A 42744-nucleotide genomic window follows, 5' to 3' on the forward strand; every position below is an offset into this window, starting at 1 on the left:
AGATAAGAGGTCGGCGCTCATTGCCACTCTCTTGAGCTGTTCAGCCGATATCGCTAAACTAACCCTTTGAAGTTTGAACGAGAGTCCACCTTTGGTTAACAACCCCACCTTTAAGCTGGCATTTTTAGCCCCTAAGTTCTGGCCAACCTGGCTCAGCGTGTTTTTCTTATATGCCCTGTCCTGGCTGCCACAGGGTCTGCAATTGTGGCTGGGAAAAATGCTCGGCCGCCTGGTGCACCGCCTATTGAAAAAACGTCGTCATATTGCCGATGTGAATCTACGTTTGTGCTTTCCTGATATGGATGAGCAGCAGCGGGCCAATATGGTATTAAAGAATATGGAAAACACGGGCATTGCGACATTCGAAACATCGATGGCCTGGTGGTGGCCACAGTGGCGTATCAACCGCGTGATAGGCTCAATCAAAGGCATGGAACATATTGAGCAGGCACAAAACAATGGCAAAGGCGTACTCCTGTTAGTGCCACACATGCTGCACCTGGAAATGCTTGGCAGAGTCTTGGGCACAGAGCAACCTGGTATCGGTTTTTATCGTCCGCACAATAACCCACTGATGGAATACTTTATGACCAAAGGCCGGTTGCGCTCCAATGAGTTCTTGATTGGCAAGCGCGACGTAAAGGGATTACTACAGGCACTGAAGAATAAAAAACTCTGCTATTACCTGCCCGATCAGGACTATGGTCGCAACCGCTGTGAGTTCGCCCCTTTCTTTGCAGTTCCCGATGCTGCATCTACAACGGGAACACTGCTCTTTGCAGGAAGCAAAAATTGTGAGACATTAAGTTTACATGGTGCCCGGGATGATCAGGGTAAATACCATATAGAAATCCAGCCCGCGCTTGCAGATTTTCCCAGTGGCGATCCCCAAGCCGACGTCACGCGGGTCAATCAGCGTATGGAGCTGGCCATTGAACAGGCCCCGGAGCAATATATGTGGTTGCATCGACGCTTTAAAACGCGTCCGGATGAAAACGCGCCATCGTATTATTAGTAATTATTAGCATAAAGTGTGTCGTGACAATATGGCTAAAAAACGTTCAAAACGCTTATCAAACATGTGGTTCTGGACCAAACACCTGTCGTTAGGTGTATTACTGGTGTGGGCCGCGTATTATTTTTTGTATGGCAATCTTCCCTCAATGGAATTTAGGGATACCACCAATGCCGCAGCGCAGGGGTTTACCCAGTTCTACGAGGGGTTTAAACGCAACTTCAACGAGCGTAATACGGAGCGGGACAAGTACGTACTGGATCTGGGCAAACCTACCTATCCGCTGGATGACGCCATCGCACAGCGCGGCTTAGTGGTAAAACCCGCTCCACAACGCTGGACTGGTGAGATCCAGCCCCGACGTTTCGACAGCGGTGAGACCCTGCGTGGTGTGCTGAGCAGCTACGCAAAAAAAGAAGACATTGAGCTATTCTGGTATCTGGATAAAGACTATGTGGTAAAACACAATTTCCGGGTCGACACGAACTTTGTTTCAACTCTTTATCAAGTTGGCACCGCCATCAACGACGACTTTGAATTTGAGGTCTATACCTTCTTTTGTCATCGCCAGCGAGCGGCAGTCATCACCCAAAACCCATCACGCTTTGTACGCGAAAACTGCCGCCGCCTGACTAAATAGTCCATTGCAGCCGGAGAAAAAACACTTTCTCCGGTTTTATCCTAATAGCTGCTGCCACGCAGCCCGCACTGCAACAACCAGTTCAGAGACACCCTGCATGGGCACACACCGCCCTGCGGCGTTCAGGCTATGTAAGTGATACTGATCACGAAACTCGCAGTACGCCTGGGTCAGCGCTCTCTGAGTCGCCTCATCTATGACACCCGCGTGATATGCCATTTCGAAAATACGAATGTTATCGGGAAAACGCGCCAATTCAGAGTGCGCATGGCTAAAATTCAAAACCAGATACTGAGCAATAAACTCAATGTCTGTCATACCACCTACGCCCTGCTTAAGATCAAATTGTGTATCTGTGCTCTTATCCAGATGTCCCCGCATCTTTTCACGCATCTCAACAATGTCTTTACGAAGTGCGTCACTGTCCCTGCTGTGACACAAAATTTCGCTGCGGATCTCGTTAAATCGCGAGACAAGCTCAGGCTCACCCAGCACCATACGCGAGCGCACCAACGCCTGATGTTCCCAGGTCCAGGCCTGCTGCTGTTGATACTGATAGAAGCTCTCGATATTGATGGCCAGCAAGCCCGAATTGCCTTCCGGTCGTAAGCGGGTGTCCAGTTCATACAAGATCCCCGAGTTAGTGCGGGTATTGAACAAGTGCATCAGACGCTGCGCCAGTTTCAAGTAAAACTGTCGTGAAGAAATCGATTTGTCGCCTGTGGTGACACTGTTGCCATCGCGATTATGGACAAACACCAGATCAAGATCTGAGTTATACCCAAGCTCCAGCCCACCCGCTTTTCCGTAGGCCACGACGGCAAAACCTTTATGTTCAACATCAGCCCCTTCGGGCGCGCCATATCGAGCCACCATTTGTTGCCAGGCAATATCCACAGCCTTCGCAATAATGGCTTCTGCCAGCGCAGTGAGGTGATCGCTCACTTTCATGATATCTAATACACCCGTTGCATCAGCCGCTGCGATACGCAGCGCCTGAGTTTGCTTGAACTGGCGCAGCGCTTCCATCTGTAATTCAAGATCCTCGCTGTCGATACGCAAGAAGTACTGCTGTACTTCACTGTAATAGGCGCTCAGCGGCAACGGTCGATAAAGCACCGCCGGATCGATCAGCTCATCCAGCAAAATCGGATAGCGGGCCACCTGCTCCGCTATCCAGACACTGTGCGCACACAGTTTAATGAGCTGCTGCAGTGCACCGCGATTTTCAAACAACAGTTCAAGGTAAGCCGTTCGCGAGGCAACTTTCAGTATCACCTGGAGTACCCGCTCCAGTATCTCTGCAACAGGTGCCCGGGTGATCTCACTGAGTAGTGCCGGCATCAATTTATCCAGTACATCTCTGCCCCGCGTCCCCATTTGTATTTTGCTCAACCCCAGGTGAAACGCATCAAGCGACTTTTGCCAGGCTTCGCCGACCGTTTCAGGCAGGGGGGATTCCAGATAACTGATGTCGCGTTGCTCCCACGCTGAAACAAACTCTGGCGCCAGCGCTTCGCCCAACTCGGGCTCTTCGCCAATCACCTGAGCAAATTCGGCCCTGACCGCCGCCTGGGCCTGCTCCAGCTTGTTCAGTACCTCGCTGTATTGGGTGCATTCAAGCAACACAGCTAGGCGCAACTGATCCTGTTCATTATCCGGTAACGTTTGTGTCTGACTGTCATCAAAAGCCTGTAAATACTGCTCTGTGCGGCGTAGCAAAAGGTACTGCTGAGACAGCACTTCACCTACTTCAACGGGGATTAAAGACAGATGCTGAAGTTGCTGCAATGCCGATAGTAAAGACGGGGTCTGTAACTCAGGCTCGCGGCCACCGCGGATCATCTGCAATGCCTGCACAATGAACTCCACTTCCCGGATCCCACCAGCCCCCAGTTTGATGTTGTTTGTAAGCCCTTTACGCCTTACTTCCTGCGCAATCATGTGCTTCATTTTGCGCAAGGATTCAATCACAGAGAAATCGATATAACGACGAAACACAAAGGGACGTATCAGGGTTTTAAACTCATCCCAGTAGTGATTTTTCTCACCCAGCAGGCGAGCCTTAAGCATGGCATACCTTTCCCACTCTCGGCCCTGATCCTGATAATAGTCTTCCATGGCGGCGAAGCTCATTACCAGCGGTCCGCTATCACCAAAGGGGCGCAAACGCATATCAACCCGGAACACCTGACCATCGGCGGTACACTGATCCAGTGCAGCAATGAGCTTTTGTGCCACTTTGGTATAAAACACCTGTGCCTCAATGCTGCGGCGCCCGCCTTCAGTCGGTTTGGCAAATGGATAGGTAAAAATCAGGTCGATATCCGAAGAAAAATTCAGCTCGCCTCCGCCCAGCTTCCCCATCCCCAGCACCAGCATAGGCACAGCTTCTCCCTGCTCATCGCACACCTGTCCATTGCTTTTTGCCACACTGGCATGTGCCCAGCGGTTTGCCGCATCAATCAGCTTTTCGCTTAACCGTGACTGATAGGCGATACTGTCGTCAATGGGGTTCCCCTCTACCAGGTCGAGCCACATCAGCTTGAGCCAGTAACGCTTACGATATTCCCGCAGCAGTCTGAAGCCGCTGGCTTCATCGAGTTCACAAAGAGGCTCTGATAGTGGCGCTGGACAGGTCCGCAGCCGCATTTGTTCAGCATCCAGCAACCAATCGATCCACTCGGGGTGACGCTGCAAAATACGATAGGCAAAATCACTCAGTGCGAGCAGCCTCAAAACGGCCTGATTATTCGTGTGTTGGGCAAAAAGTGCCTGACAGCGTTCAAGTGCCAGATGCCCAAGCGTATGGGGCAAGCCACCGAAATCCATAGAAAAATCTCCAGTGCAATTGCAAAAAGCGGTGTTATAGTAAACTTAACTGCCATCACCTTACACTTAGCATGAGTTATTTGTCTTTAGCCAATATCAACTTTTTCGCCATCTTAGTGAGTTTTGTCGTGATTTGTCTGTTCACGGTCGCTTTGCGTTTATATGTTCAGTTCAGCGCCAGACAAATGCTGGAAGACGAACTGGCTAAACGGGATAATTTTGCTTTGGGGATCAGTTATGCCACCCACCTGGCCGTACTGGTGATCTGTTGTGCCTATGTATTCAATGACACCGGCATGATGGTGTTGCAAGCAGAATCATTTCGCAGCGGGGTTATTTTACTCCTTATTCTGGTCTTTATTTACTTCGGCCAGCATATCCATCGCAAGTGGATCCTCTATCAATTTAATGAAGAGCAGGCAATTTTAAAACAAAATGTCTGTGCCGCTGTGGTCGACTCAGGCATGTTGATTGGCAACACCATTTTAGTCCTTGGGCTGTACCATTGGATCCACCCACAAGGCTTTGGCAACTTACTGGTCGTCACGCTGAGCTTTTTAGTCGTTCAGTTAATGTGTGCACTGGACAGTAAAATTCGCGAGCGCCGCTTTGCCAAATATAACCAGGGTGCTTCTTTGCAACAAAACTTTAATCTGGCCAATACCTCTATCGGGATCCGCTATGCCGGCAAGAGTATTGGGCTGGCACTGGCGATTTATGCCGGTTTACACAGTGCACCATATCATGGTGCTAAAGTGGTCGAAAACCTGTTTGTGATAGTCATGCATTGCGGCGTAATGTGGTTACTTTTGTATGGTATCAGTTACTTATTGTTGCAACTGGCGTTACCCAGAGTGGACATTGGGCTGGAAGTCGACCATCAGGACAATATCGGGATTGCCTGCCTGGAGTTTGCTGTTTTCTGCGCAATAGGCTATTTACTTATTAACATGTTCTCAATGTAACCAGGCCTGTTAGTGCGTTTAAACCTAGAAAACTTTTTGCTGGTCGACAGCAACTGGGAGTTCAGCAGAGAGTTTGCTGCGCATCTGAAAGCGCAGCGCCCTGATGTGCCCAGTGAGTTATTGATCGCTGGAGACAACACCAAACAAATGCTGAAAATGATGTTTCAGGAGCAGGTTAAAGATTACTGTTACTGTGACTTTGCAAATGAAATCAGTGTGTCTGAGCTGGCCTCTTATCTGCACGAACATCATAAAGTCCGTGGCGTGTTGATCTACGCAATTGACTATCACCTCGCCGACGAGACACAGCGGTTTATATTTAATTCATTACATCGTCAACGCATCACCGTCGAGCAAACTGCCCGAGGCTATGTCTATCACCCGCTCAGAGACCCCTTTAATAACAATCATCTGACATGCCACTCCACCGTCTCCGCAACCACCCAGGATACCGTTATCGACTTTGCACAGCACCACACAGACAAAGCCGAATAGGTGCTGGACTCACTGTACATAAGCCCTTACCATTACGGCTATTTAACAGCGGAATAGTCCACCATGCGCATACCTCATATTTACCAGCCTTCCGACCTTGTCATTGGCCAGACGATTGACCTTGGCGATGATGCTGCCGGGCATGTAGCCCGCGTGCTGCGGATGAGCGAAGGGGATAAACTGAGTTTGTTTAATGGCCAGGGCGGAGAGTATCTGGCAACCATCAGCGAAGTCAGCAAAAAGAAAGTCAGGGTCACGCCAGAACAATTTATTGATAAACAGGTTGAGTCTCCGCTGTCCATTCACCTTGGTCAGGGTATCTCACGGGGAGATAAGATGGACTTTACCATCCAGAAGTCGGTCGAGCTGGGGATCACTGAAATCACTCCTTTGTTTACTACCCGTTGTGGCGTCAAACTCAGCGGAGAACGCCTGACAAAGAAACATCAGCAATGGCAGAAAATCGCCATCGCAGCTGCGGAGCAATCTGGCCGTAACACCATTACCACCATCCACCCGCCCATTTCAATCGATGAGTGGCTGGCACAATCCAGCGAGGCACTTAAGCTGACGCTCCACCCCAGAGCAGAGCATTCTATTAAAACACTGCCCGCGCCTGAGCACGGTATTCGCTTTTTAGTCGGTCCTGAAGGGGGCTTTACCGATGAAGAAATGGCTGCAACGGCACAACAGGGGTTTATCGATATTCGCCTCGGCCCACGCGTACTGCGCACGGAAACAGCCGCTCTGACCGTACTCAGCGCATTACAACTTGAGTTCGGCGACCTGGCCCTTTAAAACGCCAGTTTCGCCCTCATATCCTAGTCATACAGTTAGCAGTTGAATTGATTCACTTTATATAAGGTAACCCCAATGGCAGCGAAACTTGGGATCATCTCAGATCCAATCAGTGGCTTTAATATCAAAAAAGATACTGGCTTCGCCATGATGCTGGCAGCACAGGCACGTGGTTATGAGCTTTATTACATGGAAATGCAGGATCTGTACTTGTACCAGGGTGAAGCCCGGGCAACCGCTGCCAAAGCAACCGTGTTTGACAACGAACAGCATTGGTATGAACTGGCAGAGAAAGACGATATCGCACTGAGCGATCTGGATGTGATCCTGATGCGCAAAGATCCGCCTTTTGATACCGAGTATATTTACGCCACTTATATGCTAGAGCGTGCAGAACAAGCCGGTACGCTGGTTATCAACAAGCCACAAAGTTTGCGTGATGCCAACGAAAAGCTCTTTACAGCCTGGTTTAGCGAGCACACACCTGACACCTTAGTGACACGCTCAAGTGCGCAGATCCGTGAGTTTTTGACAAAACATGGTGACATCATTCTTAAACCACTGGATGGTATGGGCGGAGCCTCAATTTTCCGAGTACGTCATGACGATCCAAACATCGGTGTGATCTGCGAAACACTCACCGAGCACGGCAGTCGTTTTGCCATGGCGCAAAATTATGTCCCGGCAATCAAAGACGGCGACAAACGCGTTCTGGTGGTTGATGGCGAGGTTATGCCTTACTGCCTGGCTCGTATTCCGCAAGGCGGCGAAACCCGGGGAAATCTGGCTGCGGGTGGTCGCGGTGAAGCACGCCCTATCAGTGACAGTGACCGTAAAATTGCCGAAGCCGTTGCGCCTGTTTTAAAAGAAAAAGGACTCATTTTTGTTGGTCTGGACATCATAGGTGACAAGCTGACCGAGATTAATGTGACAGCACCAACGTGTGTGAAGGAAATAGAAGCCGCGTATGATATTTCCATCATGGACAAGTTTTTTGATGCCATTGCGGCAAAACTCGACCATACTAAAGAGTAACGAAAAGGGGGTCTCGCTATGCAATCACTCGCCAATCATTTTTTGGTCGCCATGCCAAATTTGCAAGATCCCTTCTTCAAGCACACAGTCACTTACATTTGTGAGCATAACGAAGAAGGCGCAATGGGCCTGGTCGTCAATCATCCTATTAATGTGACTGTGGGTGAGCTGCTCGACCAGATAGAAATAGATAACGACAAATCCAGTCAGGCTGCAGGCCAGTCTGTGTTTGCGGGTGGGCCAGTCCATACTGACCGCGGATTTGTTCTTCACACCCCTAAGCCTGGCTATGCGTCCAGTCGTGAGTTAAGTTCAGATATCATGATCACCACCTCAAAAGACGTGCTCGCATCATTGACCTCACATAATTGTCCGGATGCATTTATCATCACACTCGGTTATTCAGGATGGGAACAAGGGCAACTCGAAAAAGAGATCCTGGAAAACTCCTGGCTGATCATTGAAGCTGATCCGGCCATTATTTTTAACACCCCACCGGAAAAACGCTGGGAAAAAGCCGTCGAGATGCTTGGCATTGATGCCGGACAACTGAGCACTGAGGCCGGCCACGCCTGAGCACTTACTCAATCGCCACGCTGAATGTGGCGATTTCTGCGCCTAATGTTTGAGAATACACCATGAGCAATAACGAAAAAAAAGCACCCGGCCAGCGTACGGTCATAGGGTTTGATTTTGGTACCCGCAGTATCGGTCTGGCCGTTGGCCAGGAACTCACCGGCACGGCCAGCAGCTTAGGCGCCGTAAAAGCCCGTGATGGCATTCCCGACTGGCAGGATATCGCGCCCTATATCGAACAATGGAAGCCCGATTTGCTGGTTGTCGGCTTGCCATTAAATATGGACGGGACAAACCAGGATCTGACCTTCCGTGCCAAAAAATTTGCCAACCGTCTGCACAATCAATTCAGACTTCCTGTAGAGACTCAGGATGAACGATTGACAACCGCCGATGCCAAAGCGCGCTTATTTGAACAAGGTGGCTACCGCTCACTGGCGAAAGATAAAATCGATGGCATGTCGGCCATCATCATTCTGGAGAGTTTTTTTGAGGCGCAATGGGGTTAAGTACCCGGTAGCGCCTCAGGTCAGGTATAAACCCAGCCTGCTGATAGGCCTGACGGATCCGCCCTTGTGACCTGAGCTGGTTTAACCCACTTTGTAGGGCCTTAAATGCCCGTTCACCGTCAGGATGCAGCCGCGACACCACAAAGTGGCGGCTGCCATCAAGCTGGACTACTAAGTTTGGATGAGCCACCAGTAAAATGTCATTCAGTCTGAACTCATTATTCAGGCTTGGCATCAAAGGCATTAACATAAAGTCCACCCATTGACGATTGACCATCTGTGCCTGAGAGGCCCACACAGGCTCATTCATTAAATGCTTAAGCCCCAAACTGCTGAGTGTGTTCCAGTCAGTCCGCCAGCGGCTGGTTGACACCGCACTGAGTTCACGCAACTGACTTAAGCGGGTCAGACGTGCAACAGCCAGATTCTCCGGCGCATAAAAAATCCCGGCAAAATACTCTCCCCGTCGGATCACTGCCTCACTGATGAATAGTTTATCGGCCTTAGCCTGTGCATCATCAAGCCAGTAGCTATCAAAACTCAGCAGCAGCTTGCCCTGCTCCAGCAGATTGGAGTGACGAAAACTGACGTTTCCGGGTCGGTAGGTGAAGGTTTTCTTGAAGCCTCCCAGCGCCAGGGCCTGTTGTACCAGCACCATATCCACCACATCTCGGCGGATATAGTCGCCAGAGAACTGGGTGACTTCCAGTGGCGCCCGACCATTCAGAAACCGCAAATAATCGCTATACACATCATCACGGATATACATGTCTACCGCATTGTGTGTGTCACTATGTTGCTCGCTGCCCTTGGCCGTTTCCGGCACAGACAACATGCTGACAAGTAAACACAGGGCCAGTGTGGCCCCGTGAAACCCTCTGTCAGCGCTTTTTATCATCCAGGCCGTCAACAGTAACCCCTTGCAAAAAGCCCGCGCCTTGTTGCTCATTGTTCTGTAATTTAATCATCAGACGAAGATCGTTAGGTGAATCGGCATGGTGTAATGCATCGGCATAGTTGATCCTTTGTTGCTTGTATAAATCAAACAACGCCTGATCAAAGGTTTGCATACCCATTTCTTTAGACTTAGACATGGTTTCTTTGATTGAACCAATATCCCCTTTTTTGATCAGCTCCGCAATCATCGGAGAGTTAAGCAATACTTCAATGGCAGCTTCACGCCCTTCCCCTTTGGCCGACGGAACCAGCTGCTGCGCGACAATGGCGCGCAGATTCAATGCCAGGTCATATTTCAGCTTATCGTGCTTTTCCTTCGGTACCAGGTGCATGATCCGGTCAATCGCCTGGTTGGCATTGTTGGCGTGTAAAGTCGCAACGCACAAGTGGCCAGTCTCTGCAAAGCTTAAGGCGTACTCCATGGTCTCCCGAGAACGGATTTCGCCAATCAGGATCACATCGGGTGCCTGACGTAAGGAGCTTTTTAATGCCGCTTCGAAGCTCTCTGTATCCAGTCCGACTTCTCGCTGCGTAATGATACTCTTGCGATGCTGGTGCACAAATTCAATGGGATCTTCGATAGTCAGAATATGACCGCGCTGGTTACGATTACGATAGCCCAGTAAAGCCGCCAATGAGGTTGACTTACCTGTGCCGGTCCCACCCACAAACAACACCAGACCACGTTTAGACATGATCACATCGGTCAGCACCGAAGGCAGACCTAAATCGGTTACTTCAGGAATATCCGTTACGATACGGCGGATCACCATGCCTGCACAGTCTCGTTGCCAAAATGCAGAAACCCGGAAACGGCCAATCTCGTTCGCCACAGCAAAGTTACACTCTTTTTCGTCGTGAAACAGCAGCTTTTGTTTCTCACTCATGGCCGACTCGACCATAGCCAGCGAAGCCTGGGTATCGAGCACATCGTCATCCAGTGCACGTAACTCGCCGTCGATTTTAGCACTCACAGGCAATCCGGCTGACACAAACAAATCTGATGCGCCTTTGTCTTTCATCATTTGCAGATAATGTTCAAGCTCCATCATGACCTCCCGAGATTAATATGTGGTACCGAATTGACTCTTATCATGGGCTTTCGCCTGTGCATCCTGATTGGTGATAAGACCACGATTCACCAAATTGGTGAGGCATTGATCCATGGTCTGCATACCATGCATTGCACCAGTCTGAATGGACGAATACATTTGTGCAATTTTATCTTCGCGGATCAGGTTACGAATAGCCGGGATCCCCATCATGATCTCATGGGCGGCTACCCGGCCACCGCCGACTTTTTTCACCAGGGTTTGCGAAATAACCGCCTGCAATGACTCAGACAGCATAGAACGCACCATGTCTTTTTCCTCACCAGGGAAGACGTCTATGATACGGTCAATGGTTTTAGGGGCTGAGGTAGTATGTAGTGTACCGAACACCAGGTGACCGGTTTCTGCGGCAGTCATGGCCAGTCTGATGGTTTCCAAATCACGCAGCTCCCCCACCAGAATAACATCCGGGTCCTCACGCAGGGCACTGCGCAGCGCGGCATTAAAACTGTGCGTGTCACGGTGCACTTCACGCTGATTGATCAGGCTCAACTTGTTGTCGTGCACAAATTCAATCGGATCTTCAATGGTCAGAATATGGTGGTGCTTGTTGCTATTGATGTAATCTACCATCGCAGCCAGTGTTGTTGACTTACCCGACCCGGTGGGGCCCGTGACCAGCACTAAACCACGCGGACAATCCGAAATTTTTCGGAAAATGTCGGGCGCGCCAAGGTCTTCTAATGTTAGCACTGAGCTGGGAATGGTCCGAAACACCGCCGCAGGGCCGCGACTGGCGTTAAACGCATTGACACGAAAGCGCGCCAGGTTAGGTACTTCAAACGAGAAATCCACCTCAAGATTTTGCTCATAGTCCTTACGCTGGTTATCATTCATAATATCGTAAACGAGGCTGTTAACGTCCTTCGCTTCCAGTGCAGGAATGTTTACCCGGCGTACATCGCCATCGACACGGATCATCGGTGAAACCCCCGACGAAAGGTGTAAATCCGATGCTTTGTGTTGCACACTAAAGGCCAATAATTCAGTAATATCCATCTAAGACTCCACAACGAGCAAATAATAATATGGTTACAATAGCAGAACGGCTGAACAACGCCTATGATCGCATAGCAAAAGCACAGCAAAAGTGTGCCACAGACCAAGAGGTCGCATTACTGGCCGTATCAAAAACCAAACCTGTCGAACTCATTGAGCAAGCATACGCTGCCGGGCAACGCCGGTTTGGTGAATCCTATGTTCAGGAAGCCGTAGATAAAGTTCGCTACTTTCAGCAGCAAAAAGACATTGAATGGCATTTCATTGGTCCCATTCAATCTAACAAATCGCGCCAGATTGCAGAGCACTTTTCCTGGGTACAAAGTATCGATCGCCTCAAGATCGCGCGTCGTCTGAATGAACAAAGACCCAATAACCTGATGCCGCTTAACGTTCTGATCCAGGTAAATATCAGTAACGACGAGCAAAAATCAGGATGTGCCCTGGATGAGCTTGATGAACTGGCCGCCTATATCGACGGCGCGCGTCAGCTGCAGCTGCGTGGACTCATGACAATCACAGCACAAACCGATGATGCCCAACAGCAGCTTGAATATTTTAGCCAAATGAAGGCTTGCTTTGATAGACTAAAGGCTCAATATCAACAGCTGGATACCTTGTCGATGGGCATGAGTGGCGACCTTGAAATGGCAGTTCAGGGTGGTGCAACCATGGTACGCATAGGCACGGACATTTTTGGCAAACGACAATAAGGTGACACACTCCTAATGGCTAATAAAACGATTGCATTTATCGGGACCGGAAACATGAGCTACGCCATTATTGGCGGCATGATAAAAAACGGCTTTGCTCCACAGAGCATCATCGCAACCAATCGCAATGCTGAGAAGCTCGCTAAGGCCCATGCCGATTTCGGGGTGCGTACTGAGCAAGATAACCTAAAAGCAGTTCAACAAGCCGATGTCATTGTACTGTCTGTGAAACCGCAAATGATGGCCGAGCTGTGCCAGACTTTTGTGGACGCCGGGCTGGATATCAGCACTAAGCTGTTTGTCTCTGTCGCGGCGGGGATCACCGTCAAACGCCTCAGAGAGATGCTGGCGCAAGACGTTAAGCTTGTACGCTGTATGCCGAATACCCCGTCATTGCTTGGGCGTGGCGTTTCAGGTCTGTTTGCCGCAGATATCAGTGATGAAGAAAAAACCTATATCGAACAGGTATTTTCGTCGACTGGCATCGCCATTTGGCTGGATGAAGAATCACAGATCAATGATGTCATTGCCGTTACGGGCTCTTCACCTGCCTACTTTTTCCTGTTTATGGAAGCCATTGAAGAGAAAGCCATTGCGCTGGGCTTTTCACCGCAACAGGCGCGCGCCCTGGTGCAACAGACCGCTCTGGGCGCTGCAGAGATGGCGCTGTCTCAACCAGACATCAGCATTGCACAATTGCGTGCTAACGTGACTTCCAAAGGCGGCACCACACACGCGGCCGTTGAACACTTAAAAGCAAACCAGCTACCAAACACTGTAGCCGATGCCATGGATGCCTGTATTGCACGGGCAGAAGAAATGGAACAACAAATCTAGAGGACACACAATGAACGCCATGCAATTTTTGGTAGGGATTATTTTTGACCTGTTTCTGATGGTCGTACTGTTGCGTTTTTGGCTACAATTAGTCAAAGCTGATTTTTATAACCCGCTGAGTCAGGCCGTGATCAAAGCGACCTCTTTCGCCGTTAACCCACTGCGAAAACTGATCCCGGGGTTAGGCGGGCTGGACCTGGCCTCATTGGTGTTGGCGCTGCTGGTCGGTTTTGCCAAAATGTCGGTGTTGATGCTGATGTTTGGCGGCTACTGGGACGCTATGCAGGCAGCCATTTCTGGTGCCTTGACCGTGGTCAAAGAGGCCTTTTCACTGGTGTTCTGGGTGTTAGTTATCCGTGCCATTCTTAGCTGGGTGGCTCAGGGCTACAACCCGATTGCTGCGGTATTCAGCCAGCTTACTGAACCTATGCTGCGCCCAATTCGTAAAATTATTCCACCGCTGGGCGGCTTCGATTTGTCGATCCTGGTGGTAATAATTGGCATGCAGTTTTTACAAATTTTAATGATGGATCTGCTTCGTTAAGCATTCGGAGTCGTAACAATGAAACCCTTTTTGACACTTATTTCAATGCTGGCCATGCTGCTTTTAGCTCAGCCAGCACAGGCTTCCAATCCACAAGGTGGCCAATACAAACAACTCGGCGACTGGCAGGTACACTATATCGCCTTCCCGTCTACCTTTATTCAACCAAATATTGCCAGCGCATATGGGTTAACCCGGAGCAACAGCAAGGCCATCATTAATATTTCCGTTCTGGCTGATGATGCCAACAACACAGCGCAGCGCGCCATACTCACCGGTCAGGCGCGTAACCTGATCGGCAATAAAACCACCTTAACATTTAAAGAAGTAGTTGAAGGCGATGCGGTATACTATCTGGCGCAGATGGATGTGGATCACGAAGACACCTATCGCTTCGAAGTCACCATCCAGCAGGGTAACACGCGCCACGTGCTTAAGTTTCAGCAAAAGTTTTATGTAGATTAATATGACCAGACAAATCGTTCTCGCCACCGGTAATCCGGGCAAAGTCGCCGAGCTTGGCAGCATGCTTAAAGATTTGAATATCGAAATCCTGCCGCAAAGCCAGTTTAACGTAGGTGATGTCGCAGAAACCGGCACAACCTTTGTGGAAAATGCCATAATTAAAGCCCGCCATGCAGCCAAAATCACGGGCTTACCTGCCATTGCGGATGATTCAGGCCTTGAAGTTGATGCCCTCAAGGGGGCACCAGGTGTGTATTCAGCCCGCTATGCTGGTGCAGGTGCCAGCGATCAGGACAATATCGATAAACTGCTTGAAGCAATGACAGGCGTTACAGAGCGTACAGCGCGATTCTGGTGCGTACTGGTTTACATGCGCCACGCCGATGACCCTACGCCGGTCATTTGTCAGGCCAGCTGGGAGGGGCGTATTACCGACGATCAGCAAGGTTTACAGGGTTTCGGCTATGACCCGGTTTTCTGGGTTGAACAAACGCACTGCACCTCAGCTCAGCTGAGCAAAGAAGAGAAAAATGCCCGCAGTCACCGCGGTCAGGCATTACAGCAACTGCTGGCGCATTTTAAAGGTCAGCTGTGAAACTCCCACCGTTAAGCTTGTACATTCACGTGCCCTGGTGCGTGCAAAAATGTCCTTATTGCGACTTTAACAGCCATGGTCAAAAAGGCGAGATCCCGGAGCAGGAGTATATTCAACACCTGCTCGCGGACTTGCGAGCCGACCTGCCGCTGGTACAGGGCCGTAAGCTCCACAGTATCTTTATTGGTGGGGGAACCCCCAGCCTGCTCAGTGGCGCAGCTTATACTCAGCTGCTGGGTGAAATTGAAGCGCTGATTGGCTTTGCTGATGACATTGAAGTCACCCTGGAAGCTAACCCGGGTACGGTGGAAACGGATCGCTTTAAACACTATGTTGCCGCAGGTATTAACCGCATTTCTATCGGCGTGCAGAGCTTGCAAGCAGATAAGTTAAAAGCGCTGGGCCGTATTCATGGTGAACAAGAAGCACGACATGCCGCCTTTGAAGCCCACGATGCCGGGCTTAATAGCTTCAATATGGATCTGATGCATGGTTTGCCGGATCAGTCCGTTGCAGATGCACTAAGCGATCTGCAACAAGTGATTGATCTCAATCCACCGCACCTGTCCTGGTATCAGCTCACCATTGAGCCAAACACACAGTTTGCCTCTAAGCCACCGACGCTGCCTCAGGACGAAATCTTGTGGGATATTCAGGAGCAAGGCCAGGCACTGCTTGCCAAACATGGCTATCAGCAATACGAAATTTCCGGCTATGCCAAGGCCGGTTATCAATGCCGACATAACCTGAATTACTGGCAATTCGGCGATTATCTGGGTATTGGGTGTGGAGCTCATGGCAAAATCACACAACCAGACAGCAATGAGATAGTGCGTACCGTTAAGGTCAAGCACCCGCGCGGCTACATGGATCTCACTAAGCCCTATTTATACGACAGCTGGCAGGTAGAACCCGCCGATCGCCCGTTTGAGTTCTTTATGAACTGTTTTCGCTTACATGAGCCCTGTGAAAAACAGGATTTTTGCGATTATACCGGCTTATCGCTGAGCGATATTGAACCTGCGATTGTCCAGGCAATTGAACAAGAACTGTTAATAGATCAGGGCGATTCATGGTTGGTAACAATTAAGGGCCACAGATATCTGAATGACCTGCTAGAATTGTTCGTCTGATACCTGCTCTTAGGATAAGATTGGGCTGGTAAGCTTGCCGGTAGATGGAAAGTCACCTGCCGGAGACAATTTTTGTTGGTGACAATGCATCAACACCCGAATCCAAGTGGAACACAATAAAAAAGGTAACCCATGCGTAAAATGACACTCCTTGCCGCAGCCGTGGCAGCAGCGCTCCTCTCAGGTTGTCAGCAAACTGCAGAGCAACCAACTAACACCGCTAAGGCGGAAGTAACACAACAAGTGGTACAAAGCGAAGTAGAAAAGGCCAATGCCTTTTTCGATGAAGTTTTTATGCGCGGCGTGATGCGCAGCCCGGTTTACCAAACTTACCTGGGTATTAAGCAAGACTACGACAAATGGGACGATGAATCAGAAGCACGTCAACTTGAAGATCTTCAGTTGACTAAAAAAGACCTGGTTGCCCTGCAAGCCATTGATCGCAGCAAACTGGATGCACAGACCCAGGTCAGCTACGACTTGTTTAAGCAAAACCTGGAAAATGAAATTGCCGACTTCCAGTGGCGTTTCCACAACTATCCGGTTAACCAGATGTACGGCACGCACTCTATGGTCCCGGCATTTTTGATCAACCAACACCAAATCACCGACGTTAAAGACGCCAAAGCGTATATTTCACGTCTGAATGGTGTACCTGCGGTATTCGACCAGCTGGTAAAAGACCTGGAGATCCGTGCCGACAAAGGGATCATTGCCCCTAAGTTTGTTTTCCCTCACGTGATTGACTCAAGCAAGAACATCATTAAAGGTGCGCCATTCGTTGCAGGCGAAGACTCAACTTTACTGGCTGACTTTAAACGTAAAGTCAACAAGCTGGATATTGCAGACAACGAAAAACAAGCCCTGATCGGCGAGGCCACTGAAGCACTTAAAACGGCTGTTAAGCCAGCTTACAGCATGTTGATTGGCTACTTACAGCAGCTTGAAAAGCGTGCCGACACCCGCGATGGTGCCTGGAAGTTCCCTGACGGTGAGAAGTACTTCAACAACGCCCTGGCACGTACCACCACCACAGACTTAACCGCCGCAGAAATCCACAAAATTGGTTTGTCTGAGGTTGCACGTATTCATGATGAAATGCGTGAAATCAAAGAAAAAGTTGGCTTCAAGGGCGATCTAAAAGCCTTTATGCAGTTCATGCGCACCGACAAACAGTTCTACCTGCCTAATACCGAAGAAGGCAAAGCCAAGTACCTGGCAGACGCAACTGCCATGATCGACAACCTGAAAGGTCGTCTTGATGAGCTGTTCATCGTCAAGCCAAAGGCCGACATGATAGTTAAGCGCGTAGAAGCCTTCCGTGAAAAATCAGCGGGTAAAGCCTTCTATCAGCAGCCAGCGCCGGATGGCTCACGCCCAGGTATCTACTACGCTAACCTGTATGATATGGAAGCGATGCCAACCTACCAAATGGAAGCATTGGCATACCACGAAGGTATTCCTGGCCACCATATGCAAATCGCCATTGCAATGGAACTGGAAAACATGCCTAAGTTCCGTAAATTTGGCCGCTACACCGCTTACACTGAGGGCTGGGGACTGTACTCTGAGTTTGTACCAAAAGAAATGGGCCTGTATGAAGACCCATATTCAGACTTTGGCCGCTTAGCGATGGAACTATGGCGTGCTTGTCGCCTGGTCGTAGACACGGGTATCCATGCAATGAAGTGGACGCGTCAGGAAGGCATTGATTACTATGTTAACAATACGCCAAACGCGAAGTCTGATGCAGTGAAAATGGTAGAGCGCCACATTGTGATCCCATCTCAGGCGACGGCTTACAAGATCGGTATGCTGGAAATTCTTGAACTGCGTGAAGCTGCTAAGAAAGAGCTGGGCGATAAGTTCGATATCCGCCAGTTCCACGACGTAGTATTGAAAAATGGCCCTGTACCACTTAACGTACTAGAGCAGTTCGTGAACGAGTGGGTTGCCAGCAAAAAAGCTTAATCACATGGCTCTGGTGATACCATCTTAAATGCGGTATTTGCCAAAATAATGTGTAAGCAAGCCCCGCCATGTGCGGGGCTTTGTATTTTAATCTCCCCGCCAAGCTTTTGAGTCACCAGATTGTAGATAATACTCAGCCCCAGCCCTGTGCCACCCGAATGACGCTTTGACGTGACAAAAGGTTCAAAAATCACAGGCAACAGCTCTTTATCAATCCCCTGTCCATCGTCTTTAAAATAGAAATGCACATAGTCATTCACGATATGCGCCGAGACAATGATGGTCAGCTTTCTGTCCGGATGTTTACCATGCAAAAGACTGTTATTCAGGCTATATCCGATGATTTGATTAAACACATTGGGATAGCTACTGAGGATCAGGTTATCCGGTATTTCGACTTCAATTTTGTACTCCTCCTCTGGCAGTTCGCTGCGATAACAGTCAAATACCCCTTCCACAAGAGTTTTCAGATCAAACTCCATTTCGGTATCATAATGCTGCTGTGCCGATACCTTTTTAAAGTCGTCAATAAGTGAGGCTGTACGATGCAGGTTGTTTTCCAATAAAAAAAGTGCCGACTCAGCCTCGCCGATAAGATTGGTCAGCGTGGTTTTCTTCAGCTGCCCACTATCCAAATCGCGACGCATATTCTCAACCTGCGCTTTAAGATGCGACTGACTGGTAATGGCAATGCCCAGTGGGGTGTTTAGCTCATGGGCAAAGCCACTGACCATATTGCTCAGACTGGCCATTTTGGCCTCTTCAATTAACCGTTGCTGAGCTGCACTAAGCCGGGCCATCAAAGTTTCAATAAAGTCCAGCAGTTCATCCAGATGGTGACCTATTTGCGCAATTTCATCCTCACTTTTGAGGTTTACCCGTAAAGAAAAGTCTTCATGCTTAGCGACCCTGACGAGCACTCTGCCAATGGCCATAACCTGCTGGGATACGCGACTGTTCAGATAGTACAAAAGAAGCAGGCTAAAACCGCTACTAAGTACAATGGATAGCAAACTGATCAGGATCAGCTGTTGCTGCTCCTCCTGGAATGCACTGAAAAGTTGTTTGGCCACAATCGTAAAATGGCCACGTATCGCCAGTTTCAGCTCTCCTAACTCACCACGTACGCCCTGATTATGATCCAGCCCCTGTTTTTGCAACACATTGGTATACACGACAAAGCCATTCTGATAATGCTCCAGCGTCAACAGAAATGACTCTGCACGCTCAGGAAACTGTGCCCGGATACGATTTTTGGCTTGCAGGATCAGATCGCCATGCTGATTAAGGTAGCTTCTGTCGAGCCTGAGCAGAAAGTCTTTTTCCCGTCGCCTCAGCTCCAGGAGTAAGATTTCCAGTTGCGGATCTTGCGCCTCTTTGGCTAGTGCCTGCAGAGCATGGGCTTTACTGCGGAACTCACCATACACGCCATCGTCTTTATCGTAGCCCAGCAATGCCTGCATAGAAGCCAGCTGCTCATACAATTCGGCAAATTGGTTAACCTGCTCATCGAGCTTAAACAACAGTTCAAGATGTTGATGATCAGTCACCAGTAAAGCAACTAACTCATTGAAGCTATCCCGATACGCATAACGATAGTCATCAATGGAGAGCAACGAAGCTTTCTGCCTTTCAATCACAAACCGCTCTTCCTGATCCAATAGCCGCTGGATCTGGGTTTGTAGTTTAAATAAATGATCGTTGAGTTGCTTGCTGTGATCCAACTCCCGGTAAAGAAACCAGCTGACCGTCGCAATAATCAACGCCGCACCAATGGCGGCCACTTTGAATAACAAAAGTGACTGTTTTAACTGCACAAATAAGTTCCTGACTTGCCCCTAGTCTTCCTAAGCTTAGACAACTTAATCGCGTTCGGCGAACATTGCCCGAGACTTTGCATCATTCATTCGTGGTTAAAAATACGCTCATTACACAAAGCTGCGCATCGCCGTTTGGGAGGGGGAAACCTTCACTCAACATCTGCCGATGGCCCGTCAGGCTGCGCTTTACTGCCAGCGTGGCTTGCTCAGAAATGGCGCGACCATTTATTACACCAGTGCCGATGAAATGGCTGCCTGGCAGGAGATTGGTGGTTATCAGCGCCGGGAATGGCACGCCACCAAAGTGGCGCTGTTGGGAAAAGTCAGTGCCTTTGATGCCTTTGTCGCGGCCACTCAGGTCAATAACGGTCCGACTTTCCCAACCTAGTCTCGTTAGCGAGCCTCCTGCATTTGCGCATTGAAGCGTTGCAGCGCGGGCTTTTTCATCAGGCTGTAGCACACAGGCAATACCAATAGCGCCAGCAACAGTGCACTCACCATGCCGCCTACCATTGGGGCCGCAATCCTGCTCATAATTTCAGAACCAGTGCCTGTGCCATACAAAATGGGCAGCAAACCAATGATGATGGTCGCGACGGTCATCATCACCGGCCGCACTCGCAGTGCGGCGCCATGCAGCAAAGCGTCAATGTATTGCGACTCGCTCACAGCAACCTGCCTTGCTCTGGCCTCGCTTTGCAGGTCTTTAAACGCCTGTTCCAGATACACCAGCATGAGCACGCCAATCTCAACGGCAACTCCGGCCAGCGCGATAAAGCCAACCCCAACCGCGACTGAGAAATTAAAGCCTTGCAAATACATCAACCACAGACCGCCCACGGTGGCCATAGGCAGAGTCAACAGGATCAACGCCACTTCACCAAACCGGCGGAAGTTAAGGTATAACAGCAACATGATGATTGCCAAAGTCAGCGGCAGTACATAACTGAGCTTTTCCTGGGCACGGAGCATATATTCATACTGACCCGCCCAGTTTAATGAGTACCCGGCGGGTAATTCCAGCTCTTCGGCAACCACACTGCGCGCCTGTGCAACATAACTGCCCAAATCCACGCCGTCTATGTCGACAAAGGTCCAGCCATTGATGCGGGCGTTCTCACTTTTGATCCCCGGCGCGCCACTTTCTACGTACACATCGGCCACATCCCCAAGCGCAATACGCTGACCGGTAGGCGTCACGATTGGCAACCGTGCCAGCTGCTCGGGCGAGCTACGATAATCCTGCGGATAACGTAAATTCACCGGGTAGCGCTCCTGCCCTTCTACGGTTTGAGTGACATTCATACCACCAATGGCGGTGGCAACGACCTGCTGTACATCGGCAATGTTCAGCCCAAAGCGACTGGCCTGCTCACGGCGAATATCCACCTTAATATAACGCCCGCCCGCAACCCGCTCGGAATACACAGACGCTGTGCCGGGCACTTTGGTAAGGATGGTTTCAAGGCGCTGGCCAAGCGATTCGATAACGGCCAGATCCGGGCCTGCAATCTTAACCCCAATCGGCGTTTTGATCCCCGTCGCGAGCATGTCGATACGAGTTTTGATGGGCATCACCCAGGCATTACTGACGCCCGGCAGCTTCACCAGACGATCCAGTTCGGCTTTCAGCTTGTCTGTGGTCATTCCCTCACGCCACTCACTGCGTGGCTTAAGCTGAATAAAGGTTTCAATCATGGTCAATGGCGCAGGATCGGTGGCTGATTCGGCGCGTCCCACTTTACCAAACACATTCTCTACCTCGGGCACTGTGGCAATCAGCTTGTCGGTTTGCTGCAACAGCTCACGCGCTTTACCGATGGAGATTCCCGGATAAGTGGTGGGCATATACATCAGGTCGCCTTCATCCAGTGGTGGAATAAATTCGCTGCCGATTTTATTGAGCGGATAAAAGCCCACCACAGTCAGAGCGACCGCAGCCACCAGCGTGGTCTTAGGGACACGCATCACTTGTCGCAGCAGCGGCATATAAGTGGCTATAAGCAGCCGGTTGAGCGGGTTCTTGCGCTCCGGCGTGACTTTGCCGCGAATAAAGTAGCCCATCAGCACTGGGACCAGGGTAATTGCCAGTCCGGCAGCAGCCGCCATGGCATAGGTTTTAGTGTATGCCAGCGGCGCAAACATTCGCCCTTCCTGCGCTTCGAGAATAAACACCGGCAGGAATGATACTGTGATGATCAGCAAGCTAAAGAACAGGGCTGGACCCACTTCCGTAGCGGCTTTTGTCACAATCTGCCAGCGATTGTCGTCGGTCAGCGGCGTCTTTTCCATATGCTTATGGAGGTTTTCTATCATCACAATCGCTCCGTCAATCATCGCGCCAATGGCAATGGCAATCCCGCCAAGCGACATGATGTTGGCGTTTATTCCCTGCAAATACATGATAATAAAGGCCACCAGGATCCCCAAGGGTAGCGTGATCACCGCCACCAGCGAGGAGCGCAGATGGAACAAGAAGGCGGCACAGATCACAGCCACTACCAGTAGCTCTTCAAGTAGCTTTTGCCATAGATTATCAACCGCCCGCTCAATCAGCTGACTGCGGTCATACACAGTAACCACCTCAACGCCCTCGGGTAGGGACGCCTTTAGCTCATCCAGTCGAGCCTTCACTCCGGCAATGGTCTGCTGTGCATTTTCACCAAAACGCATGATCACCACCCCACCGACGACTTCACCTTCACCGTTAAGCTCGGCAATGCCACGTCGCATTTGCGGACCTATGGTGATCTGGGCAACATCTCCCATGGTCAGTGCAGTGCCCTGCTCGTTGAGGCCCAGCGGAATTTGAGCAATGTCGGTTACCGAACGAATATACCCCGTAGCCGTTACCATGTACTCGGCTTCTGCCATTTCGATGACTGAGGCGCCGGTTTCCTGGTTACCCCGTTGCAGCGCCTGCTGAATATGACTCAGGGGCAGGTTATAGGCGCGCAGTTTATCGGGATCAACCTGCACCTGATATTGCTTAACCATGCCGCCCACAGAAGCCACTTCGGAGACCCCAGATACCGTTTGTAACTCGTATTTTAAGAACCAGTCCTGAAGACTACGTAACTGGCTGATGTCATGCTTACCTGAGCGGTCCGTCAGGGCATAAATGTACACCCAGCCCACCCCGGTGGCGTCCGGTCCTAGTTGCGGTTTGGCAGTCGGTGGCAGTAAGTTAGCCGCCTGGCTGAGATACTCCAGTACCCGGCTACGCGCCCAGTAAAGATCCGTGTCGTCATCAAAGATCACATACACATAGGAATCGCCATAGAAGGAGTATCCCCGCACTGTGGTTGCCCCCGGAACTGACAACATGGCGGTGGTGAGCGGAAAAGTCACCTGATCCTGGACCACTTGTGGCGATTGACCCGGATAACTGGTTTTGACGATGACCTGCACATCCGATAAATCCGGAATGGCATCAACCGGCGTTTGCTTCAGTGCAAACAGGCCGCCTGCCACCAGCATCAGCGTGCTCAGCAGGACCAGTACGCGATTGTGCAAAGACCAGGTTATGATTGCTGCTATCATGATAATACTCCCGGCTTAATGATGCGCATGTTCAGACATGGCTGAGTCTTGCTCGCCGTGCTGCATCTGGGTCACAACAAAGTCATCCCCCACCTCAAAGGTAAAGGTTATCTGATCGCCCACATTAAACGCACTCAGGTCGATATCCTCGGCTACCACAAAATCCATGGTGGCCGCTGCACGACCCCATTTTTCAATGGCACCGCGATGGATAGTGGCGATACGAGAGGCGGCGTCTATTGCCTTGATATGGCCGTCCACGGTCGCCGTTGGCAGAGTCGGTTCCGCCATGATGTGAATGGTGGTGATTTCATACCCGGCATCCGTTTTGGAGACCTCAAAATGCAGCGACTGGCCGGTTTTAAGCGCACTGCTGTCGAGCGTATCGGCAAGTTGAAAATCCATGGTCATTTCGGGCCACTCCCACTCGGGCACAGCATCATGGCTTATATTGATCACGTCCGAATGCGCTTCATAGTGGTTCACAGTGCCGGCCATCCAGACCTGAGTTGGTTTTGCATCCGCACTCATACGCTTAAAGTCAGAGCTCTTACTGGACTCTGAATCAATCAGGAAGTGAGCCGAAGTAACGACCCGGTCATCTTGCTGAAGTCCATCGAGGATCTCGGTGCTTTGCAGCCCTACCCGGCCCAAAGTGACTGCCACGGATTTAAAGCGCCCGTCGCCCAACGCCACAACCACCCTGTCCTGCTTACCGGTGCGGATCACCGCCTCGCTCGGCACCTGCATGGCTTGTGCTTTGCTGCCGGCCTGAATTTGCACCTGGGCAAACATATTGGGTTTCAGTTGCCCTGCGGCATTGTCAAACTTCAAACGCACCCGCAGGGTTCGGGTGGTTTCATTGAGGGTTGGATAGACATAGTCTACGCTCCCCTGCCAGCGCGCGCCGGGCAGATAGTCCAGCGTCATAGTGACAGGCTGACCGGCTTTAACCAGGGCGGTATCACGCTCGAATACCTCGGCTTCCACCCAGACCTGATCCAGCTGAGCAATGCTCATCAGGGTATTGCCAGGATTAACATAAAACCCTTCGCGGATCTTCAGCTCAGCCACTACGCCGCTTTGGCGAGCGTAGAAGGTGATGGTCTGACGTACCTGACGCTGCGCCTCTAAACTGGCGATAAAGTCGGCCGACAATTGCAGCGCCAATAACCGCTCGCGCGCCGCTTTGATCAGGGTGGCATTGTTACGATTTAGCGCAATCAAAAATTCTTCCTGCGCATTCACCAGCTGTGGCGAATAGAGCGAATATAATGGCTGCCCCTGCTCCACCGGCTCGCCGGCCGCTTTGATGTATAAAGTTTCCACCCAACCATCGACCCGCGGGTGAATGTGCACCAGTTTGTCTTCATCATATTGCACATAACCGACCGTCGAAATCGTGCTGTGCATCGGCCCCACCTCAACCGCAGCGGTTCTCACGCCCAGGTTATTCACCACTTCAGGAGAAATGGTGACGGCGCCGGGCACCTGCTCTTCACTCTCGGCATAAACAGGCACCAGATCCATGCCCATGGGCGACTTACCGGGTTTATCACGGCGATAATTGCTGTCCATTGGCGCCACCCAGTAGAGCGGCTGGTTGCTATCGGCCTCTGCATCAGCAGTGTGTGAAGGAGCAGCAGTCAGCGTCATCAGGGCATAGCTCAGCGCCCCCCCAGATAAACCAGCTAGCAATAGTTTCAGCGTATTATTCATCGGTCACTCCTGGCTGATAGGTGGTGAGGTAATAGTTCAATCTGGCAACGGTTTTAAGGGCATCGACGTCAATTTGTTTGGCCGCGACTCTGGCATTGAGCTCGGCAATGCGGGCTCGCACGACCTCGGCAAAATCGCCGTTATCATTGGTGTATGCGGTGAGTGCTGCTTCTGCCTGCTCATGCGTTTGTTGTAGTAACTGCTCCCGAAACAAGGTCTGACGCTCTGACAATCGCCTTAGCTGGCTCGCCTCTTTTTCAACCTGACCGGACAGCTCACGCAGCAACAGTAGTTTATCGGTTTTGATGGCTTCGCGATTTGACTGAGCTGAGTTCAGCCATTGGTCCTGACGATTGTCGGTAAATAAAGGCACATCCAGCGTCACCCCCAGCGAAAAGAAGTCGGCGCGGCTGCTGCCATCTGGCATATCACTGCGATATCCATAACTGGCATTCACGCCCCACTGCGGCTTATATTGCTGGCGGGCAATTGCAACCCCTTTACCAGCCGCCTCAATACGCACATCCTGCGCCAGCACCACCGGATGGCTGGTGAGGCGTGCCAGTAGTCGCTCTGCATCCGGCTTGCCCTGCACAAAGATAGCCGGGACAGCCACTTTTAGCTGAGGCAAGGTCTCTGGCAGATTGATATCAGACCAGGCGATATGCGCCTGAGCGCCTCGCAGCCAGGCCAGCAGCTGTGCACGCGCAGACTCCCGTTTTTGGTATTCAACACTGAGGCGGTCGTCGAGCTGCACCAACTCCAGTTGCGCGCGGATCACATCCTGCTGGCGGGTGCGCCCGACCACATTGGCATAACTGGCTTTACTGACATCGACCAGTTGCTCAAAAAGGGCTTTATCCTGCTCAATTAAAGCAATGGTACGCTCGGCCAGATAGGTATCGAGCCATAGCTGAGTGACTTGTGCCCGGATCTGCGCAACCCGATCGGCACGCAGCAGAGGGTACTCTTCACTGGCAATCTGTAGCTGCTCACGTTTAAGTGCTAACTCATCGCCACGGCCAAACTGTTGGCTCACGCCCACCTTAAGCTGGGTCATTGCCTCGCGGTCATGTTGCCAGCTATCCACCGGCAGATTCATCATAGACAAGGACACTTTTGGATCAGGCAACGTACCGGCGGCAAGACCTTGCGCATAAGTGGCTTGCTGCTGATGGTGGCGTTTTTGCAACAAGGGATCCTGAGCAATTGCCTGCTCTATGGCTTGTTGTAAAGGCAAACTGGCAGAGGCCTGTACAGAGCTGATTGCCATTATCACTGCGCCCAGCAGCGCGCAACGGGCTGTTGCAGGAATTAAAAGCGACATCAAAACTGCTCCTTATAAGTATCGATTTGCGCATAAACCTGATGGCTGCCATCTTTCATCAACAGTAAAACCTGATATGGCGTAAAGCGCTCATCCACTTCCATGCCCGGCGAGCCAAACGGCATAGCTGGCACACTGAGCCCGATGGCATCCGCATTGGGATTGGCCAGAAATTGCTGAATAAACTTAGCCGGGACATGCCCTTCAAATACCCAGCCGTCATGACTGAGCGCGGTATGACAAGAGCGATAGCGCGGTGCAATACCATGACGTGATTTAAGCGCACTTAAAGACGCCAACTCCCTTCCTTGCGCCGCAACGCCTTGCGCCAACAGGTGCGACAGCCACTTTTTACAGCAGCCACAGGTTGGCGTTTTGTAAACAGTTAACGCCTGTAACGGGCCCGGCTGAGCCTGGCTGCTCAGGCTCAGCAGCGAAAATAAACAGGCGCTCAGAAATAGTGCATATTGATTGGTAGTAAAAGACATCATTTGCCTCCGTCTTCTTCTGCCTGCCCATTCAAATAACGAAAGCAGGTCAGAATCATATAAACATCACACTGCAAAGCGCAGTGAAATCATAATAAGCAGTTGGATTGACAGGTCAGGCGCCGAATTTCAGACGCACTTCACCTGGGTCAGGCAAAAATGGGGGGGCGATATAAGGACTGAGCGACAGCAACAGGGAGTTGCTCCTCATGCCAAATAGCAGCAAGGAAAACTAAGTCTGTAGTGAGAGAAAATTCGGCAACAGGCAGCAGCTGCGCACTACCGCAAGCGTGCGTCAGGCATACGCAATCACTGTCATCATCACAGCAGTCCATTTGCTGCTGCGGGTGACTCATCTTGCTATGGTCATGCTTGAGCTGAACAGAGGTGTCCGTTACTTCTGGCGCTGCGGCTTCATGGTGATGCTGCATCATGGCAGTGTGCATATCGTGACCCTGCATATGTGCTTCACACGCCATTACAGCATTCGCCATGCCTTGTACTATAAAGGCAAGCAAAGCAGCTATCATCAGTAAAGTGGCGGTGAATTTGCTCATAGGGTCCTCAGATTATCGCTGTGAATTCTCACATAAACGACAAAAAAAGAAAAGCATTGGCATAACAGCTGCTTTAAATTGCCTATACTCTCAGAGATGTGACTTCAATGGTAGTAGGCTTGTGTGGGTAGTAAAACACTTTTTTTATCTGATATTACTCGTGCAGTTCAGCCCTTGTGTCGTTGCACAAACCAGTCAGCAAGTACAGCCAGAATTGAAAATAACCTTGCCGGTACGGCAGGTCAAATTACAGAAGTACCTCAGCGAGTTACTCCATGTGTCGCTCTATGAACTGGGTTACAACCTGACGCTCACCATGACCCCTAACCCGCTCTATAAACGAGAGTCACGACTGCTTAATAGTGGCAAAATCACGATGATCATGCGTCTGGCAACACCACAGCGTGATGCCACTTTCCATAAGATCGCGGTGCCGCTTACTCAGGGTCTGATAGGTAAACGGTTGTTACTCATTCATCAGCGCAATCAGCCGCGTTTTGACACGGTCACATCGCTGGACACCTTTCGAGACAGCAAACTGGTCGGTGTCTTTGCGCCAGGCTGGTACGACGCCCAAATATGGCAGACCAACCACCTGCCTTATGTTGAAAGTGCCAGCGACCATACGACCATCTTGCGAATGCTCACAGACGGTAATCGAGGGTTTGATTACTTTTCGCGGGGTCTCAACGAAATAGATGACTACACTCTGAGCAACGGTCTGATCATAGAGCCTCACTTGGTGTTGAGTTACCCACTGGACTTTCATTTTTACCTGCACCCCGATAACAAAGTCCATATCTCTATTCTCACACGCGCACTGGAGCAGGCTCGCGATAGTGGCATACAAGCGCAGTTGCTGCGTAAACACTTTGGCTATCTGCAACAGCGCCACAGACTATCGCAGCGACGTGTTATCTCCCTGACGTTACCACCTGCCCCCGCTCAATCAGAGCCTCTGCCGTTACCATCACATTGAGCCTGTGCAGCGCTCCAGACGGTATCGAGGTTCGTCGTGTAAACTACACCTAACTCATTGAATAAATTATTTGCGTTATCTCAGGGTAATTCTTGAAGAGCTAAGCTAAAATAGCGATAAATTTTATCTGGAGTATCTTTTCAATGAGCATTCATGTAATCAAACACCCCCTTGTACAGCATAAACTTGGCCTGATGCGTGAGCACGGGATCAGCACTAAGAGCTTTCGCGAGTTATGTCAGGAAGTGGGTACCCTGCTGACCTATGAAGCAACCAAGGATATTCCATTAGAAGATATCACCATCAAGGGCTGGCAGGGAGACGACCTGACAGTACAACACATCAAAGGCAAGAAAATCACCGTTGTGCCAATCCTGCGCGCAGGGCTGGGCATGATGGAAGGCGTGATGCAGTTAATCCCAAGCGCTAAGGTCAGTGTGGTTGGCCTGCAGCGTAACGAAGAAACACTCGAACCTGTGCCTTATTTTGAGAAGCTGGTCGGCAACATTGAAGAGCGCATGAGTCTGGTAATTGACCCTATGCTGGCTACCGGTGGCTCAATGATCGCAACCATCGACATGCTAAAAAAAGCCGGCTGTAAAGAAATCAAAATCATTGTGCTGGTTGCAGCACCTGAAGGGGTAGACAAAACCCTGGAAGCCCACCCAGATGTAGAAATTTTTACCGCATCACTGGATAGTCACCTCAACGAAAAGGGCTACATAGTGCCTGGCCTGGGTGATGCTGGTGATAAAATCTTTGGCACAGTGTAGGACACGCTGAATGTCCAATACGTCTTTCACATCGCTTAAAACCATAGTGAGCGGTGCCCAGATGCTGTTTGTCGCCTTTGGTGCGCTGGTACTGGTACCACTACTGACCGGTCTGGACCCAAACGTTGCGCTATTTACCGCAGGCCTGGGCACTTTGGTGTTTCAGTTCGTGACGCGTGGTCAGGTGCCTGTTTTTCTGGCTTCTTCGTTTGCTTTTATCGCGCCAATCATTGCCAGCGTACAGGTATGGGGGATCCCCGCGACCATGGGCGGACTCATGGCTGCGGGATTTGCGTATATCTTGCTAAGCTTACTGGTACGCTTTAAAGGGGCTGATATCCTGCATAAGATTTTACCCCCTGTGGTTGTTGGCCCCGTGATCATGGTGATCGGCCTCGCGCTGGCACCCGTCGCCGTTAATATGGCCATGGGTAAAAGTGGTGACGGCAGCATTCAGCTGGTTGCCTACGAACAGGCTTTGGTTATTTCTTTGCTGTCACTCGTTGTGACCCTAATTGTTGCCGTCACCGCCAAAGGTATTTTTCGTCTCATCCCCATTCTGGCAGGGATTATCACCGGCTATGCCTTATCGCTGTTTTTCGGCATAGTGCAGTTTGATGCCGTAACCAATGCCAGCTGGCTGGCCGTTCCTGCGTTTGTCTGGCCGGAGTTTTACTGGCCTGCCATTTTGTTTATGGTGCCAGTAGCGATTGCGCCGGCCATCGAACACATTGGCGATATGATGGCTATCAGTAACGTAACCGGTAAAGACTATCTGGAAAAACCCGGCCTGCACCGCACTTTACTCGGAGATGGTCTGGCAACCTCAACAGCCTCTTTGTTTGGAGGTCCACCTAATACCACCTATTCAGAAGTCACCGGGGCAGTGATGCTTACGCGCAACTTCAACCCTCAGGTGATGACCTGGACCGCAGTCATTGCGATTGTGCTGGCATTTGTTGGCAAAATGGGCGCTGGATTACAGACCATTCCAACTCCGGTTATGGGCGGTATCATGACCCTGTTATTCGGCTCTATTGCGGTGGTTGGCTTAAATACTCTGGTTAAGTCAGACACTGACCTCAGTGCGCCACGTAACCTGAGTATCATCGCCCTGATCCTGGTATTTGGTATTGGCGGTATGCAACTTGGCAGCACCGAGTTTAGCCTGCAAGGGGTGAGCCTGTGTGCCATTTTGGGCATTGTGCTTAATCTGCTGCTACCCAATCCTAAGCAAGAAGACTAATTAAGTTGATAATAATGCTCAGCATAACCGGCTATGCTGAGCATGTTAAAATCCAGAAATAAAATAAAGTGCTATCTATTCACCCTATATGCTGTATAGCGGGTCACAGCTCAAACAGCTGAGCTGTTAATGAATATTTAGTACAAGCTTTCCCAGTTTCTTTTCGATTCACTTCGTCATACGTTTCAACAACGTAAACGCTATTCAGCGGGACAAGGTAGCCACAGTGAGCCATCCTCACTACATTGCGTTGTGTAAGTGCCATCGCTTCGATAGGTGGTTTTAAGCCAGTCTGTGTCGGCAAATCGCTCCGTCATCACCCGGTGCTCGCCGCTATCATCCGTCATCCGCTTATACCAGCTAAAAGCAGGCAGGGTCAGTGTCTTTTCTAATTCATAGCCGCTTGCAACGAAATAGTCTGCCAACTCTTGCGGGGCCAGTACGGTGTGCTTGTTTACCAGAGAATGCCAGTCATTCAACCCCTCAAGCATCCCGTCACGCTGTTCTACCTGAGTATACTTTTCTACCCATTCTGTGCCATATGAGATCGACAGCAAACGTTCAGTCCTCGCGCTAAAGTCCTGTTGCCAGTCGCAGCTTTGTACTTCATTGTCACGTTTATGATCCAGTGAATTTGAGAGCTTATATTCAATCCCTTGCAGGGTGACGGAAACGCCCTCTTCAAACACACAACGACCAGTATCTTCCGCATTCTCTCTGATAAGATCAATTTGCTGCTTGTATTGACCCGCTGATCCCCAGGGTTGGTATACCGTGTTTCTCAGATACTCCACAAATACCACGTTTTCCAGTTCGCTATCCATTTGTGCCGTTTCACTGAAAAAAGTGCTATCGCCTTTGCCAAATACCACAATGTCGCGATACCAGAGTTGTTCGCTGCTGTGCTCAGACCGGGGCGTTTTTTGGTAGTGAATAACGCGGATCTCTAACGCATCTGGGTATTGCTCTGCTAACTCAAGGCGCTTTTTCAGACTTGCCTGAAGCCCTAATACAATCCGCTCTGCTAACTGCTTTGCCTGCTCGTCCTCATTCGCAATGTAATCACTGAACAGCTGCTGTTCAGAGATGTTGTAATGTGCAATTACTTCGTTCGTGGTTTGACGTAAGATGCTCAGCAACTCACTTAATAATCTGGGCTCCTGTTGCAATTGAGCACAGCTTTTTCCTTTGAAGGTCTCAGACTCACTCAGTGACTGCCACAATACCGTAGTCAGTGGCGTGACATGTGCCGCAATACGGTCATCTTCAATGGCCTCAAGTGAAGGAGGTAATACCAGCTGGTAAGCCTTAGTCACTTCACCTAAATCCTCGTCAATAGCACCTACGGGCACATCAACATAAGTGGGTACATACACACTACATTGTCTCTGAGCGGCTGTTAGTTCAAGTAGGTAGCTTCCTTGATCTGTCGAGCGCGCACTGGGTTCATCTGCATCGTGCGAGCCGTTGTTATTCAGATCCAACCAAACCTTGGCCCCGGATACATAGCCATCAATCACCCGGCCACGCTGGCTGTATTTATTCTCGTCTCCCGTAACCTGGTTCCCATCACCTGAATCGGTACCAGAGTTATTCTGTGTGTTGCTATTGTTATTGCTCGTCACATTGGCTGCGTCAGGCTGATTGAGGTTATTATCTGAGCCACCACACCCGGTGAGAGTACCTATACATAAAGTCAGTAAACTCAGTGAGCTAAGTTGTTTAATATTCATATTGTTGCTTCCCTTGTACTGCTTCTCCTGATACACAGAGCCCACTAATGAGAACTGGTTCAGGATTGTTGATGGCTCAAATTGTACCTCATTCACTACCGTGCTCTGTATCTGAAATCAGACATATTTCGATAATTTCCAGCCATTTTCTTTAAAACAGACAGTTTGTTTTTGCCTGCTTGCAGGCTATGATACCCGCTCAAAATTGGTTGAAACCTCCCTTATTAAAAAATAAAACTAATAATAATAAACACTTGAACACATGAGATTTGCCTTACGACCTACTTTACTTCAACTCATTGCGCTTCTATTGATGTTGCAACTTAGTTTTTGTGCACTTGCAACCACCTACACCACATTAACCGTGGCAGACGGTTTACCCAGCAACCGTATATTTGATATTGAGCGGGATCACACGGGGTTTGCCTGGTTCGCTACCGACAAAGGGCTGGCGCGCTACGATGGCGCTGCCATTGACGTTTTTTCTCGTGACCATACTCCGACCCTCAGCAACGCATTGTGGATCAGAGACATCCTGATTGATGCTCAGCAGCAGCTCTGGGTTGCCGGCAAACAGGGACTAGAAGTGCGCGGGCCAAATTCCGAGTACTTTCGCCCCCTCAGCATCGCCGGGCGCACTCAGCCACTAAATATCTATACTTTGTTTTTGGCTCAAGACAACCGACTCTGGGCAGGCGCTGCTGACGGTCTGTATATGGTGAGTCAAGATGCATTACTCCCCGTCAAGACTCATATTAACAACGTGGTGCAGCGCTTTAAGATCCTCTCGATAACACAGGCATCAGAGCACGCCCTGATGCTTGCAACTACACGAGGTTTGTATTTGTTTGACACGAACAGTGGCAAGGCTACACCAGTCACTTTGCCACCTGGAGAGTCGGTTATGGCCGATAAACTCTGGACTGTCGAAGGCGGTCAGACCTGGGTGGCCATGCATGGGCTAGGCCTGGGTATGTATAACCAGAGCCAGAATAAGGTTGAGCTCCTCTACCGGGATCCTAATGAGTTTGATACGGTTGGCTATGTTTTTGACTTATATAAAGAGCATGGTGAAATACACGCAGCGTCTTTGAATACAGGTATGCTAAAACTTACCAGTGGAGTGATGACTCACATACAATCATATCCTCCCCTTTTATCTTTATACAAAGACAACAACCTGCGCATCTATGGCACCTTTAACGAAGGCGTGATTATTGAGTCCGTTAATCACAGCGCCATGAGCAACTTTGCGTTTTCTCATCCCAGTGAAACAGGCAAATATGAAATTAATCAGCTGACACAGTTCAATGACTATCTGTGGCTTGCAGATCAACTGGCTGGCCTGTGTCAGTACACACTAAACGGTAAGTTTAAACGTTGCGTGTCTTCCGAAAGTCACTCTGCTCAGGCGGTGACACCGACATCAGACGGACGCCTGTGGGCCGCTATGTATCACGAATTATTGGTGGTGAACCCGGAAAATGCCCAGGTCGATGCCCGCTACAGCCTGGCTGACTACATGATTCCTGAGGCAATCAATACTCTGGTGCAATCCGACGACGGGTCACTGTGGCTGGCACACAGTTTTGATGGCCTGAGTCGATTTGCCCCAGATACCCGGGCTATCACCCACTTCACCAGTACAAATAGCCCGCTACTGAGCAATCAGCTTCATCACCTGGCAAAAGAACAAGACAGACTCTGGCTGGCAACCGATTTAGGGTTGCAGGTGTATTCACTCAGCTCTGAACAGTTTAAAACCATTCCGGGCTCTGCCAGTCAGCCCTTTACAGCAACATATTCAGTCACGCCGGCACCCGATGGCAGAATTTGGGTGCAAACCGACCGCGGCTTGCGCCTATACAACTCTGAGCAGCAACGCTGGCAGGACTTACCCGAGCCGCTAAATAAACTGAGTGCGACTAGCCTGGCTTTTGATGATAAACACACTGTGTGGCTCTCAACCGGACAAGGCCTGTGGCATTGGCAACCTAATTCAGGTGCAGTGGCGTTTTATAACCATGGAGACGGGTTGTTCAGAAAGGGTTATCTGGAAGGCACTGCAACACACTCTGACGGACACATTTGGTTCGCATCCACAGAAGGAATAACGCGCCTGAACCCGGATAAGCTAAACCGGATCGACACACGCCCCCAGATCAGCGTCCTGACAATCACGGCGCCCCACGGAGAACAGCAACACTATTACAATACCAGTACTGTTCCAGCCATTGATCCACAACATGCCAGCCTGCGTTTGCGTCTGGCCAATGGCGATCTGATCAATAACATCAAACAAAAGTTCCGCTATCAACTGTCTGGCGTGGCCGATACCTGGGTCGAACTGGGTAATGAACATACCTTGATGATCCCACGTTTACCCTGGGGAGACTATACCCTGCGGCTGAAAGCCACCGACAATCAGGGAAACTGGTCCGAACAAATCTCTGAATTAAACTTTACGGTGCACACACCTTGGTATGCATCAGCGCTGGCTAAAACAAGCTATGCTCTGCTGGCAACTTTGCTGATTTATGGTGCCTACCGCATCAGAATCTCAGCGCTGAAACGCCGGCAACAGCAGTTACAGGATACAATTCGTGCGCACACGCAAACGATGCAAATGCAAAATAGCCAGCTTGAGGCCGCACAAGCACAACGTACAGCCCTGCTTAAAACCCTCTCTCATGAGCTGATGACGCCGGTTACTTTAATTCAGGGTCCGGCTGAACAATTGCGCAACAGTACCGATGAACAGCAAAGAACCCAGATGGCCAATCTGGTGATCAGTAACACCAAACGACTCAAAGTGCTCATCGAGCACCTCATGTTCATTTCATCGAACAACTCACAGGCAGCGCCTGTCACACAAGATAACTGGCAACCTGAGGATATATCAGCGTTGCTTCAAGAACAGCTCAGCGCTTTCACGCCCTTGTTGACCGACAAATCTCTGAACTGCAATAATCAGATAGAGCCCGGGTTGTTGGTGAGCGCACCGCCAGATCAACTGCAGCAGCTCATCAGCAACCTGCTCAGTAACGCTATCAAATACAGCTATGAGGGCGGCGAAATACACCTTTCTCTGAAAGCGGCTCGTTCAAGTCAGCACGCGGTACTGAGTGTATCGGACCAGGGGATTGGCATCGCACCAGAGCATCACACGCGTATTTTCGAGCCCGAGTACCGAACCAAGGCAGGCCATCAATTTACCTCCGGACAGGGGTTGGGTCTGAGCCGGGTCAAAGAAATAGTCGATCAGCTCAGTGGTCAGATCCAGCTTGAATCTGCACCAGGTCAGGGCACTTGTTTTACCGTGAACTTGCCCCTTTTCAAAGCGCCTACTCAGACTCATGTCAGCGTTGAAGCCGCCTCCCGACAGGTACCGCCTGATAAGACTCAATGTATTTTGCTAATCGATGACACCCCGGATATGCTTGAATTTTTGCATACTGTACTGGCACCGGACTATCAGGTGCTCACAGCCAGTGATGGTGAAGCGGGACTAGCATTAGCTCGTGCCAAATTACCGGATATGGTCATCTCTGATGTCATGATGCCAGTCATGGATGGCTTTGCGCTTACACAGGCGCTAAAATCCGACCCTTTAACCGCCCATATTCCATTGATGTTAGTCACAGCGAACCTGAATGAAGAGAAACACCTTAAAGGGCTTGCACTACAAGCGGACGATTACCTCACTAAGCCCTTTAACCTGGACGCTTTCAAACTAAAAATACGCAATACCTTCAAACTGATAGAAGCAACACAAGCTCAGTTGAAAGCGCAGCTTATGCCTGCCACTAAGCGCCTGAAACAAGCACCGGAAACGCCGAAGCAACAGTTTGCCAATAACCCCGCCACGCTCGCGTTTTTAGATAAACTGGAATCTGTGCTGGAAACTCTGTTCAGCGATCCAACACTAACCGTCTCTATGGTCGCCAGTGAAATGGCCCTGAGCGAGCGTCAGCTGCATCGTAAATTAACGTCCGTAACGTCTATCGGTGCCAACGAATATTTGCGTCAGTATCGTTTGTATCAGGCTCTGCCACTGTTACTTGCCGGGCACAACATAGCCCAAACCGCTGAACACTGCGGCTTTAATTCTCCCTCATATTTCAGTGCCTGTTTTAAGAAGCAATTTGGTTTGACGGCAAAGCAATATGCAAAGTCGCACTCCAGTAAAACGGATAACCAGGAGGGTAATTTGACCGAGCTTTAGCCCACTGAAAACTCCAGCATCTTGCCATTTATGCGAAAAGGTTAGCGGACCTTAGAAACTCAGGGAGGGTGAGTGCGAGCCATTTGCAACGGCTCGCACCCAAGAGATAAATCAATGAGAGGGGTTAAATTAGAAACTCTTGATGAATTTATCTGCCAGCACAAAATACTGGTTTAAGTGCTTTTGTGTCTCTTCTTTACGGTTTCTTTCTGAATTAATGTGGATATCTTCAACCACAACGGCAATGTCTTCAGCCAGCTTTTTCTTGTCACCAATCAGGTTAAGTGTGAAAAACTCAACGCTTTTCTCAAGGGTGTAAGTGATAACATGGATATCCTGAAGCTCGGCCGCATCCAGGTCTCTTTTACTTCTGATTTCTGACGTTTTTTCAATAAAAATCTTTCTCGCATCCTCAACCGAAGTTACATCCGCGACCTTAAGGTGCTGAATGGATTTTTCATCTGCATGGGCCGAAAAAGACAAGACAGCAGTCATAAGCAATACAATTAACGTTTTCATTTAATCTCTCTAGCGTTGAAATATAAGGGTCAACAAAGCGACTTTGATTGACTGGGGCTAAAACACTCGCCCCACAGGCGAACGCGAGAATGGATCACTCCGCCTCACCTTTTTGTCATGTCTGTATTGTACCTCGGCACCTAAATTATTGTCTAAGTGCATCGACAATCCTAGCACGAAAAACGTAGCACTTAGGAAATGTGGATCAGATTGAAGTACCAGACAGTTCAAAAGTTAGTCTGCTCTATCAGGGTTAGACGTTTGTCACGAGCAAAAATTTTGCAACGTGCAGATTATCAGCTGTTAACCCTACTTACACTGCACTCAATGTAGTTCCTCTGTATATCAATTACTAATTTATGAGGTAGTTTGATAGATTAGTTATCTATACGAAACAAGAAAGTGCATGTTTAATGGAATATCAATCTCCTAACGTTTTTATTAGCTACAGCCATGATTCACAAGCTCACAAGGAGAAAGTTTACAAACTGTCTGGGCAACTAAGGCGAGCTGGTATTGATTGTTGGATAGATCAATATGATCCAATACCTATTGAGGGGTGGCCTAAAAGGATGATGAATGGCATTCGTGATGCAGACTTCGTTTTGATGATTTGTACCCGTCAGTATCAAGAAAAGCTCAATGCTATTGACCAACAAACCCCGGGTAACGGTGTCAAATGGGAAAGCACTCTCATTATGAACACGCTTTATCGTGAGGGGACTTTGAATAGAAAGTTTATCCCAATCGTATTCAACGGTGATGACAAACACTGTATCCCGGATATTTTATTTGGGCACAGCTATTATGATCTTAGCCAGCCAAAAGAATTTGACGATCTTTGCAAACACTTATTAGGCAAATTACGTAAAGAAAAGCCGGCTTTAGGGGCAACAAGCTCGAACCAGAAGTTATTGAGCAATAAACTGCCAACAGTAGAGGGAGAATTTTTCGGGCGTAAAACTGAGCTAGCATTACTAGACGAAGCATGGTCCAGTCCAAATACCAACATAGTCCAATTTATCGCATCAGGTGGTACGGGTAAAACCAAACTATTAAGACATTGGCTGGACCGAAACTTGCCTAAAATTGATACGCTTCTGGCTTGGTCCTTTTATTCACAAGGGGCACGTGAGGACAAGCAGATATCCGCATCACCATTTTTTACTCACGCATTTTCACTATTCTCGTCAGCCCAGTTATCTTTTTCATCAGAAGAAGAGAAAGGTGATCATCTTGCAAATCTGATAAGACAAGAAAATTGTCTGCTCGTATTAGACGGTTTGGAACCGCTACAGTACGCTGGAAATGGCATGCGTGGAGAGCTAAAAGACAGAGCACTACGTCAGTTACTCAGAAGCCTAGCCGATCACAATTCCAGCTTGTGTGTTATAACCAGCCGAATCACTGTTTATGATTTAATTGATCGCAAGGACAGCACAATATCACACGCTCTGAGCAACCTGGATGTGGAAGACGGTGTTAGACTCTTAAAATCTCTCGGTGTACATGGGGGAGAAGCTTATCAAGAAGAGCACGAGCAACTTTCCGAAGCTGTCAAAGAATATCAGGGTCATGCTTTAGCTTTGTTTTTACTGGGAAATGCTATCCACACCTATTTTGACGGAAACATTCTTGCACGTAACCAACTGGATGAACTCATAGGCAATTATGATGGTATCGAACGGCATGCCTTCAAAGTGATGCAAGCATATCAAAAGTGGTTAGCAGATACGCCAGAGCTTAAACTATTGTATCTACTTAGCTTATTCGACCACCCGATAGAAAAAAGCGTGCTTGAAATATTATGGAAAAAACGAATACCCCAGTTAACATCAGATATTCATAACAGAGCATGGAAGATTGCAATCAGAGATCTTAAAGAAAAACACTACATGCTATTTAGTCATGACAACAACGATGAACTTCTAGATTGTCACCCACTGGTCCGTGAGTATTTTGGCAATCAAATGCGGACCTCATATCAAGAAGCATGGGATCAAGCGCATGAAGTCCTATATGAACATTACCAACAGGTCCCAAGTGAGTATACCCCCAACTCAATTGAACAAATGCAACCCTTATTCTATGCAATTCAACATGGGTGTGCGGCAGGCTTGTGTCAGCGTGCAAAAGATGAAATATACTGGCCAAGAATCCAGCGAGAAAACTCGTACTATATGTACCATGAACTGGGTGCAATGAGCGAAGATTTGGCCATTATTGCAAACTTTTTCGTGAAGCCATGGGAAGAGCTGTCGACTACACTCAATGCCGAAGAACACCCTGCAATGCTCGCCAGAGCGGGGTTTGACCTTCGTGCACTCGGCCGGTTACAGGAAGCGAAAGCACCATTGAGTAAAGGGCTGGATTTACAGATAAAACTAGGTGAATGGAAACACGCGGCGGGAATTGCAAATAACCTCAGTGAATTACACTTGTTTTTAGGAGAGATTAAGCGTGCAAAACATTACGGAGTAATGAGCATTGAATTGGCTGACAAGTCAGAAGATCTTAAAAGCCAAAGCATGTTTCGAACAACATTAGCGGACGTTTTACATCAAGCTGGAGAATGTGAGCAGGCAATAAAATTGTTTTATGAAGCTGAAGAGTTTCACAAACTCAACCAACCAAACTCAGAGTACCTATTTTCAGTTGAAGGTTACCAGTTTTGTGACTTACTCCTAGACAATGTGATTAAAAATCCAGAAAAGATCTTAGAAGTCATCAAACGTGCTCAGCATGGTTTGAAATATGCTGGTGATAAACAACTCAGTATCGCATTAAATCAATTAATATTGGGACGGGCATTTTTGATAAAGACAACATTAACAGCTCCACATACAAAGACCGCCGGGAAACCAAATAAGACAAGACACTTAATTCCGTCAGAAACTCACCCTGCGCATGCAGTACCACCCTCAACACAAAAAAATAAAGACTTGTCGATTTCGAACAATTGGATAGATAAATCGGTAAACCGTTTACGATCTTCTGGCCATAAATGGTTTTTACCTAGCGCCTTACTCGCTCGCGCTACATTGAAACGGTTATCTGGCGACTTCTCTAGTGCAGACAGAGATTTGACTGAGGTTTACGATATTGTTCGACCGAGTGCTTTAAAACTCTACTTAGTTGATTATCACATGGAGATGGCATGGCTATTAATTGCCAAAAACAACCAGCCTCAGGCTAAGATTCACACTCAAACCGCAGCAAAGCTTGTAAATAACATAGGTTATTTTCGTCGAAAGGAGGCTTTAAAAAAGCTGGAAGAGCAACTGAGCTGAGAACAAAAAGCCAGCTGGCCAAAGCTATTTCGATTTTTGGGAGGCACAGCTTAGATTTTGATCATACCGACAGGCGGACTCTTAACTTACATCAGTGCCACGCCCGGCGTGCGGCTCAAGTCTGACTCTACTTAACATATAAGTCTCAGGCATAAAAATACCCCGACCTATTCGGTCAGGGTTATAAAAAGTGGGTCCAGTGGGCGGACTCTTAACTTGCATCAGTACCACGCCCGGCGTGGGGCTCAAGTCCGACACCACACTCAGCTAAACATCAAAATTCAGACATAAAAAAACCCAGCTTAATAGCTGGGTTATAAAAAGTGGGTCCAGTGGGCGGACTCTTAACTTGCATCAGTGCCACGCCCGGCGTGGGGCTCAAGTCCGACACCACACTCAGCTAAACTGTAATGGTCAACTAATCCCGGACAGTAAATAAAGTTTTTCTTCCGCAACTGCTGGCGCAAGCATTTCATTGTTACTATGCGGCCTTTGCCAGTTGTAGTAGTTCATTAAAAATAACTAATATCTCTTTCAGCTTCTTTGAAGGAATCATAGCCTGTTGACGGAACCCACTCTGTTTTTAAACTCCTAAATAGCCTTTCCATTGGTGCGTGGCCCCAACAATTACCCCGGCGGCTCATGCTTTGCGTCATACGATAGCGCCATAATTTTTGCCTGAGTTTTGTGGCGACATACTGACAGAATGGAACAATACGCCAAGTGGCCGACCTCTTCGTTCATGGACTCTGCCTAACGCTTTGACGGCTAAGTTAGCCTCTGCTTGAGAAGAAATACCCAGCCCACTACACGACGGGTGCATAATTCCAATACTATAGCCAGATAGACCCATTTCCTTCCGGTCCAGATATAAGTAATGTCACCGCACCACGCTTGATTTTGCGAACGAACATCAAATTCTCTGATTAGACGATTGAGTATATTCAGCCGTTCAAAGGTTGCTTTTTTATAACTATGTGAACCTAGTTGCTTGCATTTGAGTTGCATGTCCGTCATAACATACCTGCCTTTGAAAAGGCCAGCTTTTATTCCTGACCAGCCAGTATTGCTATGATTGTTCGACTGCCCGCTGAGTTCCGACTTAATGTGAACAGCGCATTTATTCTTGCTCGTAACGTAAGTTCATCGGTGTTGATCGACCTCACTCGATGTTCATAGTCGTAATGACTTAACCAGTTCCCTTACTGCCTACTCTTTACTGAAAAATTCATTTTTTGCTTGTTCCTTTAGGAATCCTATTGGCGCTAGAGCTTCAACTTTTACATTAATGCTAGGTATCACTAATATTGAAGGGCACTCTTTTAGTTTTGATCCAATATAGGCTCCTGCAGCAGCACCAACAGGCCCAGCTATTACGGCTCCTAACAATGCGCCACCACCAAGATTTTTAACCTGTTTAGTTTGCTCATCCCCTTGTATCAGAGTACTAACTTTATATTCATTTGACTGCAAAGTGGTTTCTAACTTTATTTTTTCTTTTACTGGTATACCCAAAAATGATTTTTTATTACCTGTAAAGTACTTGATTTTAAAAAGTAAGTGCCTACCTTTAGGGTAATATGCAATCAAGTCAGAGTCCTTGATAATTTCAACCTGCCTACCCTCAACTTCAAGACTTAACGGCTTAAACCTGTACCACATTGCCACAACTGTTCCCTTATGATTAATTCCCAACTTGAAAAAACAAAAAGATAAAAAATTCCAAATTACCATCAAAGATGCTCTTGTTAAAACACACCTAAAACGATAATAAACCAAGTAGTCAATACAACCTGAGCTAAAAAGTGGGGCCATTAGACTAGCTCTAAATAGATATCAATACCATGCAGCATAACTATGCTTTACTGAAAATAGCCATAAAAATCACAGTTATCAAACTAAGTTATAAAAAGTGGGTCCAGTGGGCGGACTCTTAACTTACATCAGCGCCACGCCCGGCGTGGGGCTCAAGTCCGATTCCATTTCACAGGAAGTAAATTTCAGGCATAAAAAAACCCAGCCTAATAGCTGGGTTATAAAAAGTGGGTCCTGTCGGCGGACTCGTACCTTGCATCAGTGCCACGCCCGGCGTGGGGCTCAAGTCCGACACCACACCATGAAATATCAAAATCTAGACATAAAAAAACCCCGACCTATTCGGTCAGGGTTATAAAAAGTGGTCCCAATGGTCGGACTCTTAACTTACATCAGCGCCACGCCCGGCGTGCGCCTCAAGTCCGACACCACACCATGAAATATCAAAATCTAGACATAAAAAAACCCCGACCTATTCGGTCAGGGTTATAAAAAGTGGTCCCAATGGTCGGACTCTTA

The 42744-nt window shown here is 49.1% G+C and carries 34 protein-coding genes; 21 read left to right on the top strand and 13 right to left on the bottom strand.

Annotated elements, in window-relative coordinates:
- The first annotated feature begins 91 nt into the window (after positions 1–91).
- The gene (lpxL, locus tag CWB99_RS08550; RefSeq protein ID WP_138550475.1) at positions 92–1015 is read left to right on the top strand and encodes an LpxL/LpxP family Kdo(2)-lipid IV(A) lauroyl/palmitoleoyl acyltransferase; all 924 of its coding nucleotides are present in this window, start codon (positions 92–94) and stop codon (positions 1013–1015) included.
- A 31-nt stretch (positions 1016–1046) separates the two neighbouring features.
- Positions 1047–1655, top strand: coding sequence for a TcpQ domain-containing protein (locus CWB99_RS08555; RefSeq protein WP_138550476.1), 609 nt, complete (start codon positions 1047–1049; stop codon positions 1653–1655).
- 36 nt (positions 1656–1691) lie between these two features.
- On the opposite strand, the gene glnE is transcribed toward CWB99_RS08555, so the two are convergent.
- Positions 1692–4487, bottom strand: a complete 2796-nt coding sequence (gene glnE / locus CWB99_RS08560) for a bifunctional [glutamate--ammonia ligase]-adenylyl-L-tyrosine phosphorylase/[glutamate--ammonia-ligase] adenylyltransferase (protein ID WP_138550477.1) — start codon at positions 4485–4487, stop codon at positions 1692–1694.
- Between the two features lie 71 nt (positions 4488–4558).
- On the opposite strand from glnE, the gene CWB99_RS08565 reads away from it, so the two are divergent.
- The 6 genes from CWB99_RS08565 to ruvX all read left to right on the top strand — a co-directional run bounded on the left by CWB99_RS08565 (position 4559) and on the right by ruvX (position 8865).
- The gene (locus CWB99_RS08565) at positions 4559–5452 is read left to right on the top strand and encodes a hypothetical protein (RefSeq protein WP_138544010.1); all 894 of its coding nucleotides are present in this window, start codon (positions 4559–4561) and stop codon (positions 5450–5452) included.
- A 12-nt stretch (positions 5453–5464) separates the two neighbouring features.
- Positions 5465–5947 carry a hypothetical protein gene (locus CWB99_RS08570; protein ID WP_054014521.1) on the top strand — a complete coding sequence of 161 codons (483 nt, stop codon included), beginning with the start codon at positions 5465–5467 and terminating at the stop codon, positions 5945–5947.
- Positions 5948–6010: 63 nt separating this feature from the next.
- On the top strand, positions 6011–6745 hold the full coding sequence (gene rsmE, locus CWB99_RS08575; protein ID WP_138550478.1) for a 16S rRNA (uracil(1498)-N(3))-methyltransferase: 735 nt from the start codon (positions 6011–6013) through the stop codon (positions 6743–6745).
- 75 nt (positions 6746–6820) lie between these two features.
- On the top strand, positions 6821–7780 hold the full coding sequence (gene gshB / locus CWB99_RS08580; protein ID WP_054014519.1) for a glutathione synthase: 960 nt from the start codon (positions 6821–6823) through the stop codon (positions 7778–7780).
- 18 nt (positions 7781–7798) lie between these two features.
- A complete protein-coding gene (locus CWB99_RS08585; RefSeq protein WP_138550479.1) occupies positions 7799–8356 on the top strand; it encodes a YqgE/AlgH family protein in 558 nt (185 codons plus the stop codon).
- Between the two features lie 62 nt (positions 8357–8418).
- Positions 8419–8865 (top strand): Holliday junction resolvase RuvX, encoded by a 447-nt coding sequence (ruvX, locus tag CWB99_RS08590; RefSeq protein WP_138544015.1) that lies wholly within the window; start codon positions 8419–8421, stop codon positions 8863–8865.
- Here the strand turns inward: ruvX and CWB99_RS08595 are convergent.
- The 3 genes from CWB99_RS08595 to CWB99_RS08605 are packed head-to-tail and all read right to left on the bottom strand — an operon-like array spanning position 8828 to position 11933.
- The gene (locus tag CWB99_RS08595; RefSeq protein ID WP_249331794.1) at positions 8828–9775 is read right to left on the bottom strand and encodes a hypothetical protein; all 948 of its coding nucleotides are present in this window, start codon (positions 9773–9775) and stop codon (positions 8828–8830) included. The two genes, ruvX and CWB99_RS08595, sit on opposite strands and share 38 nt — an antisense overlap.
- Positions 9747–10871, bottom strand: coding sequence for a PilT/PilU family type 4a pilus ATPase (locus CWB99_RS08600; protein WP_138550508.1), 1125 nt, complete (start codon positions 10869–10871; stop codon positions 9747–9749). Before CWB99_RS08600 ends, CWB99_RS08595 begins: the two co-directional genes overlap by 29 nt.
- Positions 10872–10886: 15 nt before the next feature.
- Positions 10887–11933: a type IV pilus twitching motility protein PilT gene (locus CWB99_RS08605; protein ID WP_054014515.1), complete on the bottom strand. Its 1047-nt coding sequence runs from the start codon at positions 11931–11933 to the stop codon at positions 10887–10889.
- A gap of 29 nt (positions 11934–11962) precedes the next feature.
- Between CWB99_RS08605 and CWB99_RS08610 the strand changes: the two genes are divergently transcribed.
- The 7 genes from CWB99_RS08610 to CWB99_RS08640 all read left to right on the top strand — a co-directional run bounded on the left by CWB99_RS08610 (position 11963) and on the right by CWB99_RS08640 (position 18191).
- Positions 11963–12646, top strand: coding sequence for a YggS family pyridoxal phosphate-dependent enzyme (locus CWB99_RS08610; protein WP_138550480.1), 684 nt, complete (start codon positions 11963–11965; stop codon positions 12644–12646).
- 15 nt (positions 12647–12661) lie between these two features.
- Positions 12662–13483 carry a pyrroline-5-carboxylate reductase gene (gene proC / locus CWB99_RS08615; RefSeq protein ID WP_138550481.1) on the top strand — a complete coding sequence of 274 codons (822 nt, stop codon included), beginning with the start codon at positions 12662–12664 and terminating at the stop codon, positions 13481–13483.
- A 10-nt stretch (positions 13484–13493) separates the two neighbouring features.
- On the top strand, positions 13494–14027 hold the full coding sequence (locus CWB99_RS08620) for a YggT family protein (protein ID WP_138550482.1): 534 nt from the start codon (positions 13494–13496) through the stop codon (positions 14025–14027).
- Positions 14028–14045: 18 nt separating this feature from the next.
- Positions 14046–14492 (top strand): DUF4426 domain-containing protein, encoded by a 447-nt coding sequence (locus CWB99_RS08625; RefSeq protein WP_138550483.1) that lies wholly within the window; start codon positions 14046–14048, stop codon positions 14490–14492.
- A 1-nt stretch (position 14493) separates the two neighbouring features.
- Complete coding sequence (rdgB, locus tag CWB99_RS08630) at positions 14494–15087, top strand: RdgB/HAM1 family non-canonical purine NTP pyrophosphatase (RefSeq protein ID WP_138550484.1); 594 nt, start codon at positions 14494–14496, stop codon at positions 15085–15087.
- Entirely contained in the window at positions 15084–16220 is a 1137-nt protein-coding gene (gene hemW, locus CWB99_RS08635; RefSeq protein WP_138550485.1) for a radical SAM family heme chaperone HemW, read from the top strand. The genes rdgB and hemW overlap by 4 nt, the downstream gene beginning before the upstream one ends.
- A 132-nt stretch (positions 16221–16352) precedes the next feature.
- The gene (locus tag CWB99_RS08640) at positions 16353–18191 is read left to right on the top strand and encodes a DUF885 domain-containing protein (RefSeq protein WP_138550486.1); all 1839 of its coding nucleotides are present in this window, start codon (positions 16353–16355) and stop codon (positions 18189–18191) included.
- On the opposite strand, the gene CWB99_RS08645 is transcribed toward CWB99_RS08640, so the two are convergent.
- Entirely contained in the window at positions 18188–20008 is a 1821-nt protein-coding gene (locus CWB99_RS08645; protein ID WP_138550487.1) for a sensor histidine kinase, read from the bottom strand. The genes CWB99_RS08640 and CWB99_RS08645 overlap by 4 nt on opposite strands.
- A 169-nt stretch (positions 20009–20177) precedes the next feature.
- Here CWB99_RS08645 and CWB99_RS08650 point away from each other — a divergent pair, with 169 nt between their 5' ends.
- Positions 20178–20399 (top strand): hypothetical protein, encoded by a 222-nt coding sequence (locus tag CWB99_RS08650; protein ID WP_138550488.1) that lies wholly within the window; start codon positions 20178–20180, stop codon positions 20397–20399.
- Between the two features lie 5 nt (positions 20400–20404).
- Here CWB99_RS08650 and CWB99_RS08655 read toward each other — a convergent pair whose 3' ends face one another.
- From CWB99_RS08655 to CWB99_RS08675, 5 genes are all read right to left on the bottom strand, one after another.
- A complete protein-coding gene (locus CWB99_RS08655) occupies positions 20405–23554 on the bottom strand; it encodes an efflux RND transporter permease subunit (RefSeq protein WP_138550489.1) in 3150 nt (1049 codons plus the stop codon).
- 15 nt (positions 23555–23569) lie between these two features.
- Positions 23570–25273: an efflux RND transporter periplasmic adaptor subunit gene (locus CWB99_RS08660; protein ID WP_138550490.1), complete on the bottom strand. Its 1704-nt coding sequence runs from the start codon at positions 25271–25273 to the stop codon at positions 23570–23572.
- Complete coding sequence (locus tag CWB99_RS08665) at positions 25266–26600, bottom strand: TolC family protein (RefSeq protein ID WP_138550491.1); 1335 nt, start codon at positions 26598–26600, stop codon at positions 25266–25268. Before CWB99_RS08665 ends, CWB99_RS08660 begins: the two co-directional genes overlap by 8 nt.
- Positions 26600–27088 carry a DUF411 domain-containing protein gene (locus CWB99_RS08670; protein WP_138550509.1) on the bottom strand — a complete coding sequence of 163 codons (489 nt, stop codon included), beginning with the start codon at positions 27086–27088 and terminating at the stop codon, positions 26600–26602. The genes CWB99_RS08665 and CWB99_RS08670 overlap by 1 nt, the downstream gene beginning before the upstream one ends.
- 149 nt (positions 27089–27237) lie before the next feature.
- Positions 27238–27645: a hypothetical protein gene (locus CWB99_RS08675; RefSeq protein ID WP_138550492.1), complete on the bottom strand. Its 408-nt coding sequence runs from the start codon at positions 27643–27645 to the stop codon at positions 27238–27240.
- Between the two features lie 121 nt (positions 27646–27766).
- On the opposite strand from CWB99_RS08675, the gene CWB99_RS08680 reads away from it, so the two are divergent.
- From CWB99_RS08680 to CWB99_RS08690, 3 genes are all read left to right on the top strand, one after another.
- Positions 27767–28624: a hypothetical protein gene (locus CWB99_RS08680; protein ID WP_138550493.1), complete on the top strand. Its 858-nt coding sequence runs from the start codon at positions 27767–27769 to the stop codon at positions 28622–28624.
- 143 nt (positions 28625–28767) lie between these two features.
- The gene (gene upp / locus CWB99_RS08685; protein ID WP_054014499.1) at positions 28768–29397 is read left to right on the top strand and encodes a uracil phosphoribosyltransferase; all 630 of its coding nucleotides are present in this window, start codon (positions 28768–28770) and stop codon (positions 29395–29397) included.
- A 10-nt stretch (positions 29398–29407) separates the two neighbouring features.
- Positions 29408–30643, top strand: a complete 1236-nt coding sequence (locus tag CWB99_RS08690) for a uracil-xanthine permease family protein (RefSeq protein ID WP_138550494.1) — start codon at positions 29408–29410, stop codon at positions 30641–30643.
- 200 nt (positions 30644–30843) lie between these two features.
- Here the strand turns inward: CWB99_RS08690 and CWB99_RS08695 are convergent, their stop codons facing one another.
- The gene (locus tag CWB99_RS08695) at positions 30844–32376 is read right to left on the bottom strand and encodes a hypothetical protein (RefSeq protein ID WP_138550495.1); all 1533 of its coding nucleotides are present in this window, start codon (positions 32374–32376) and stop codon (positions 30844–30846) included.
- A gap of 313 nt (positions 32377–32689) precedes the next feature.
- Here CWB99_RS08695 and CWB99_RS08700 point away from each other — a divergent pair, with 313 nt between their 5' ends.
- Positions 32690–36601, top strand: a complete 3912-nt coding sequence (locus CWB99_RS08700; protein WP_212748504.1) for a hybrid sensor histidine kinase/response regulator transcription factor — start codon at positions 32690–32692, stop codon at positions 36599–36601.
- A 129-nt stretch (positions 36602–36730) separates the two neighbouring features.
- On the opposite strand, the gene CWB99_RS08705 is transcribed toward CWB99_RS08700, so the two are convergent.
- On the bottom strand, positions 36731–37120 hold the full coding sequence (locus CWB99_RS08705) for a DUF6746 family protein (protein ID WP_138550497.1): 390 nt from the start codon (positions 37118–37120) through the stop codon (positions 36731–36733).
- A 413-nt stretch (positions 37121–37533) separates the two neighbouring features.
- On the opposite strand from CWB99_RS08705, the gene CWB99_RS08710 reads away from it, so the two are divergent.
- Positions 37534–40410 (top strand): toll/interleukin-1 receptor domain-containing protein, encoded by a 2877-nt coding sequence (locus CWB99_RS08710; protein WP_138550498.1) that lies wholly within the window; start codon positions 37534–37536, stop codon positions 40408–40410.
- Between the two features lie 1209 nt (positions 40411–41619).
- Here CWB99_RS08710 and CWB99_RS08715 read toward each other — a convergent pair.
- The gene (locus CWB99_RS08715; RefSeq protein ID WP_138550499.1) at positions 41620–42225 is read right to left on the bottom strand and encodes a hypothetical protein; all 606 of its coding nucleotides are present in this window, start codon (positions 42223–42225) and stop codon (positions 41620–41622) included.
- Positions 42226–42744: the final 519 nt, after the last annotated feature.

It is taken from the genome of Pseudoalteromonas rubra (genome assembly GCF_005887095.1).
Classification (GTDB): Bacteria; Pseudomonadota; Gammaproteobacteria; order Enterobacterales; family Alteromonadaceae; genus Pseudoalteromonas; species Pseudoalteromonas rubra_E.

Bases quoted from the DNA above. Each gene is read 5' to 3' on its own strand.
- CWB99_RS08555 (WP_138550476.1), top strand. From the start codon at position 1,047: ATGGCTAAAAAACGTTCAAAACGCTTATCAAACATGTGGTTCTGGACC.
- glnE (WP_138550477.1), bottom strand. From the start codon at position 4,487: ATGGATTTCGGTGGCTTGCCCCATACGCTTGGGCATCTGGCACTTGAA.
- CWB99_RS08565 (WP_138544010.1), top strand. From the start codon at position 4,559: ATGAGTTATTTGTCTTTAGCCAATATCAACTTTTTCGCCATCTTAGTG.
- rsmE (WP_138550478.1), top strand. From the start codon at position 6,011: ATGCGCATACCTCATATTTACCAGCCTTCCGACCTTGTCATTGGCCAG.
- gshB (WP_054014519.1), top strand. From the start codon at position 6,821: ATGGCAGCGAAACTTGGGATCATCTCAGATCCAATCAGTGGCTTTAAT.
- CWB99_RS08585 (WP_138550479.1), top strand. From the start codon at position 7,799: ATGCAATCACTCGCCAATCATTTTTTGGTCGCCATGCCAAATTTGCAA.
- ruvX (WP_138544015.1), top strand. From the start codon at position 8,419: ATGAGCAATAACGAAAAAAAAGCACCCGGCCAGCGTACGGTCATAGGG.
- CWB99_RS08600 (WP_138550508.1), bottom strand. From the start codon at position 10,871: ATGGAGCTTGAACATTATCTGCAAATGATGAAAGACAAAGGCGCATCA.
- CWB99_RS08605 (WP_054014515.1), bottom strand. From the start codon at position 11,933: ATGGATATTACTGAATTATTGGCCTTTAGTGTGCAACACAAAGCATCG.
- CWB99_RS08610 (WP_138550480.1), top strand. From the start codon at position 11,963: ATGGTTACAATAGCAGAACGGCTGAACAACGCCTATGATCGCATAGCA.
- proC (WP_138550481.1), top strand. From the start codon at position 12,662: ATGGCTAATAAAACGATTGCATTTATCGGGACCGGAAACATGAGCTAC.
- CWB99_RS08620 (WP_138550482.1), top strand. From the start codon at position 13,494: ATGAACGCCATGCAATTTTTGGTAGGGATTATTTTTGACCTGTTTCTG.
- CWB99_RS08625 (WP_138550483.1), top strand. From the start codon at position 14,046: ATGAAACCCTTTTTGACACTTATTTCAATGCTGGCCATGCTGCTTTTA.
- rdgB (WP_138550484.1), top strand. From the start codon at position 14,494: ATGACCAGACAAATCGTTCTCGCCACCGGTAATCCGGGCAAAGTCGCC.
- CWB99_RS08640 (WP_138550486.1), top strand. From the start codon at position 16,353: ATGCGTAAAATGACACTCCTTGCCGCAGCCGTGGCAGCAGCGCTCCTC.
- CWB99_RS08650 (WP_138550488.1), top strand. From the start codon at position 20,178: ATGGCCCGTCAGGCTGCGCTTTACTGCCAGCGTGGCTTGCTCAGAAAT.
- CWB99_RS08655 (WP_138550489.1), bottom strand. From the start codon at position 23,554: ATGATAGCAGCAATCATAACCTGGTCTTTGCACAATCGCGTACTGGTC.
- CWB99_RS08660 (WP_138550490.1), bottom strand. From the start codon at position 25,273: ATGAATAATACGCTGAAACTATTGCTAGCTGGTTTATCTGGGGGGGCG.
- CWB99_RS08665 (WP_138550491.1), bottom strand. From the start codon at position 26,600: ATGTCGCTTTTAATTCCTGCAACAGCCCGTTGCGCGCTGCTGGGCGCA.
- CWB99_RS08670 (WP_138550509.1), bottom strand. From the start codon at position 27,088: ATGTCTTTTACTACCAATCAATATGCACTATTTCTGAGCGCCTGTTTA.
- CWB99_RS08675 (WP_138550492.1), bottom strand. From the start codon at position 27,645: ATGAGCAAATTCACCGCCACTTTACTGATGATAGCTGCTTTGCTTGCC.
- upp (WP_054014499.1), top strand. From the start codon at position 28,768: ATGAGCATTCATGTAATCAAACACCCCCTTGTACAGCATAAACTTGGC.
- CWB99_RS08690 (WP_138550494.1), top strand. From the start codon at position 29,408: ATGTCCAATACGTCTTTCACATCGCTTAAAACCATAGTGAGCGGTGCC.
- CWB99_RS08695 (WP_138550495.1), bottom strand. From the start codon at position 32,376: ATGAATATTAAACAACTTAGCTCACTGAGTTTACTGACTTTATGTATA.
- CWB99_RS08700 (WP_212748504.1), top strand. From the start codon at position 32,690: ATGTTGCAACTTAGTTTTTGTGCACTTGCAACCACCTACACCACATTA.
- CWB99_RS08705 (WP_138550497.1), bottom strand. From the start codon at position 37,120: ATGAAAACGTTAATTGTATTGCTTATGACTGCTGTCTTGTCTTTTTCG.
- CWB99_RS08710 (WP_138550498.1), top strand. From the start codon at position 37,534: ATGGAATATCAATCTCCTAACGTTTTTATTAGCTACAGCCATGATTCA.
- CWB99_RS08715 (WP_138550499.1), bottom strand. From the start codon at position 42,225: ATGGCCCCACTTTTTAGCTCAGGTTGTATTGACTACTTGGTTTATTAT.